This is a genomic window from Pseudomonas sp. G.S.17, assembly GCF_038096165.1.
Taxonomy (GTDB): domain Bacteria; phylum Pseudomonadota; class Gammaproteobacteria; order Pseudomonadales; family Pseudomonadaceae; genus Aquipseudomonas.
Genome location: NZ_CP151076.1, coordinates 1,947,030 through 2,004,700, shown reverse-complemented (window position 1 = coordinate 2,004,700; position 57,671 = coordinate 1,947,030). Strand labels below are relative to the sequence as shown.

The 57,671-nt window shown below is 58.7% G+C and carries 49 protein-coding genes, 1 other RNA gene and 1 pseudogene (2 of these 51 cut by a window edge); 36 read left to right on the top strand and 15 right to left on the bottom strand.

Annotation, left to right across the window (positions count from 1 at the left end; all coding sequences use genetic code 11):
• Together AABC73_RS09180 and AABC73_RS09175 are read left to right on the top strand one after the other, a co-directional pair.
• Positions 1-19, top strand: partial view of an exonuclease domain-containing protein gene (locus tag AABC73_RS09180; RefSeq protein ID WP_341523310.1) — the end only. The gene continues 524 nt to the left of window position 1, outside the view; the window shows 19 of its 543 coding nt (coding positions 525-543); the start codon falls outside the window, past its left edge; the stop codon is at positions 17-19.
• 90 nt (positions 20-109) lie between these two features.
• A complete protein-coding gene (locus tag AABC73_RS09175) occupies positions 110-391 on the top strand; it encodes a pyrimidine/purine nucleoside phosphorylase (RefSeq protein WP_065836306.1) in 282 nt (93 codons plus the stop codon).
• A gap of 80 nt (positions 392-471) precedes the next feature.
• Here AABC73_RS09175 and AABC73_RS09170 read toward each other — a convergent pair whose 3' ends face one another.
• A complete protein-coding gene (locus AABC73_RS09170; RefSeq protein WP_341523309.1) occupies positions 472-2,250 on the bottom strand; it encodes an ABC transporter transmembrane domain-containing protein in 1,779 nt (592 codons plus the stop codon).
• 287 nt (positions 2,251-2,537) lie between these two features.
• Here AABC73_RS09170 and AABC73_RS09165 point away from each other — a divergent pair, with 287 nt between their 5' ends.
• Complete coding sequence (locus AABC73_RS09165) at positions 2,538-2,714, top strand: PA1571 family protein (protein WP_065836308.1); 177 nt, start codon at positions 2,538-2,540, stop codon at positions 2,712-2,714.
• Between the two features lie 164 nt (positions 2,715-2,878).
• Here AABC73_RS09165 and pdxB read toward each other — a convergent pair whose 3' ends face one another.
• The 3 genes from pdxB to rlmM form a co-directional block, all read right to left on the bottom strand.
• Positions 2,879-4,021, bottom strand: coding sequence for a 4-phosphoerythronate dehydrogenase PdxB (gene pdxB / locus AABC73_RS09160; RefSeq protein ID WP_341523308.1), 1,143 nt, complete (start codon positions 4,019-4,021; stop codon positions 2,879-2,881).
• A gap of 81 nt (positions 4,022-4,102) precedes the next feature.
• A complete protein-coding gene (tusA, locus tag AABC73_RS09155) occupies positions 4,103-4,357 on the bottom strand; it encodes a sulfurtransferase TusA (protein WP_341523307.1) in 255 nt (84 codons plus the stop codon).
• Positions 4,358-4,894: 537 nt separating this feature from the next.
• Entirely contained in the window at positions 4,895-5,962 is a 1,068-nt protein-coding gene (gene rlmM, locus AABC73_RS09150; RefSeq protein WP_341523306.1) for a 23S rRNA (cytidine(2498)-2'-O)-methyltransferase RlmM, read from the bottom strand.
• A gap of 268 nt (positions 5,963-6,230) precedes the next feature.
• Here rlmM and acnA point away from each other — a divergent pair, with 268 nt between their 5' ends.
• Positions 6,231-8,975: an aconitate hydratase AcnA gene (gene acnA / locus AABC73_RS09145; RefSeq protein WP_341523305.1), complete on the top strand. Its 2,745-nt coding sequence runs from the start codon at positions 6,231-6,233 to the stop codon at positions 8,973-8,975.
• Positions 8,976-9,157: 182 nt separating this feature from the next.
• The gene (locus AABC73_RS09140) at positions 9,158-10,018 is read left to right on the top strand and encodes a shikimate dehydrogenase (protein ID WP_341523304.1); all 861 of its coding nucleotides are present in this window, start codon (positions 9,158-9,160) and stop codon (positions 10,016-10,018) included.
• A 3-nt stretch (positions 10,019-10,021) separates the two neighbouring features.
• Here the strand turns inward: AABC73_RS09140 and AABC73_RS09135 are convergent, their stop codons facing one another.
• A complete protein-coding gene (locus AABC73_RS09135) occupies positions 10,022-10,693 on the bottom strand; it encodes a TetR/AcrR family transcriptional regulator (protein WP_341523303.1) in 672 nt (223 codons plus the stop codon).
• Positions 10,694-10,793: 100 nt separating this feature from the next.
• Complete coding sequence (quiC, locus tag AABC73_RS09130; RefSeq protein ID WP_341523302.1) at positions 10,794-12,701, bottom strand: 3-dehydroshikimate dehydratase QuiC; 1,908 nt, start codon at positions 12,699-12,701, stop codon at positions 10,794-10,796.
• 576 nt (positions 12,702-13,277) lie between these two features.
• On the opposite strand from quiC, the gene AABC73_RS09125 reads away from it, so the two are divergent.
• From AABC73_RS09125 to AABC73_RS09100, 6 genes and pseudogenes are all read left to right on the top strand, one after another.
• The gene (locus AABC73_RS09125; RefSeq protein WP_341523301.1) at positions 13,278-14,615 is read left to right on the top strand and encodes an MFS transporter; all 1,338 of its coding nucleotides are present in this window, start codon (positions 13,278-13,280) and stop codon (positions 14,613-14,615) included.
• A 478-nt stretch (positions 14,616-15,093) separates the two neighbouring features.
• Positions 15,094-16,510, top strand: a pseudogene (gene ltrA, locus AABC73_RS09120) (group II intron reverse transcriptase/maturase).
• A 248-nt stretch (positions 16,511-16,758) separates the two neighbouring features.
• The gene (locus tag AABC73_RS09115) at positions 16,759-17,550 is read left to right on the top strand and encodes a CPBP family intramembrane glutamic endopeptidase (protein WP_341523300.1); all 792 of its coding nucleotides are present in this window, start codon (positions 16,759-16,761) and stop codon (positions 17,548-17,550) included.
• Between the two features lie 101 nt (positions 17,551-17,651).
• Positions 17,652-19,217 (top strand): PAS domain-containing methyl-accepting chemotaxis protein, encoded by a 1,566-nt coding sequence (locus AABC73_RS09110; RefSeq protein WP_341523299.1) that lies wholly within the window; start codon positions 17,652-17,654, stop codon positions 19,215-19,217.
• Positions 19,218-19,517: 300 nt separating this feature from the next.
• Positions 19,518-20,864 carry a hypothetical protein gene (locus AABC73_RS09105; RefSeq protein ID WP_341523298.1) on the top strand — a complete coding sequence of 449 codons (1,347 nt, stop codon included), beginning with the start codon at positions 19,518-19,520 and terminating at the stop codon, positions 20,862-20,864.
• A 437-nt stretch (positions 20,865-21,301) separates the two neighbouring features.
• Positions 21,302-21,820 (top strand): hypothetical protein, encoded by a 519-nt coding sequence (locus AABC73_RS09100; protein WP_341523297.1) that lies wholly within the window; start codon positions 21,302-21,304, stop codon positions 21,818-21,820.
• Between the two features lie 138 nt (positions 21,821-21,958).
• Here the strand turns inward: AABC73_RS09100 and AABC73_RS09095 are convergent, their stop codons facing one another.
• Positions 21,959-23,530, bottom strand: a complete 1,572-nt coding sequence (locus tag AABC73_RS09095; RefSeq protein ID WP_341523296.1) for an autotransporter outer membrane beta-barrel domain-containing protein — start codon at positions 23,528-23,530, stop codon at positions 21,959-21,961.
• 1,107 nt (positions 23,531-24,637) lie between these two features.
• Here AABC73_RS09095 and AABC73_RS09090 point away from each other — a divergent pair.
• The 4 genes from AABC73_RS09090 to AABC73_RS09075 all read left to right on the top strand — a co-directional run bounded on the left by AABC73_RS09090 (position 24,638) and on the right by AABC73_RS09075 (position 30,603).
• Complete coding sequence (locus AABC73_RS09090) at positions 24,638-24,922, top strand: hypothetical protein (protein ID WP_341523295.1); 285 nt, start codon at positions 24,638-24,640, stop codon at positions 24,920-24,922.
• Between the two features lie 216 nt (positions 24,923-25,138).
• The gene (locus AABC73_RS09085) at positions 25,139-27,001 is read left to right on the top strand and encodes an addiction module component (protein WP_341523294.1); all 1,863 of its coding nucleotides are present in this window, start codon (positions 25,139-25,141) and stop codon (positions 26,999-27,001) included.
• Between the two features lie 76 nt (positions 27,002-27,077).
• Positions 27,078-30,047 carry a hypothetical protein gene (locus AABC73_RS09080; RefSeq protein ID WP_341523293.1) on the top strand — a complete coding sequence of 990 codons (2,970 nt, stop codon included), beginning with the start codon at positions 27,078-27,080 and terminating at the stop codon, positions 30,045-30,047.
• A 97-nt stretch (positions 30,048-30,144) separates the two neighbouring features.
• A complete protein-coding gene (locus AABC73_RS09075; protein WP_341523292.1) occupies positions 30,145-30,603 on the top strand; it encodes a hypothetical protein in 459 nt (152 codons plus the stop codon).
• 1 nt (position 30,604) lies between these two features.
• Here the strand turns inward: AABC73_RS09075 and AABC73_RS09070 are convergent, their stop codons facing one another.
• Entirely contained in the window at positions 30,605-31,297 is a 693-nt protein-coding gene (locus tag AABC73_RS09070; protein ID WP_341523291.1) for an alpha/beta family hydrolase, read from the bottom strand.
• Positions 31,298-31,387: 90 nt separating this feature from the next.
• Here AABC73_RS09070 and ccoN (AABC73_RS09065) point away from each other — a divergent pair, with 90 nt between their 5' ends.
• From ccoN (AABC73_RS09065) to hemN, 14 genes are all read left to right on the top strand, one after another.
• On the top strand, positions 31,388-32,812 hold the full coding sequence (gene ccoN, locus AABC73_RS09065) for a cytochrome-c oxidase, cbb3-type subunit I (protein WP_341523290.1): 1,425 nt from the start codon (positions 31,388-31,390) through the stop codon (positions 32,810-32,812).
• A gap of 10 nt (positions 32,813-32,822) precedes the next feature.
• Positions 32,823-33,431, top strand: coding sequence for a cytochrome-c oxidase, cbb3-type subunit II (gene ccoO / locus AABC73_RS09060; protein ID WP_341523289.1), 609 nt, complete (start codon positions 32,823-32,825; stop codon positions 33,429-33,431).
• Between the two features lie 3 nt (positions 33,432-33,434).
• Positions 33,435-33,653, top strand: coding sequence for a CcoQ/FixQ family Cbb3-type cytochrome c oxidase assembly chaperone (locus AABC73_RS09055; RefSeq protein ID WP_047577851.1), 219 nt, complete (start codon positions 33,435-33,437; stop codon positions 33,651-33,653).
• A complete protein-coding gene (gene ccoP, locus AABC73_RS09050; RefSeq protein ID WP_331149095.1) occupies positions 33,650-34,600 on the top strand; it encodes a cytochrome-c oxidase, cbb3-type subunit III in 951 nt (316 codons plus the stop codon). The genes AABC73_RS09055 and ccoP (AABC73_RS09050) overlap by 4 nt, the downstream gene beginning before the upstream one ends.
• A 504-nt stretch (positions 34,601-35,104) precedes the next feature.
• Positions 35,105-36,547 (top strand): cytochrome-c oxidase, cbb3-type subunit I, encoded by a 1,443-nt coding sequence (ccoN, locus tag AABC73_RS09045; RefSeq protein ID WP_065836326.1) that lies wholly within the window; start codon positions 35,105-35,107, stop codon positions 36,545-36,547.
• Positions 36,547-37,155, top strand: coding sequence for a cytochrome-c oxidase, cbb3-type subunit II (gene ccoO, locus AABC73_RS09040; protein WP_341523288.1), 609 nt, complete (start codon positions 36,547-36,549; stop codon positions 37,153-37,155). Before ccoN (AABC73_RS09045) ends, ccoO (AABC73_RS09040) begins: the two co-directional genes overlap by 1 nt.
• 5 nt (positions 37,156-37,160) lie before the next feature.
• Positions 37,161-37,349, top strand: a complete 189-nt coding sequence (locus AABC73_RS09035; protein ID WP_341523287.1) for a cbb3-type cytochrome c oxidase subunit 3 — start codon at positions 37,161-37,163, stop codon at positions 37,347-37,349.
• Entirely contained in the window at positions 37,346-38,323 is a 978-nt protein-coding gene (ccoP, locus tag AABC73_RS09030; RefSeq protein WP_341523286.1) for a cytochrome-c oxidase, cbb3-type subunit III, read from the top strand. Before AABC73_RS09035 ends, ccoP (AABC73_RS09030) begins: the two co-directional genes overlap by 4 nt.
• A gap of 348 nt (positions 38,324-38,671) precedes the next feature.
• Complete coding sequence (gene ccoG, locus AABC73_RS09025; RefSeq protein ID WP_341523285.1) at positions 38,672-40,087, top strand: cytochrome c oxidase accessory protein CcoG; 1,416 nt, start codon at positions 38,672-38,674, stop codon at positions 40,085-40,087.
• Between the two features lie 27 nt (positions 40,088-40,114).
• Positions 40,115-40,654 carry a FixH family protein gene (locus tag AABC73_RS09020; protein WP_341523284.1) on the top strand — a complete coding sequence of 180 codons (540 nt, stop codon included), beginning with the start codon at positions 40,115-40,117 and terminating at the stop codon, positions 40,652-40,654.
• Positions 40,655-40,921: 267 nt separating this feature from the next.
• The gene (locus AABC73_RS09015) at positions 40,922-43,369 is read left to right on the top strand and encodes a heavy metal translocating P-type ATPase (protein WP_341523283.1); all 2,448 of its coding nucleotides are present in this window, start codon (positions 40,922-40,924) and stop codon (positions 43,367-43,369) included.
• 25 nt (positions 43,370-43,394) lie between these two features.
• Positions 43,395-43,610, top strand: a complete 216-nt coding sequence (gene ccoS / locus AABC73_RS09010) for a cbb3-type cytochrome oxidase assembly protein CcoS (RefSeq protein WP_065836332.1) — start codon at positions 43,395-43,397, stop codon at positions 43,608-43,610.
• 120 nt (positions 43,611-43,730) lie between these two features.
• Positions 43,731-44,414, top strand: a complete 684-nt coding sequence (locus AABC73_RS09005) for a sulfite exporter TauE/SafE family protein (RefSeq protein WP_341523282.1) — start codon at positions 43,731-43,733, stop codon at positions 44,412-44,414.
• Positions 44,415-44,487: 73 nt separating this feature from the next.
• On the top strand, positions 44,488-45,870 hold the full coding sequence (gene hemN / locus AABC73_RS09000; protein WP_341523281.1) for an oxygen-independent coproporphyrinogen III oxidase: 1,383 nt from the start codon (positions 44,488-44,490) through the stop codon (positions 45,868-45,870).
• Positions 45,871-45,921: 51 nt separating this feature from the next.
• Here the strand turns inward: hemN and AABC73_RS08995 are convergent, their stop codons facing one another.
• The gene (locus tag AABC73_RS08995; protein WP_341523280.1) at positions 45,922-46,401 is read right to left on the bottom strand and encodes a chemotaxis protein; all 480 of its coding nucleotides are present in this window, start codon (positions 46,399-46,401) and stop codon (positions 45,922-45,924) included.
• Positions 46,402-46,556: 155 nt separating this feature from the next.
• Between AABC73_RS08995 and fnr the strand changes: the two genes are divergently transcribed.
• Together fnr and AABC73_RS08985 are read left to right on the top strand one after the other, a co-directional pair.
• Complete coding sequence (gene fnr / locus AABC73_RS08990; protein ID WP_341523279.1) at positions 46,557-47,291, top strand: fumarate/nitrate reduction transcriptional regulator Fnr; 735 nt, start codon at positions 46,557-46,559, stop codon at positions 47,289-47,291.
• 67 nt (positions 47,292-47,358) lie between these two features.
• Positions 47,359-47,904, top strand: a complete 546-nt coding sequence (locus AABC73_RS08985; protein WP_341523278.1) for an adenine phosphoribosyltransferase — start codon at positions 47,359-47,361, stop codon at positions 47,902-47,904.
• 51 nt (positions 47,905-47,955) lie between these two features.
• Here AABC73_RS08985 and recR read toward each other — a convergent pair whose 3' ends face one another.
• The 4 genes from recR to dnaX all read right to left on the bottom strand — a co-directional run bounded on the left by recR (position 47,956) and on the right by dnaX (position 52,355).
• Positions 47,956-48,558 carry a recombination mediator RecR gene (gene recR, locus AABC73_RS08980; protein WP_341523277.1) on the bottom strand — a complete coding sequence of 201 codons (603 nt, stop codon included), beginning with the start codon at positions 48,556-48,558 and terminating at the stop codon, positions 47,956-47,958.
• A gap of 63 nt (positions 48,559-48,621) precedes the next feature.
• Positions 48,622-49,656 (bottom strand): NADP-dependent oxidoreductase, encoded by a 1,035-nt coding sequence (locus tag AABC73_RS08975; RefSeq protein WP_341523276.1) that lies wholly within the window; start codon positions 49,654-49,656, stop codon positions 48,622-48,624.
• Positions 49,657-49,813: 157 nt separating this feature from the next.
• Positions 49,814-50,140, bottom strand: coding sequence for a YbaB/EbfC family nucleoid-associated protein (locus AABC73_RS08970; RefSeq protein ID WP_020292807.1), 327 nt, complete (start codon positions 50,138-50,140; stop codon positions 49,814-49,816).
• Between the two features lie 64 nt (positions 50,141-50,204).
• On the bottom strand, positions 50,205-52,355 hold the full coding sequence (gene dnaX / locus AABC73_RS08965; protein WP_341523275.1) for a DNA polymerase III subunit gamma/tau: 2,151 nt from the start codon (positions 52,353-52,355) through the stop codon (positions 50,205-50,207).
• A 164-nt stretch (positions 52,356-52,519) separates the two neighbouring features.
• Here dnaX and AABC73_RS08960 point away from each other — a divergent pair, with 164 nt between their 5' ends.
• From AABC73_RS08960 to AABC73_RS08950, 3 genes are all read left to right on the top strand, one after another.
• Positions 52,520-53,290: a transporter substrate-binding domain-containing protein gene (locus AABC73_RS08960; RefSeq protein ID WP_341523274.1), complete on the top strand. Its 771-nt coding sequence runs from the start codon at positions 52,520-52,522 to the stop codon at positions 53,288-53,290.
• Positions 53,291-53,357: 67 nt separating this feature from the next.
• Positions 53,358-55,034, top strand: coding sequence for an acid phosphatase (acpA, locus tag AABC73_RS08955; protein ID WP_341523273.1), 1,677 nt, complete (start codon positions 53,358-53,360; stop codon positions 55,032-55,034).
• A gap of 104 nt (positions 55,035-55,138) precedes the next feature.
• On the top strand, positions 55,139-55,633 hold the full coding sequence (locus tag AABC73_RS08950) for an N-acetylmuramoyl-L-alanine amidase (protein WP_341523272.1): 495 nt from the start codon (positions 55,139-55,141) through the stop codon (positions 55,631-55,633).
• Positions 55,634-55,855: 222 nt separating this feature from the next.
• Here AABC73_RS08950 and AABC73_RS08945 read toward each other — a convergent pair whose 3' ends face one another.
• Positions 55,856-56,395, bottom strand: a complete 540-nt coding sequence (locus tag AABC73_RS08945; RefSeq protein WP_341523271.1) for a DinB family protein — start codon at positions 56,393-56,395, stop codon at positions 55,856-55,858.
• Between the two features lie 136 nt (positions 56,396-56,531).
• Positions 56,532-56,628: signal recognition particle sRNA small type (gene ffs / locus AABC73_RS08940), an RNA gene on the bottom strand.
• Positions 56,629-57,095: 467 nt separating this feature from the next.
• On the opposite strand from ffs, the gene AABC73_RS08935 reads away from it, so the two are divergent.
• Together AABC73_RS08935 and AABC73_RS08930 are read left to right on the top strand one after the other, a co-directional pair.
• The gene (locus AABC73_RS08935) at positions 57,096-57,359 is read left to right on the top strand and encodes a hypothetical protein (protein ID WP_341523270.1); all 264 of its coding nucleotides are present in this window, start codon (positions 57,096-57,098) and stop codon (positions 57,357-57,359) included.
• Between the two features lie 54 nt (positions 57,360-57,413).
• Positions 57,414-57,671, top strand: the 5' portion of a protein-coding gene (locus AABC73_RS08930) for a GNAT family N-acetyltransferase (RefSeq protein ID WP_341523269.1). Its footprint extends 228 nt past the window's final position; 258 of the gene's 486 nt are visible here — the first part of the coding sequence; its start codon is at positions 57,414-57,416; its stop codon lies off the right edge, out of view.

Genomic DNA, 57,671 nt, shown 5'->3' with positions numbered 1-57,671 from the left:
ACTGATTCTGCCCAATTGAATGCAATGCAACGCTTAAAGCGGGTGACGGCGTTTTATGCGTTGGGCATACTGGCCGGCCCTTTTTAACAGCCCTTTTCGAGGAATCGCCATGTTCAAAGTCAACGAGTACTTCGACGGCACCGTCAAATCCATCGCCTTCAGCCAGGCTGAAGGTCAGGCCACCATCGGCGTTATGGCGGCAGGCGAATACGAATTCGGCACAGCACAACGGGAAATCATGCACGTCATCTCCGGCAAGCTGAGCGTCAAACTCCCGGACAGCACCGACTGGGAAGATTTCGCCACCGGCAGCCAGTTCAACGTGCCGGCCAACAGCAAGTTCCAGCTCAAGGTAGCGGTTGATACTGCTTACCTGTGTGAGTATCGCTAAGCCCGCGTCTGCGCATAATCGGTAGGACCGGCTTCAGCCGGGAGCACGTCCTCCCGGCTGAAGCCGGTCCTACAGATCATTTACACCACCTCTTCCATCCGCGCATTGAACTGCAACGCTGCCAACCTCGCGTACAACGGGTTGCTGACGATCAATTGCTGATGGGTGCCCACCGCCACTAACCGGCCCTGATCAATGACCGCAATCCGGTCAGCGTTCTGCACCGTGGCCAGCCGATGCGCGATCACCAGCGTGGTGCGGCCTTTCATCAGGCTCGGCAGCGCTTCCTGGATCAAATGCTCACTCTGGGCATCCAGTGCGCTGGTCGCCTCATCCAGCAGCAGAATCGGCGCATCCACCAACAAGGCACGGGCAATCGCCAGGCGTTGACGCTGCCCACCAGACAAGCCCAACCCACCGTCACCCAGATGAGTCTGATAGCCATCGGGCATCTGCATGATGAATTCATGGGCATGGGCGATACGCGCGGCGGCCTCGATCTGCTCGCTGCTGGCGCCGGGATTGCCGTAGCGGATGTTGTCCTCGACGCTGCCGAAGAACAGCGCCGGCGTCTGGGAGACCAGGGCAAAGCAGCGGCGCAGGTCCAATGGATCAAGCTGCGCGATGGGCACACCTTCCAGCAGAATCCGACCTTGCTGGGGATCGTAGAAGCGCAACAGCAGATCGAACAGCGTCGACTTGCCCGCCCCCGAAGGCCCGACCAGTGCCAGGGTTTCACCGGCTTCAATGCTCAAGGTCATGCCATCCACGGCGTTGCGTTCGGGACGCGACGGATACGCGAAGCTGATATTTTCCAGTTCCAGCCGTCCACTCACCCGCTCAGGCAGACGCAGCAAATCGTTGGTTGGCGGGGTGATTTCGCTTTTGGCCTGAAGCAGCTCGGAAATGCGCTCGGCAGCGCCTGCGGCCCGCTGCAGCTCGCCGATCACTTCGCTCAACGTACCGAAGGCGCTGCCGACGATCAGGCTATAGAACACAAAAGCCGCCAGCTCGCCGCTGGAAATCGTGCCTTCGATCACGTCCATCCCGCCCACCCAGAGCATCACCGCCACGGCGCCCAGGACCAGGACAATCACCAGCGTGATTAGCCATGAGCGCTGCAAGATGCGCTTGCGAGCGGTCTCGAAAGCGTCTTCAGCGGTGCGCGCAAAGCGTTGCTTGTCCTGTTGTTGATGGTTGTAGGCCTGAACCGTCTTGATCTGTCCCAACGCCTCGGACACGTAGCTGCCGACATCGGCGACACGATCCTGGCTTTCCCGGGACAAGGCGCGCACTCGACGGCCAAAGATCAGGATCGGCGCCACCACCAAGGGCAAGGCCACTACCACGATGCTGGTGAGCTTCGGATTGGTGATGAACAGCAGAATGATGCCGCCGATCACCATCAAGGCATTGCGCAGAAACATCGACAGCGACGAACCGATCACCGATTGCAGCAGCGTCGTATCTGCAGTCAGCCGCGACTGAATCTCCGAGCTGCGATTGTTCTCGTAAAAGCCCGGATGCAGGTTGATCAAGTGATCGAAAACCCGCTTGCGCAGATCCGCCACCACTCGTTCGCCAATCCACGACACCAGATAGAAGCGCGCAAAGGTGCCGACCGCCAGGCCCAGGATCAACAGCATGAACAAGCTGATCGACTGATTGAGCAGATGCGGCGAACGGGTCATGAAGCCTTGATCGACCATCAACTTGATGCCCTGGCCCATGGACAAGGTGATGCCGGCGGTGACAATCAACGCCAACAGGGCACCCAGGGCCTGCCAGCGATACGGCGCGACAAACTGCGAAGCCAGACGAATCGCCTGACGCTGACGGCTGGAAAGCAACGAAGCCATGAAAAATGGACCTGCATAAAGGCTGAAGGCACAGAGCCTACACCCGTGAAGGGCCGTGTGGCTCGGCTTACCGTACGGCGGGGCCAATGAACTTCCAGTGATAAAGCCCGGTCAGTGAGTTATGACCGCTTGGTCGGGGCCCTAGAGAGCATTGATCTAAGCCCGGGCTGGCGGTTTTCTGCCGATTCTGGTGGAGTAAGCACGCGTCGGAAGAGCTGAGGGATGTCACAGCGCAGTCATCTGGCGCGAGTAGTTTTAGGCGCAACACCTGATGAAGGAGACAGGCCATGAGCTTGCACGAAAGCAGCAATCAAGTCCCGGTGGTTCGAGCCAATCCCGACCTGCACGTCGGCGGCGCAGTGCTCGACAAGGACGGACGCGAAATCCTGATTACTGAAGAAATGGTTCAGGCCGCGTGTCAGGAATGCGACAAAAACTGGGTCAAACCTGAAAAACAAGATTGAGCAGTACCAAATTTTAGAACCCGACTTCACGTCGGGTTTTTTCTGTCTGACGTTTGAGCTTCTTTGTCAGGAGTGAGCCTGGTGGGAGCCCACGAGCAACGCGAGACAACGATAGCATTTGACTGACACACCGCCATCGCGGCCGTCGTAACCTCGGAACGCTCCTACAGGATCTTGCTTGCACCCAGCGCCTGCACCAACTGCTCCAGCGCTTCGGACTGGCCATTGATGCGCACCAGCAGGCTGTCGATTTCACGACGCGGCGGATAGTTTTTGCGCAGGGCATCGAAGGCGAGCGGCTGGCTGACCGGCCCCACCAGGCTGCGGCGGAAATCGGCGTCGTCCCGGCGTGGGTCGTAAACGCCCCGGCACAGCGTATTCAACGCCCAGGTCGGGTCGGTCTGTTCATCTAACGTGACTTGCGCCAGCCACGGCTTGGGCAGCAGGTCATCGAGGCTGATCGGCGCCGGTTGTTGGAGAAACCCGCACAACGCTTGATAAATCTGCGCGGTGCCGCGTTGTCGACCATCCAGGCTGTAACCGGCAATGTGCGGCGTGGCGATGACGCACAGGTCGGCAAGCGCCGCGTTCACGCGGGGTTCGCCTTCCCAGACATCCAGTACGGCTTGCAGATCTTCGCGCTCCAGCAACACGTCGTACAACGCATCGTTGTCGACCACCGGTCCACGTGCGGCGTTGATCAGCCAGCAACCCTGTTGCAACTGCAGCAACCGTGGATGATCGAACAAGTGCCAGGTCGGGTGCTCGCCGGTCTTGTCCAGCGGGGTGTGCAGGCTGATGACATCGCAGCGCTGGACGATTTCATCGAGGCTGACAAAATCGCCACCTTCGCTGGCTTGCCGAAGCGGGTCGCAGACCAGCACGTTCCAGCCCAGCCCTTTCAAGACGTTAACCAGACGCCCGCCCACCTGACCCGCGCCCACGACGCCATGGGTGCGCTGGTTGAGGTCAACGCCTTCTATTTCCGCCAGGGTCAACAGGCTGCCGAGTACGTAATCCACCACGCCGCGAGCATTGCAGCCCGGTGCGCTGGACCACTGAATGCCCGCCTCCCGGAAGTAATCCAGATCCAGGTGGTCGGTGCCAATCGTGCAGGTGCCGACGAAACGCACCGGGCTGCCCTCCAGCAGTTCGCGAGTGACCGGCGTCACCGAGCGCACCAACAGGATGTCGGCGTCGGCGACCGCTGCGCGGTCAATGGAACGGCCCGGGAAACGCTGAATTTCACCGAAATGGGCGAAAAAAGCATCAAGCAGCGGAATATTTTCGTCAGCAACAATTCGCATGGTGTACTCCCCGGAAGACCGCGGCAGTGTAGGCGCTGATCGTTCTGATGGGCCAGCAAACAAATCAGCGGGCCGGAAAACTCAGTCGGCTTTTTTGCGAATCCAGTACAAAAAAGTGCCGTCTTCAGCCTGTTGATCGACCAGTTCGTGATCGAGAAAAACACAGAACTTGGGGATATCGCGGCGGGTCGACGGATCGGTGGCAATCACCTTGAGCAAGCCGCCTGCGGGCAAGTCGCGCACTTTCTGGTGCAGCATCATCACCGGTTCAGGGCAGTTGAGGCCGCTGGCATCGAGAATGGCGTCAACGGGAAGGGTTGCAGATGATTCAGGCATAAAGGGCTCCAGAAGCTGGTGGGCATTGTCGCTTAAAAGCCCCCCTGCATTCCACTGTACCAAGCCTGTGCCGACGCAAGCCGGGTTTGCCCAGGAAGATCTTCAGCGCTGCACCGCCGTCTTCGGGGACAAGTCCCCTCCTACCGGGTTGTGTTGATTCGGTAGGACCGGACTTGTCCGGGAAGGTGTCAGGTCTGACGAGGAAGATCTTCAGTGTTTGCACCAGCCTCTTCGGGGACAAGTCCCCTCCTACCGGGTCGTGTTGACTCGGTAGGACCGGACTTGTCCGGGAAGGCGTCAGGTTTGCCGAGGAAGATCTTCAGTGTTTGCACCAGCCTCTTCGGGGACAAGTCCCCTCCTACCGGGTCGTGTTGACTCGGTAGGACCGGACTTGTCCGGGAAGACGTCGGGTCTGCCGAGGAAGATCTCCAGCGTTTGCACCGACTTCTTCGGGGACAAGTCCCCTCCTACCGGGTTGTGTTGACTCAGCAGGACCGGACTTGTCCGGGAAGGCGTCGGGTTTGCCCAGGAAGATCTTCAGCCCTTGCGCTTGCCATCCAGCCGACGCAAATGGCAAGTCACTTCTTCGCGATCGTGGTACAGCTGCTTGCAGCCGACCTCGACGCGGATGCCGCGTGCCTCAAACCCGTCTTCAATGCGCTGTAACAGGCGCCGCACTTCAGCGTAGCGCTGCTTCATCGGCAGCTTGAGGTTGACCACTGCTTCGCGGCACAGCCCTTCGCCGATCCAGGTTTCCAGCAACGCGGCATTGCGCGCAGGCTTTTCGACGATATCGCACACCATCCAGTCCACCGGATGACGCGGCTTGAAGGTAAAACCATCGGCCATCAAATGCTGCACCAGCCCGGTGTCCATGAGGCTTTCCGCCATCGGACCGTTATCGATGGCGGTGACCAGCATGCCCCGGCGCACCAGTTGATAGGTCCAGCCGCCCGGCGCGGCGCCGAGATCGACGCCGGTCATGTCGCCGGACAGGCGCTCGTCCCACTGATCGCGGGGGATGAAGTGGTGCCAGGCTTCTTCCAGCTTCAAGGTCGAGCGGCTAGGCGCTTCCCGGGGGAATTTCAGGCGCGGAATACCCATGGGCCACATCGCCGAATTATTCGACTCGGCCACGCCGAGAAACACTTCGCGGCCGCTCTTGAAGGTCAGCAGCAGGCGCGGTTTGCGCGGGTCATCCACCAGTTTGCCGGCCTCGGTCAAGGCCTTGCGCAGTGGCGCTTCAAATTTGCGGCAGAAATTGGAAAGCTCCTTGCCATCATTGGTGTCGACCACTTCCAGCCACAGGCTGCCGCAGGTCGCAAAATCCGCCATGTGCGACAGGATCACGCTGATGCGGTCGGTTTCCGGCAAATCAAGGAACACCCCCCGCGCCCACTGCCGAGGGAAGATCAACTTTGCGAAACGCTGACCATTCATCAGGCGTTCTGCGCCATCGTCTTCAGTGCAGATGAACTCGGCGCAGGCCGCGTTGGGCTTGGCCTTGGCGTAACCGGACACATTCAGGCGCGTCGCATGCTCGGCGATTTCCGAGCAGACTTCGCCCTCGAAACCGGGCCGGCAGTGCATAAAAAGGGTGTTCATGGGTATCTCCTGGGCAGCGATCAGACACTTGACCGCTGCGTCGCCCCGGCAACGAGCCTGGACCAGCTATACATGAGGGTTAACCTCATGGACGCGAAAGCGGCGCATGATAGCTGAATCAGGAACCACTGGCGCGGCCCACAGGTCCAGTACTACACCCGTCAAGATTGCAGACGGCGTCACAACCGGCTCAACCGAGCAGACGCAAGCCTGCAGCAGATGCCAATCGTCAAGTCCGTGACCGTGCGGACGCGTAAGGAGTAATTTCATGCCCTCCCTCGATAGCCTGAAAAGCCTCAAGACCCTCGAAGTTGCCAACAAGACCTACCATTACTTCAGCCTGCCCGAGGCTGCCAAAACCCTCGGCGACCTGAACAAGCTGCCCATGTCCCTTAAAGTGCTGCTGGAAAACCTGCTGCGCTGGGAGGACGGCAAGACCGTTACCGGCGCGGACCTCACGGGTCTTGCGGCCTGGCTGGGCGAACGACGTTCCGACCGGGAAATCCAGTACCGCCCGGCGCGGGTATTAATGCAGGACTTCACCGGCGTCCCGGCAGTTGTCGATCTGGCCGCCATGCGCGCGGCGGTTGCCAAGGCGGGCGGCGATCCGCAGCGCATCAATCCGCTGTCCCCGGTGGATCTGGTCATCGACCACTCGGTAATGGTCGACAAGTTCGGCGACGCCAGCGCCTTTGGGCAGAACGTCGACATCGAGATGCAGCGCAACGGCGAACGTTACGCCTTCCTGCGTTGGGGCCAGAGCGCCTTTGACAACTTCAGCGTGGTGCCGCCCGGCACCGGCATCTGTCACCAGGTCAACCTGGAATACCTGGGCCGCACGGTCTGGACCAAAGACGAAGACGGCCGCACGTACGCCTTCCCGGACACGCTGGTCGGCACCGATTCCCACACCACCATGATCAACGGCCTCGGCGTGTTGGGCTGGGGCGTGGGCGGGATCGAAGCCGAGGCCGCAATGCTCGGCCAGCCGGTGTCGATGCTGATTCCGGAAGTGATCGGTTTCAAACTCAACGGCAAGCTCAAGGAAGGCATCACCGCCACCGATCTGGTGCTGACGGTGACGCAAATGCTGCGCAAGAAAGGCGTTGTGGGCAAATTTGTCGAGTTCTATGGCGACGGCCTGGCTGATTTGCCATTGGCCGACCGCGCCACCATCGCCAACATGGCCCCGGAATACGGCGCGACCTGTGGTTTCTTCCCGGTGGACGACATCACCCTGGACTACCTGCGTCTGTCCGGACGTCCGGACGAAACCGTGCAACTGGTGGAAGCCTATTGCAAAGCTCAGGGCCTGTGGCGCGTGTCCGGTCAGGAACCGCTGTTCACTGACAGCCTGGAGCTGGACATGAGCAGTGTCGAAGCCAGCCTCGCCGGGCCAAAACGTCCGCAGGATCGGGTGGCTTTGCCGGGTGTCGCCCAGGCGTTCACCGACTTTCTCGGCCTGCAATTCAAGCCGACCCACAAGGAAGAAGGCCGCCTGGAAAGCGAAGGCGGCGGCGGTGTCGCGGTGGGCAATGCCGATCAGGTCAGCGGTGAAGCCGACTATGAATACGAAGGCCATAAATACCGGCTGAAAAACGGCGCGGTAGTCATCGCCGCGATCACCTCCTGCACCAACACCTCGAATCCGAGCGTGATGATGGCGGCCGGGCTGGTGGCGAAAAAGGCCGTGGAAAAAGGTCTGAAGACCAAACCATGGGTGAAAACCTCTCTGGCGCCAGGCTCCAAAGTGGTGACGGATTACTACAAGGCGGCCGGGCTAACCCAGTATCTGGACGCATTGGGCTTTGATCTGGTGGGCTATGGCTGCACCACCTGTATCGGCAACTCCGGCCCGCTGCCGGAACCCATCGAAAAAGCCATTCAGCAATCGGACCTCACCGTGGCGTCGGTGCTGTCCGGCAACCGCAACTTTGAAGGCCGGGTGCATCCGCTGGTCAAGACCAACTGGCTGGCCTCCCCGCCTTTGGTCGTTGCTTATGCCCTGGCTGGCAGCGTGCGTATCGACATCAGCAGCGAGCCACTGGGCGAAGGTTCCGACGGCCAACCGGTGTACTTACGGGATATCTGGCCGACCCAGAAGGAAATCGCCGCAGCGGTCGAGCAGGTCAACACCGGGATGTTTCACAAGGAGTACGCCGAAGTGTTCGCGGGCGATGAACAGTGGCAGGCAATCGAGGTGCCGCAGGCCGCGACTTATGTGTGGCAGGAGGATTCCACCTATATTCAGCACCCGCCATTCTTTGATGACATCGGCGGCCCTTTGCCAGTGATCGAAGACGTCAAGGGCGCGCGAGTGCTGGCCATGCTCGGCGATTCGGTCACTACCGACCACATCTCCCCCGCTGGCAATATCAAGGCCGACAGCCCGGCCGGGCGTTACCTGCGCCAGCAAGGCGTCGAGCCGCGAGACTTCAATTCCTATGGCTCGCGACGCGGTAATCATCAGGTGATGATGCGCGGCACCTTTGCCAACATCCGCATCCGCAACGAGATGCTCGGCGGCGAGGAAGGCGGTTACACCCTGCACGTTCCCACTGACGAGAAGTTGTCCATCTACGACGCGGCCATGCGCTATCAGGCTGAAGGCACGCCGCTGGTGGTGATCGCCGGTCAGGAATACGGCACAGGATCGAGTCGCGACTGGGCGGCCAAAGGCACCAACCTGCTGGGCGTCAAAGCAGTGATTGCCGAGAGTTTCGAACGCATCCATCGCTCCAATCTGGTGGGCATGGGCGTATTGCCGCTGCAATTCAAAAATGGCCAGAGCCGCAAGACCCTCAACCTCAACGGCAAGGAAACCCTGAACATCAGCGGCCTGACCCACGCCAACCTGCACCCCGGCATGGACCTGACCCTGCAGATCACCCGTGAAGATGGCAGCCAGGAAAACCTCGATGTGTTGTGTCGCATCGATACCCTGAACGAAGTCGAGTACTTCAAGGCTGGGGGGATTTTGCATTACGTGCTGCGGCAGTTGATTGCTGCGTAGCCTGATTCGCGAGCAAGCTCGCTCCCACAGAATCAGTCCACAAGACAAGGGCGATAACCGCACGGATTATCGCCCGGCTTTGATGTAGGCTCTTTCGCAAAATTAACCATCTGGTACATTTTGTGAAAACAGCGTTCACTTTGCTTGAACGCACTCATAACAAGAATCGAGAGCCTATCGCCATGACCTCATTCAAAACCCCTTCGATCCTTGCCGGGCTGATCGGCGCGGGCATTCAGGCTTCGCGCACGCCGGCCTTGCACGAGCACGAAGGCGATGCCCAGGGCATGCGCTATCTGTACCGGCTGATCGACATCGATGCGCTCAAGCTCGACAGCAGCGCCCTGCCGGATTTGCTGCAAGCGGCCCAGCGCATGAGCTTTACCGGGTTGAACATCACGTTCCCCTGCAAACAGGCGGTGATTCCGCTGCTGGACGAACTGTCCAGCGAGGCCTTGGGCATTGGTGCGGTAAATACCGTGGTGTTCAAGGACGGCAAGCGCATCGGCCACAACACTGACTGCCTGGGCTTTGCCGAAGGCTTTCGCCGAGGCCTGCCGGATGTGCCGCGCCAGCGTGTGGTGCAACTGGGTGCCGGCGGCGCTGGAGCCGCCGTGGCTCATGCGCTGCTGGCCGAGGGCGTCGAGCAGTTGAGCATTTTCGAAGTCGATCCGGCGCGGGCGCAAAGCCTGGTGGACAACCTCAACGCCCACTTCGGCACGCCACGGGCGCAGGTCGGGCGGGATTTACCCGGCGCGATGGCCAGCGCTGATGGCGTGGTCAACACCACTCCGGTGGGCATGACTAAATTGCCCGGCACTCCGCTGCCACCGGAACTGCTGCATGCCGGGCTGTGGGTGGCGGAAATCATCTATTTCCCGCTGGAAACCGAACTGCTCCGTCACGCACGTGCGCTGGGCTGCCAGACGCTGGATGGCGGCACCATGGCGGTTTTCCAGGCAGTGAAAGCCTTCGAACTGTTCAGCGGCCAACCCGCCGATGCTGAACGTATGCAGGCGCACTTTCAGCGCATGAACGACTGAGATTCAAGGCCGCAGGTAGCGCGTCACTGAATCGCAGATCATGTCCTTGTGGCGCTGCTTGACCTGTTCGTCCACCAGATCGATCTGGAAGATTTCCGAGAAGGTGTGGCGGTTCGAGATCCGATAGAAGCAGAACGAACTGATCATCAGGTGCAGATCGATAGCGTCCACGCCCTGGCGAAAGATGCCTTCGCTCTCACCGCGCCGCAGTAGCTTGTCGAGCGTCTCGACGATGTTCTGGCTCAAGGCGCGGATCGTCGGCGATTGTTTGACGTTTTCGCCGTTATGGATATTTTCGATGCAGACGATACGCACGAAATCGACGTTGCGGTCGTGGTGGTCGAAGGTGAATTCCACCAGACGCTGGATGGCCTGCATGGGTTCCAGCGCATCCAGATTCAGCCCGGTTTCGGTGCGACGAATATCGCCGTAGAGCTTCTCCAGCACTTCAGCGTAAAGCTGCTCTTTGCTGTTGAAGTAGTAATAGATCATCCGTTTCGAGGTATGCGTGCGCTCAGCGATGGCATCGACACGCGCGCCGGACAGCCCTTGCGCGACAAACTCGACAATGGCGGCTTGCAGGATATTGTCACGGGTCTTTTCCGGGTTGTTCTTGCGGCCCTTGACGGGTACCGGCAAAGGCGCTTCGGCGAGACTGTCGTCGGTAGTTTTCATTATTGATTCACGGTTCGGATAAACGATTGGCCGCGTGCATTATGCAGGCGACTGCGCCAAAGATCCCGTCCCTGACGCAGCCGTTCAATCAGCGACTCAATCAAAGTCGGGCTTGCCGTGCCGCGCCGCTGCGTGCCTTGGCCATCGCCGCCAGACGCACCGCCACGTTTGCGGCGCCGTAACCGACATAACCGTTCTTGCGCTGGAGGATTTCGAAGAAGAATCGATCGTCGAATGACTCGGTGTACACGTGAAACAATTCGCCACCTTGGGCGTCGCGGTCGTACAGCACGTTGTAATACGCCAGTTCGCTGAGAAATTCGTCGTCGAAGTCGAAACGCGCGGCCAGATCGTCGTAGTAATTGAGCGGGATATCCAGCAATTGCACGCCCGCCTCTTTCGCGCGGCTGACCTGGGCGAAGATGTCTTCGCAGTCAAAAGCGATGTGGTGCACGCCCGAGCCGCGATAGCTCGACAACGCGTGGGAAATGGCCGTGTTGCGGTTTTCCGAGATGTTCAGCGGCAAGCGCACCGTGCTGCAACGGCTGCGCAACGCCCGGCTTTTCACCAGCCCATAAGGGTCCGGCAGTACCACTTCGTCGTCGGCCTCGAAATCCAGCACGGTTTTATAGAACAGCACCCAGCTGTCGAGACTGTCGGCTGGCAAAGCCATGGCCATGTGATCGATGTGCTGCAAACCGCCACCCTGTTCAGCATCAGGGTTGATGATGAAATCGCTGTCGTAGATCGACTGGCCCGGTTGAGCCGGCTCGACGAGATAAATCAGGCTGCCATCCGGTGCGCGCACGGCGGGAATTTCCCGCTCGTTGGGCCCGACCAGCCCGCGATACGGCTGACCTTTGTAGACCCTGGCCCGCTCCAGCGACGAAGCGCCGTCGTCGACGCGCAATGCGGTGGCGCACAACGAAGGGCCGTGGGCTTCGAAGAAACTGTGGGCGAACGAATAGGGTTCAGCGTTGAGCACGATTTTGATATCGCCCTGCCCCAACAGGCTGACGGCTTTGGAGCGGTGCTGGCCCAGTTTGGCGAACCCGAGGTTTTCCAGCCAGCCGGAGAGTTTCGCGCCCTGGGCGTCATCCACGGCGAACTCCAGAAACTCGACGCCGTTGTAGGCACTGGCGGGCGGCGGGCTGAACAGCAGATCCTGAGGAGCTGGCTTTTGTTGCTTTTCGAGCAACAAGCGGGTCTTTTCTTCCAGGTACAGCAACGAGCGCAGGCCATCGGCCGCATTGGCCCGAGGCGGCGCGGCGCGGAAGCCGTCGTTGAAAATTTCCAGGGACAGCGGCCCCGTGTAACCACTTTGCAGGATCGGCGCGAGAAAGCCCGGCAGGTCGAATTCGCCCTGGCCGGGGAAACAGCGAAAATGCCGGCTCCATTCCAGCACGTCCATGGCCAGCACCGGTGCGTCGGCCATCTGCACAAAAAAGATCTTGTCGCCGGGGATTTGCGCGATGCCACTCGGATCGCCCTTGAGCGACAAGGTGTGGAAGCTGTCGAGCAATACGCCGAGTGCCGGATGATCGACTTGACGCACCAGATTCCACACCTGTTGCCAGGTATTCACATGGCGGCCCCAGGCCAGCGCTTCGTACCCCACCCGCAACTGTCGGGCACCGGCCCGCTCGGCCAGCAGGCTCAGGTCATCACGCAGAATGTTTTCGTCGCCAAGGGAATCCGCCGCCGCATTGCTGCACACCAACACCAGATCAGTGCCCAACTCCTGCATCAGATCGAACTTGCGCTCGGCGCGGTCGAGATTGCGTTGCAGACGTTCCCGGCGGCAGCCTTCGAAGTCGCGAAACGGCTGGAACAAGGTGATGGCAATGCCCAGATCGGCGCACAGCTGCCGAACATGGCGTGGGCTGCCGTCGTAATACAAAAGATCGTTCTCGAAAATCTCCACCCCGTCGAAACCGGCGGCAGCAATGGCTTCAAGTTTTTCCGGCAGGGTCCCGCTCAAGGAAACGGTGGCAATCGAACGTTGCATGCTTGTACTCCTTTGAGATCGCGACCTCTGCGGATCGCGCGTTGATGCGTCTGAACGAATTATTCGCCTCGCAAACCGCTACCGCAAATTAAATGTACCAACTGGTTAGTTTTACGTTCGATAATCGCCCAAAACCCTTTTCAGCCAATTGACGGTGCGGGTCGTGATTGCCCAAGATCAGCTCCACATTGTCGGACAAGGTTAATCCTGACGTCGTAACCGCTCATGTAGGCAACGTTGCAAGCTGCCTCAGATGCCTGGTTCAAACAGCCCCATAACAATTTCAATAAGACGGTCAATCGCCATGAACGCTCAACGCAACAGCACTATTTGCCCTTGCGGCCACCCGCCCCGATCATCGGCCTCGTCGACCCAATCAGTTGAATGCTCTTTTATTACCCGCCCGACGGGTATCGGATCGCGCTTCGCCTGATTAAAATCCAGCGCCCTCGAAGAATGGCCCTTGCAGGACTGACGCCTGCGGGATCGCCCACGGCCCGTCAACGGCCCTGATTCGAGTCGCCTTTTCAGTTCGATCGTGGCCCATGCCGCGGTCCTTGAACGGATGGCCAGACCATGCTTTCGACACATTCCTCTGCAACGACGGCCAAGACCGCGCACCCTCAGGCCGGTATCGGCGAGAAAATCCGTGGCGCCATGGCCGTGGGCAAGACTCGCTGGGGCATGCTCGCCCTGGTGTTCTTCGCCACGACCCTGAACTACATCGACCGCGCTGCGCTGGGGGTCATGCAGCCCGTCCTCGCCAAGGAGATGGGCTGGACGGCGATGGACTACGCCAATATCAACTTCTGGTTCCAGGTCGGCTACGCCGCAGGGTTCCTGTTGCAAGGTCGATTAATCGACAAGGTCGGCGTCAAACGCGCGTTCTTCCTCGCGGTTTTACTCTGGAGCGTGGCCACTGGCGCCCACGGCCTGGCGACATCCGCCGCAGGATTCATGGTCTGTCGTTTCATTCTCGGCCTGACCGAAGCCGCCAACTATCCGGCCTGCGTAAAGACCACCCGGCTGTGGTTCCCAGCTGGCGAACGCGCCATTGCGACCGGCATCTTCAACGCCGGCACCAACGTCGGCGCCATGGTGACCCCGGCCCTGCTGCCTATCATCCTGACGGTTTGGGGCTGGCAGGCTGCGTTTCTGTGCATGGGACTTCTCGGTTTGAGCTGGGTGGTGATCTGGCGCCTGAAATATTTCAACCCGGACGAGCATCCAACCGTCAGCCAGGCTGAACTGGACTACATTCACAAGGCTGTGGAACCCGAGCCGGTCAAGGTTCCGTTCACACACATCCTGAAAATGCGCGGCACCTGGGCCTTCGCCCTGGCGTATTCGCTGACCGCGCCGGTGTTCTGGTTTTACCTCTATTGGCTGCCGCCCTTCCTCAAGCAGCAATACAACCTGGGGATCAGCGTCACGCAAATGGGTATCCCGTTGATCCTCATCTGGCTGACGGCGGATTTCGGCAGCATCGGCGGCGGGATTCTTTCGTCCTGGCTGATCGGCCGTGGCATGCGCCCGATTACCGCGCGATTGCTGTCCATGCTGGTATTTGCGATCACCATCATTAGCGTGATCTTCGCCGCCAACGCCAGCGGTCTCTGGGTCGCGGTACTGGCCATCGCTTTGGCAGTCGGTGCGCACCAAGCCTGGACCGCGAATATCTGGAGCCTGGTGATGGACTACACGCCCAAGCATCTGATCAGCACGGTGTTCGGTTTCGGCGGCATGTGCGCAGCAATTGGCGGCATGTTCATGACCCAGATCGTCGGCGCCGTCCTGACGGCGACCAACAACAATTACAACGTGCTCTTCACCATGATCCCGGCCATGTACTTCATCGCCCTGACCTGGATGTACTTCATGGCGCCGCGCCAGGTACCCACCATCAAGGAATAAAACGCTGCATCTAAATCAAGGCCGCTTATTGCAAGCGGCCTTTTTTATGGTGCGCCAGGCATGGCGCGTAGCGCCGTGACTGGCGCTGTTTAGCTCACTGTGGTGGTGAGCCAAACGACTTGGAGGTGAAAGTCCTCTACACACCCGGCAAGGGGAAGTGTTAGCCAGAGGCAAGGGTGTCGCGGGTGACTGCGAATCTGAAGGAAGCCCGAGGCAAAATGCTGGCCTGACGAACAGGAAGCGGATGAGGCGGCACAGTGGGGTAAGACGGCCATAATCGTCAAAGCCCAATACTTGCACGGAACGCTGTGACGTATATCCGACAGGCATAAGCAGGAAGGTCGCGCGAATTACCCTGGGAGATCTGCATGCTTGCCACTGTGCTACCGAGCGCCGAGAGGCGACGGGATGAGTGTGCAGAAGTCAGCTGAAGCCGTAGTAATCGCCGTAACCGGGCCGATGAAGGGCCGAACAGGTTATGCCGCCAGTAGACGTCAGAGTCTCGTCGAATGTCCGAAAAGCAGAAATCTCTCGACAAGAGGGCTGTAACCCCAAGTTCTGGACAGAATCCAGGGCTTGCGGCTGGCAGTGCGCAGGCATCGGCGGCGTCTGTGACGTGGACGAACGCGGAGCCGGACACGCTGATGGAGCGGGTGCTTGCACCCGCCAACCTGCGGCGTGCGTATCAACGCGTGGTCAGCAACAAGGGCGCACCGGGTGCCGACGGCATGACGGTGGAGCAACTGGCGGACTACACGAATCAGTATTGGCCGATCCTCAAGGCTCGGTTGCTGGCCGGCGAGTATCACCCGCAAGGTGTGCGCGCCGTCGAAATCCCTAAACCCAAAGGTGGAACACGGCAGCTAGGCATCCCCTGTGTCGTGGACCGTCTGATCCAACAGGCTTTGCTACAGCAGCTCACGCCGATTTTCGATCCTCTGTTCTCGGATTACAGCTACGGTTTTCGTCCGGGTAGAAGCGCTCATCAAGCCATCGAAACAGCCCGTGCCCATGTGGCGGCGGGTCACCGCTGGTGCGTGGAGCTCGATCTGGAGAAGTTCTTTGATCGGGTCAATCACGATGTATTGATGGCCTACGTCGAGCGTCAAGTCGAAGACAAGCAAGTGCTCAGGCTGATCCGCCGCTACCTCGAGGCTGGAGTCATGTCGGGCGGGATCGTCAGCCGACGGCAGGAGGGGACGCCGCAAGGCGGCCCGCTCTCGCCGTTGCTGTCGAACATCCTGCTCAACGAACTTGACCGTGAGCTGGAGCGACGGGGTCATCGCTTCGTGCGGTATGCCGATGATGCGAACATTTATGTGCGTAGCCGTCGTGCTGGCGAACGGGTGTTGGCCGGGGTTGAGCGCTTCCTGAATCAGCGGCTGAAACTAGCGCTGAATCGGAAGAAGAGCCGTGTGGCGCGGCCCTGGGTCTGTGATTACTTGGGTTATGGGATGAGCTGGCATAAACAGCCGAGGCTGAAAGTGGCGTCGATGAGCCTAAATCGCTTGCGCGACCGGCTCAAAGAGCTGCTGCAAGGCGCACAGGGTTGCAAGATGGCTACGATCATCGAGCGAATCAACCCGGTGTTGCGCGGTTGGGCAGGCTATTTCAAGTTCAGCCAGAGCAGGAAACCACTTGAGGAACTGGACGGCTGGGTCCGACGCAGACTTCGATGCGTCCTATGGCGTCAATGGAAGTGGCCCTCAACGAGGGCGCGCAGCCTGATACGCCTGGGACTCAAAGAAGAGCGGGCTTGCAAATCAGCGTTCAATGGCCGTGGCCCATGGTGGAACTCGGGAGCGTCACATATGAATCAGGCGCTGCCGAAGAAGCTGTGGGATCGGCTTGGGCTGGTCTCGATACTGGATACGATCAACGGTTTATCCGCATAACCTGAACCGCCGTATACGGAACCGTACGTACGGTGGTGTGAGAGGACGGCGGCTGTGAGGCCGCCTCCTACTCGATGCAGAAAAACATCACAGGGAAATATCCGACAACCATTTCTCTCAGAAAAAACTGACAAACAACTGGAAATTTTCCTTGCCGATCAGTGAAGCTTGGCGCCGGCATCTGCCCCTCGATTCGGGTGTGGGCATCTGCGCCCAAGCCTCGACTGAATGGACTCAAGGAACTCCACATGTTTGCCACGCGCTGGACCAGCCTGACGTTACTGACCCTGGGGTATGGCCTGGCCATTGCTTATGGTCATTTCAGCCTGCCGGCCATCGTCACCTTTGCACTGTTGGTCATGGCCGGGATCTGCGTCACGCAGTTCAAACAGCGCGCGGTGATGGGCTTTGGTCATGGTCTGTTCATCGCACTGGCGATAGCACTGGCCAGCCACTGGCTGCCGGGTTTCTTCAGCGAACGGGTAATTGCGGCGCAACGACTGACGCCGCAATCCGCACCGTTTTCCATGTACCTGAATCTGGATAAACCGCTGATCGGATTCTGGATTCTGCTGGCCTGCCCGTGGCTGCTGCGCAACGTCACCATCGGGCAAGTCGTCAAGACGACATCATTAACGCTGCCGGGCACCGCGTTCGTCTGCCTGAGCACCGCAATGGCATTGGGGCTTATCGGTTGGGACCCGACCTGGCCGGCGAAAAGCTCACTGTGGCTGGCGAACAATCTGTTATTGGTGACCCTGACCGAAGAGCTGCTGTTTCGCGCTTATATTCAGGGCGGCCTGCAACGGCTGTTCAAACCGCTGCGTTATGGGAGCACACTGGCGCTCGGCTGCGCAGCGCTGCTTTTCGGCCTGGCGCATTTTGGCAGCGGCTGGCAATGGGTCCTGCTTGCTGGCCTGGCGGGGGTTGGCTACGGCATGGCCTTTCGCTTTGGTGGATTGCCGGCAGCGGTCATTACCCACTTCGGCGTCAATCTCGTGCATTTCAGCTTTTTCACTTACCCCATGTTTGATCGGTAGACCGCTTAGTTCCACTAGTGGCTATCTGGTCATTTCGACCACAGGCTCAATGTATTGGTATTAGTGCCGATAGCATCCCAAAGCCTAGCGGATCGAAGCTCATGCGTAATAACCAGCCCATCACCCAACGCGAACGGACGTTTCCGGCCGATCAACGGTTGATCTCAACTACTGACGCCCGTGGTGTCATCACCTATTGCAACGACGCGTTCGTTGAGATCAGTGGCTTCTCCCGGGAAGAACTGCTCAAGGCGCCACACAACACCGTTCGCCATCCCGACGTGCCTGCCGCCGTTTTCGAACATATGTGGACGACACTGAAAAGCGGTCAGCCGTGGATGGGCATCGTCAAGAATCGCAGTAAAAACGGCGACCATTACTGGGTCAACGCTTACGTCACACCGATGTTTGAGAATCAGCAGGTAGTCGGCTTCGAATCGGTTCGGGTCAAACCCACCGCCGAGCAGGTTCAACGTGCCGAAGCGCTGTATGGCCGCCTGAACAACGGCAAGTCGGCGATCCCACGTCGTGACAAGTGGCTGCCGCTGCTACAGGACTGGCTGCCCTTCATCATGGTCAGCCAACTGAGTTTCCTGATCGGTGTCTGGTTGAATTCCCACTGGGGTTTCGCCTTGGCAGCCGGGCTGTCGGTGCCGCTGGGCCTGTTGGGCCTGACCTGGCAACAGCGGGGCATCAAGCGCCTGTTGCGTCTGGCTGAACAAACCACATCCGACCCGCTGATCGCGCAGATGTACACCGACAGCCGTGGCCCGCAGGCACGTCTGGAGATGTCGATCCTCAGCCAGGAAGCGCGGATGAAAACCTGCCTGACGCGCTTGCAGGACACCGCCAACCAACTCAACTCCCAGGCTCGTCAGTCCAATACCCTGGCCCACGCCAGCTCCTCAGGCCTGGAGCGCCAGCGGATCGAAACCGAGCAAGTGGCCACCGCCATCAACCAGATGGCCGCCACCACTCAGGAAGTCGCCAGCCACGTACAACGCACCGCTGACGCTACGCAGCAAGCCAACGAGCTGACGCGTCGCGGCCGGGACATCGCCGGGGAAACCCGCGAAGCCATTCAGCGCCTGTCCACTTCCGTGGGCGAAACCGGCCTGACCGTGACGCAACTGGCTAAAGACAGCGATGAAATCGGTGGCGTGGTCGACGTCATCAAAGGCATCGCCGACCAGACCAACCTGCTGGCTCTCAATGCGGCCATCGAAGCCGCACGCGCCGGGGAAATGGGTCGTGGCTTTGCAGTCGTCGCCGACGAAGTCCGCCAACTGGCGCAACGCACCACCGAGTCCACCGGCCAGATCCACGGCCTCATCGCCAAGCTGCAACAGACCGCCAACGCCGCCGTGCAAACCATGAACTCCGGCCATCGCCAGGCCGAAGAAGGCGTCGCCAAGGTCCTCGAAGCCGACCAAGCGCTGATCGGCATCAGCGAAGCCGTGGCCAACATCACCGACATGACCACCCAGATCGCAGCCGCGACCGAAGAGCAAAGCTCGGTGGCCGAAGAGATCAGCCGCAACATCGCCACCATCTCCCACCTGGCCGACCAAACCTCCGAAGAAGCGCAACGCTCGGCAACCCTGAGCGGCGAACTGACCAACACTGCCCATTCGCAGTATTCGTTGGTGGAGCGGTTTAATCGGTAGTTTCCGCACGCAATAAAAGAACCCCAATGAACCTGGTTTATTGGGGTTTTTTGTTGGTTTTTTTTGAGTTGCAGTTTGATTAATTAAGTGTGGACTACACAATTGAGGAAGTGGGTTGTAGGGCTGTTCTGAAAGTAGATAGTTGGTGGACTTTAGGGTGAAATGGGTGTTGACCGCTGCGTTGGAGTGGGATTAGTTGGGTTTCAGGTCGAGTGATTGGTGACTGCCTTAAGGGTGGAACGCTTGGCCTTTAAATCTAATTAATTGTGCAGATTGTTACTGCGCACGATGGAGAACGACATGAACAAAAACAACGAACTTCTCGCACCTAATGTACCCGCCGCAGAGACCGACGGACTTATCAAATTAAGCGATCTCACTAGCGACCTGATTGTCACGCTACCCGTGTGGCCTTTCGCGATGCTCGACGATGGATTTCAACTGACTCTGGATGAAGCGCCTGTGGGTACGAAGATCGTACTCCCTGATCCAGTACCTGATGAGGGGACTGTACTAACGGCGGCAATTCCCCTCACAAATCTGGACCAAGATAAGAGCTATACGGTTGGCTACTTAGTGATTGCATCACCTGGAGGTGGTGGCCGGCCTTCTGAGCAAACTTCGATTCGTATTGATCGCACGCCAGCCGGCGGACCGCTGCTCGCCCCCATACTTCTGCCGAGTATTTCACTGGCGAATGTCACCGGCAAAATCCCCGGCTATATCGGCATGGAAGTGGGTGACACCATTCAGACCCTCTGCAATACAGCCGAAGGCCCTGCCTACATTATCATCGCCGAAAATCTGACCACGCTCCCCATCGAGATCACCCTTACCCGTGAATTCCTCGAAAGCCTTCACAGCGATAAGGTCAACATTACCTATCACGTCACCGATCGAGCGGGTAATCAGTCGATGCTCGCGCAATCTGTAGAACTGACTTTAGGGGGCGACGACGCAACACGCCTAAACCGACATTCGAATCGAAACTATAAAACCACCGCACATACTTATGCCCTTGACGCCCCCAGCATTCCAGTCGCACAAGCTGATGGCTTGATCGCCGTCGACGACTTGAACACCGACATCGTTATCTATTTCCCCGTATGGCTCGGCGCACACCTCGGCATCGACACCAATCAGCTGATGATCAACGGTGTGCTGGTGGGCGAGCCGGTGACGGTTCCCGATGAGGCCACCGAGTTTTCGCTCACTATCCCGCTGGCGACCCAACTCAAGGAGGATGGCAGCTATACCATCGGCTACCGGGCGACGAATGCAGAGAACGGGGTTTCTGAAAACTCAGAAGTCACCACCATCCGCATCGACCGCACCGCCCCCGGCGCTGCAATGCTCGCGGCCTTGGTATTCCCCCAGGTCAATTTCGGCGACAGGTTGATTGGCCGGATGCCGGGTTACGCTGGCATGCAGGCAGGCGATCTTATTCAGACTATTTGCAATGGTGCCAATGGTCCTTCTTATCTGATTCAGACCGAGGACCTGACCAAGTCCATGGCAATCTCCTTCCCTCGGGAATTCCTGCAAAGTCTCGAAATCGACGCGGTCAACATCACCTACCAGATCACCGACCGAGCCGGTAATCGCTCCATTCTCGCGGAGTCGGTGGATTTAACGCTGCAATTCTGATCAAACTTTGCACTCAAATGCATTAAAACTTATTAATCCTGCACGCATTTGCGTGCGGGATTAATATTAATCCATTGAGTGAAATTTCCTAGGACTATAAAACCTGAAAATTTCGGCCCCAGTATTAGTTCTTCTCCGGCAACAATTGTAGTACTTAACCTACAGATATGCCTCTTCAGCTCCTACAACCACTTTCAAGACAACAGATTTACCCCCTGTAATTCCTGCACTATACCTAAAACTCACAACTGGAAGAACTGCCCTTTTATGTCGCTCAAGGAAACAATAAAAAAGTCAGCAGCGCCAGTTTTCGGAGAAATATTCTGACTTGACGACTGCGCGCTGAAGCAATGTAATGCGCCAAAAAAAACCGCCATGAGCGGCACTGATGAGTTCCAACATCAAACTAACCAATAACAATCCAGGAAAACAATCAAATGGAAGAAACGCCTCCAACCAACAACACCGACAAAAACAAGCAGCAGGAAACACCCAGCACCAATGTCGATATACCGCGAACCAAACCGGCCTTAGGGGATATCTCGGACAGTCTGAAAGCGCCTTTTCTGCCGCATGTAAAACCCGACGCAATCAGTTATGAGGAAGTGCACACGGGTGTCTGCGTCCATATCCCAGGATCAGCCAAGATGGTGTTCGGCGACGAGCTGGTGTTCTACTGGGGCGTCAACAGCTCCTCGACTCCCATATTGCTCAAGCACGTAAATTCAAACAGCGTGGTGCGCGTGCTGTGCATCAGTTATCACTTTATTGAGTGCGTGCAATACGGGTTGGTGGATCTGTACTTCGAGGTTTATCGGGACCAGCATTTGATCGGCACCTCGCCGGCGTTGGTGGTCACGGTCAACCGCAACTCACCGGTGACTCCCAGGCAACGGCAACGCAAGCGCAATATGATCCGCAGGTACGCAAAAAAACCTGATAAAAACCGCTTCTGAAAAAAAGAACCCCGGTGTGAAACGCACCGGGGTTCTGGAGGAAAAAATACTGTCCCGCAGGACTTATGAAAACCAAGCGATGCCGCCGTCTCAAAGAAATGGCGGCATCCTTTTCAGCTCCTATTGCAGCGCGACGGTCTAGAACGCCAACTTCAACCCGACATTCGCCCCCCATGGCTGCTCGACGTTTTTGCCTTTCATGTAATCAAAGTCGGCATGCAGCTGCAGCCGCTCCGACAGCGATACGGAAACACCCGCGCCCAACTCGACACGCGAGCCAGACAGATCATTGCCGAAGCGCTTGTCGTTGACCTTGACGTCATTGCTGCGCGAGAACTCCTGCGCCATGGCCACCCGCAGATAAGGTGTCAGCACGCCGCCATCCTTGAGGGCGATGCTGCGTCCGGCCGAGGTCCCGACTTTGCCCAACGTCGATTGCGTACGCTCGTTGTTGGCCTGCATGCCGTTGTCCAGCGTGTAGCTGTCGCCTTGCACCCACACGCTGGACAGCTGCGCATAAGGTTCGAGGAAATAGCCATCGGCAAAGTTGATGTGCCTGCCGAACTCCAGCGAGCCACCGACAGCGCTGCTTTCGTAGTCGCCCTTGGCCTTGGTGCCATCGCTCATGGCCACTTTCGACTCGTTGCGAAAGCGGTTGAGCTTGAGCACGCCGTCCAGGTAGTAGCCATCGTCCAGCAGCCAGGTGCCGTAACCGCCGACATAGTAGCTGTCGACATTGCCCGTGGTGCCGCGACTCAGGTCCAGGTCGTTCTTGCTGTAACCGGCCATGACGCCCAGCGACAACTCGCCGACGCCCACTTGCAGCGGCGCATCAACACCCAGGGTCAAACCGCTCTGCTTCTGCTGGTAATTCACACCGTCGCCGGTCGAGGCATTGAAACGGCTGCCATAGCTGCGCATCCATGCGCCGCCCAGTGGCTTGCCGCGTACCTCGCCCATACGACTGCGCAAGGTAGTCAGCTCGCTGTTCCAGATGTTCGGCGCCGCGTTGAACAGCGCCAGCACACTTTGGGTTGACGGGCTGATGGTCTTGCCGGAACCGACAATAAACCAGTCATCGCCGCGCTGCTCCAGTTCGTAGGAATACACCCCAAGATCCGCCTTGCCACCCAGCAGACCAAACTGCGCATCGCCGCCGTCGGTATCCACCACCATTAATGGCTCAACTTCAGGCGTTACCAACTCCAGCCCGGTGTTTTGCACTTTCAGCGTGTGATTACCGTTGGCCTGACCGTTCACCTTGAGCAAATCCCCGGAATGGTTATCCAGGTTAATGCGCATATCGAACGTGCCACTGCCGGACAACCCGCCCAGGGTCAAGGTCCTGAAAGCCCCCTCGCCAAAACTCACCCGCCCGCCATTCATGGACAAAGCCTTGACGCTGCTGTCATCCACCATCTGCCAACTTGCTGCGGAATTGATCGCCAACGTGTTGCTGTTGATGATATTGCCGGTGAGTTGTGCGTAGTTTTCCAGCGTGACATTGAGGATGCTGGTGTCATCGGCGGTTAGGTTGCCGTTTAGGCGACTGTCGTCGACTTTGAGGTTGGCGGTGCTGCCGCCCTCAACCTCCAGCAAATTGCCATTACCGCCGTAGAGAGTTGAGTTGTTTTGGATGGTGATGTTGGCGATGGCTGGGGTTTTATGGATTTTAGCGACCTTTATCGCAGCGCCACGCTCGCCTTTCACTATTGAACCATCTATGACAACCTCGCTTACTTCTGTCGAAATTTCGCCCCCCGGCCTTAAATTAGTACTGATAAAAATTCCATCAACGACACCCAATGCTTGGCTTCCATTAAGAAGCTTTAGAATAGCGCTACCCACGGTAACCCCGGCGCCTCCACCGCGAGGATCACTTTGCAAGCTAACTCCTTCCACCTTTGAATTATCAAATATAAGCAGACTATCCCAGCCAACCGTAGCCCCATAACCTACACCCAATATAGAGCTATCTTTTATGTATGCCCCTGACGCAACCCCTTCTTGAGTTGACGCGACAGTTAGCCCTCCGTCTAATTTGTTATCCACGTTAAGCATATCTGCATTAAGCCTTCCCCCCTGAACTGTCAACGCCCCAAACACCGCCCCCGAGCTTACGTTCATAGATGATTTGTCAACTAGAACGCTATTCACTACCCCATTATTTATATTCAGAATACCGCCATTCTTAACCGTATATGTGTCAGGAGCAGTGTTCTCATCCACGTTGAACGTTACCCCATCAATCAAGCCTCGCCCGTCCTCTCTAGGAAGATTATTACTAAGAGTCGCCGCATTGATATCCGGACTGCACATCATCCCAAACGAAATACCCATCACGCCCAAAATAGAACCATTGACCAGGCAGCATTTTTTTTCCCGATAAGACATCCCGCTTCTCCGAATTACAAGAGGGGCAGATAATCGGCACTTCCCGAAATAGCTGCAGGGAGACTTCCCCACAACTCTTGTAGGACGCTTCCCAAAATATTGAAATATCACAGCGTAGGAACTGTTTCGAATGTAAGTCTGGTGTAGATTGATCCACGATAGATATCCAAACACAGATTGACAAAAAGGCCCAACATCTATTAGTTCTAATATAGGCAGCCAAGGCTATCTATCTACCACCCAAACATCGAGATCAAACGCTCACGCCCACTTTGATAGCCTGAGCTAAACACTGAGGAGCACACATAAATGATCAACACGAAGAAAACAATGAGCCTTCACCCGCTAGGCAAGCGCGAGGTCTAACGCCACCTACTGTCGTGCTATGCGAAGCTGTAGATAAACTCTTACAAGATCGGCGATGTGGTCATCCTGATTTTCAAAGGTTTTGATGCCATTAGCGAAGGTGATCCGGTTGCGGGAGCAACTTTCAGCCAGAGCGTGACGCTTGATGAAGACGCGGCGCTCAAGGGTTGCCGCTTCAAGGTTGAGCATGCCGCGTTGCTGGCGATTGAACTGGGCCGGGCCGAAGCGCGTTATGAAGTGAGCAGTGCCAATGGGCGAGTGATGTCGCAAAAGGCCGATGCCTACGTAGATATGCGCACACCAGCAGCAGGTTGCCAGGCATTTTCCTACTCGAAAGGATAGGTATTTACCACCCATTGTTGACAGCGAGTCGAATTTTCTATTACGTCAAAAGCGGCTAAAGATTCAGGTCTTTTTCCAAACTAAAACTTGAATCGTTAGTGGCAAGACCACTAACCCACCCTCAACTTTTAAAATAAAAGTTGCGGACACTTATGACCTTAAATTCGTGCAGCCTCATATTAAACAGGCCTCACGCATATTAAATGGAGTAGCACCATGTGTAATTCAAACAGTCACGTAAAGCGCCGCCACCGAAGCGGGACACGCGCACTTGTCGAGCCCGTAATAGCGGCACTTCTTGAAGACGGGCTATTGCCGACTGCGCTATTAGGCAACGCGGTAAGCGTAACTTTCCCGGTGTGGGAAGACGGCCTTGATAACGACACCTACCAATTGATATGGGATGACAAACCTATTGGAGTGAAAGGCTCGCTACCAGCCAATCCTGTACCCGGTGCGCCATTGACCCTCGACATTCCGGTTGAGGTCCTGGCCGACTCGGTCGACGGCGAACACTCTTTGGCCTACGAATCACAGCGCTTCGTGGGCGGGACGCCTAACAGATCACCTGCCCTCAATGTGATCCTGGATCGTGTTGAGCCTGGCGCTGGTTCATTGATAGCACCGCTAATCTTTCCACGCCAGGTCATCGACGGCCTGACATCCGAAGAACTGACCGCTATGGGTGATGTGCTGCCGGGCGAGGTGGTTGCATATTTCGGCATCCAGGCTGGCGATGTGATTCAAACCTTCTGGGGTAATACCGAAGGGCCGCTGCATACGGTAGCGCCCACCGAGGTGCCGGGTGGCGGCACGGCACCGCTAAGGATCACCATTCCGTTCAGCCGTACGTTTCTGGAGTCGTTGGGCGACGTCAATGAAGACGTTTACTACACGTTGGTCGACCGTGCGGGTAATGGCCCGGTGCAATCCGAATCAGTGGCTTTCCAGCTGTCCCTGAAGGAGCCCGCGCTGGACTTGCCAGCACCGATTATTGATCAGGCCGATGACGGCGTCATCAGTGATACCGACGCGCGCATGAGCGTCGAGGTCGACATTCCAAATTATGGCGATGTACAGGTCGGTGACCTGATCACCCTGTATTGGGGCACCAACAGCCTCGCGCCGATTCCGGTGGAGGACGGCGACGAGACCGAGAATCCGGTTTTCACCGTATCCGTCACCTACGCCACCATTGCTCTGACGCCGGACGGCGACGTGGATGTTCGTTACGAGGTGGAACGCGACAGCGCCCTACTCGGCAGCTCGGCTCTGAAAACCGTAAATGTCTTGCTGCATTTGCCTGGCCCGGTAGACCCTGCCGCACCGATCATTCGCGGTCGCAGCGACAATCCGGACAGCACCGACAATGTTATCGACGAAAACGATTACCTGCTGCCTGCTACGGCGATCATCCCTTGGAAGACCGGTTACGTGTTGGGCGATGAGATCAAGCTGTTCTGGGGCCAGCAAACCACACCGGTTTCCTACCTGATCAAACCTTCCGACATCAGTGCAGGGCTGGATTTGCTGTTGACGGTTCCTAATGCGCTAATCATCGCGGAGGGTTCGGGGCAAGAGATTCGGGTTTATTACACCGTTAGCCAAGCGGGTAACCCCAATTCGTCGACCTCCGCGCAACAAAGCGTGAGCGTCAGACGCTTGGGGGAACTTCCGGGTGGCGAAGATGGCCTCAAAGCGCCGCAATTTCTGCGCCTAACGGATCAGAACGCTATCGGGGCCATCCTCAACCCGGATGGCGCCTCGGTGATCGTCGCGCCGTACGTCAACATCAAGGCTGGCGACGTGCTGACCTTTATTTTCCACGGCTGGAGTGGGTTCGTAACGGGACCACAAATTCCGGAAGCAACTTACACGTTCATCACTGAACCGCTGACTGAAGAACAGACCACCCAGGACTATGAGTTCACCGTACCCGATACCAACTTACGTTTGGTCTGTGTAGGCCGAGCCGAAGCCACCTTTAGAGTTGAAAGCGTTACCGGGCCGGCAACTTCGGTACCTGCAAAAGTGCTGATCGATATGGTCACGCCGGGTGAAGGCTGCTATCCAGACTAATTATTTCGCATAACGGGCCGCTTCGGGCAGCCCGTTATGCGGGCAACTTAAAATCCAAAAAAAGAGTGTTTAACTTATGAATACCAAACAATCAAGAGCACTGGCCGCACCCAAACTTCATAACACCAATGACCCAGCTGGAATTGGCTACATGGACACGCTGGACCCAAACATTCCGGTGCTGCTGCGCATTGGCCCATACACAGGCATGTTAGCCAGCGACTACATCGAGTTATTCTGGGGGGGACTGGAAGAGCCTATCGCTAACTATACCGTGCGCGAAGAAGATACAGCGGAAGGAACCGGCTCATTTGTTCTTTTGCCTGTAGCACAGCGTTATATTTCGGTTGATCTGACAATTCATACGATTGTGGATGCCTGGTATACCGTCAAGCGCTTCGTGGGTGGAACAGTAAGCGAATCCGACCGCTTGCCGATTACTATCAAACTCAATATCCCGGGCGGGATCGACATCGATCCTTCAACCCCCTACCAAAACGAAGCCCTCCTAAAACCCAGCATTTTCCCCGCTGGCATCATCACCTCTCCGGATGGGGTGAGTGTGATTCTCATGCCTTACCTGAACATGGAAGTTGGCGACAAGGTGACGGTGTCGTGGAACGGTGAGTTTGTCCTGCACACCATTGAATCCGAGGATCAAGTCGGTCATCCGGTGGTGGTGCCGGTGCCGAGGACGATTATTGAAATGGCCGGTGATTCGGACATGCTGGAGGTCCGCTACGAAGTGCGAGATATCGTCAACAATTGGTCGCGCTGGTCGCTGCCGACCTTTGTTGAAGTGGAAGCCGGCAATTCCAGCTTGCCAGCAGTGATTACCCCGCAGGCGCCAAATTCGGTGCTGGATCTGGACCGGGCGGCTGGCAATCCGGTTCAGGCATTGGTCTTGGCGTATCCGCAAATGGCGGGCAGCGACGAGATTACCTTAGTCGTGGAACGCAACACCGCCGAAGGCATGGCGCTGGAGCCTTTCGTGATCACCAAGACGGTGCAGAACCCATCGAGTTTCGTGGAGTTCTTCGTGCCGTTCGAGCAGTTCGTGCCGATTACTCAAGGCCGGGCGCGCCTGAAATATACGGTGGAGAAAGCCAGCGGCGCGATGTTGCGCTCCAAGAGTCTGTCACTGACGGTTATCGGCGAAGTTCAGGAGTTGCAGGCACCGAAGGTCCCGGCGGCACAAGACGGTGTGCTTGACCCGGCTTCGCAAAATGTCGTTTCACTGGTGCCGCCTTATTACTTCATGGCGGATGGCAATGACGTCACGCTGGTCTGGTCCGGCAAGACGGCCAGCGGTGCGAATGTGTTGCACGAGGAACTGAGGACGTTGAGCAGCGACGATGTCGGCAAGACCCTGGAATATCGTATCCCTCAGGACAAGGTCAGTGTGCTGGCCGGAGGCACGGTGCAGGTCTATTACACGGTCAACACCTTCACCCGCGCGTTCTTCAAGTCGCCGGTTCTGGACTTGAACGTGAGTCAGGACACCAGCGTGCCATTGCCCGCGCCGAGCGTGGACCACGTCAGTGCCGATGGCGTGCTCGACCCGGCGAATATCGGCCCGGAAGCCATCGTGCGTATCCAGCCTTACACCGGGATGGCGATCCGCGACAAAGTCAGCCTGCATTGGGAAGGCCGCGCGCCTGATGGCGTATACAGCACTTATACGGTGCTCAATAGCGGCACGGTAGACCGCGAAGTAGTGTTCCGTGTGCTGAAAAGCATTGTCGTCGCCAGCCTCGATGCCCGGGTCAACGTCTGGTATGAAGTCGAGCGCAACGGCCAGATCTATCGTTCCGCCAGGCTGGCGTTTGTTGTGCAGGAAACCGTGGTGACGCCACTTCCGGTACCCCAGGTCAAGGAAGCAAAGGGTGACACTCTTTACCTTGCCGACACTGCAAACGGCGCGACCGTGGTGGTACAAGCCACTGCGAATCTGAAGCGCAATGATTGGGTGCGGGTCGACGTTAAAGGCGCTAACGCCAGCGACAGCAAGGAAAAAGTCGTTCAGGAGGGTGATGTCGGCAAAGAGCTGTCGCTGGTGTTTGCCAGTGCAGTGATCTCCGCCAACGTCGGCCAGACCATTGAGGTGGTTTACAGCGTGCAGCGCGCGTCAGGGGTTGTGCAGACTTCGCCTTCGCTGATGCTGAAAGTGGTGGGCAGCCTTAGTAACCTTTCCGCACCGCTCATGGAGGGCGTCGGGCCAGCCGGTATTCTCGTGCCTTCTAAAATCCCCGAATCCGGCGCAACCGTCCGGGTTGCCTACCAAGATATGCAGCCCACGGACAGCGTAATCGCCAGCTGGAAAGGCGTGAGCGCACACGACACGCCGCCACAGGTGGTGGGCAGCGCTGCGCAACTGGAATTCAATCTTCCCAAAGCCCTTATCACTGCCACCGCTGGCCAACCCGCGACGGTTTCTTACGCCGCGACCCGCGCGTCCAGCACGGTGGTTTCCACTCCGTTGCAGCTGACCGTCAGCCCGTCACTGGAGTTCGATGCTTCGCCCGTCACCCTGGCCGGGAAGATCTATTTGCTCCCCGGCGCGCCCGATCTGCTTCCCGCTTTTCCGGACGGCACAACGCTGCAGCGGGTCGCCAGTGGCGGTCAGGCGCCGTATGTGTACAGTTCAAGTAACCCGTTGGTGGCCGTGGTTGACCAAACCGGGCTGACTTCGGTGCGCGGAAGGGGTGAAGCAATCATTTCGGTGACGGATGCGCTGGGCATAACTGCGAGCTACACGGTTACTGTAACTGGCGTGGTTCACTGCATCGGTCTGGGCAATGGAACCTCCAACCCTATCTTCATCGCCGCCGCCAATGCCGGCGCACGAATTCCCTCTATCGAGGAACTGCGGGAGATATTCAATGCTTACGGCAGTCGCTGGCCGATGGGCAATAACACGTACTGGTCTTCGAGCATCACTTCCCAGAGTTTGCTGGGAACCTGGTATTGGGTGAAAAACCTGGTATTGGGCCAGGAAGTCCAGACCAAGCACTCGCAGTACAGTAATGGCGTTGGCCTGCGCTAGCATGACCCGAGCTCAATCCTGAATTACCGGGGGCGTCATTCTTGAATGGATGGCGCCCCTTTAGATAACGTCAATCCAGTGCGTCAAGAGCATGAACATGAGCAACCCAGCCAAGCCAGCCAAGCGTTCCATTCCGCCCGCCCACTGCACGGGAAGTTTCGCGGCTGCTGTCAATCAGCGGCCCATGGTCATCAAGTCTTTGCGCGCCCGGCTGACACTTCGGCCTGAATTGGCCGAAGCGCCGAGGCACTGGATCTGGAAGATCATTGCCGAAGGCAAGGTGGGTCAGAAGCGCACCAGTATCGGTTTGTTCTTCGACCGGGACTTGCCCGCCGGCACTTATGATCTTGTCGCCAATGAGCAGATCAAGATTGTCTATAACGAGAGTCCTGGCAGGCGCAACGTGGTCTATCACTCGGCCAACTTGCAGACCGGCCAGTTCACCCTTCTCGAAGCCGACGTGGCACGGCAGCAGATCAAAGGCCTTTTCAGTTTCGGCATGTCCGCCATTAACTTTGAAGTCAGCGACGGTGTGTTCGATCTGCAATGCCGGTGAGTCATTCAGCCAGCAGGAACTGCCCGATACGCTGCGCGGTATTCGCCAGGCACTCTTCATACGTAACGCCGGACGCCTTCAGCGGCTTGAGATCGTGATTGGCGGTGGGTAACCAGAGCAATTCAATCGACTTCGATAACGCATAGCCTTCGACCGTCTCGCGGTTACCCAATGCGTCTCGCTCGCCTTGCACGATCAGGCTCGGGGTTTTCAGTTCGGCCAGATGCGCGACCCTTGGCTTTTGCGGTTTGCCCACTGCGTAAAACGGATAGCCCAGACAAATCAGCGCATCAGCGCCCACTTCATCCGCAACCAGACTGGCCATGCGCCCGCCCATGGATTTGCCGCCAATGGCCAGGCTGCCAGAGACATGAGGTCGCAGGCTGGCATACACCTGCCGCCAGCTTTCGAGCAGCTGCGCCTGCTGATTTGGCGGCCGCTTGCGACCGTCGATGCGGCGTTGGGCCATATAAGGAAACTCGAAGCGCCACAGGTTGACGCCTTGTGCGGCAAGGCGCGCCGCCATGTCGTTCATGAAACCACTGTCCATGGGCGCACCGGCGCCATGGGCCAGAACAAGCGTCGCCGTTTTGCGGCCTGAACGCCCTTCTGCCCGGTTCCACAACCAGCCATTGTCCTTTGCCAGTTGCGCGCATTGATCCTCGTCAATACAGGCATTTTGCCCATTGCTCATGCTTGCCTCGCTTTTGATGAGTCTGCCAATAACCCGGAGCTATAACCGTGCGTAATGGCCCCGACCTAGCTGGATGGGAAATACACCTAAATGAACACTACTAACAGCACCGCCTACAACTATCAGGTGGTCCGCCAGTTCGTCATTATGACGGTGATCTGGGGGATTGTCGGGATGGGACTTGGCGTCTTCCTCGCCGCCCAACTGGTTTGGCCTGAACTTAACTTCGACCTTCCGTGGACAAGCTTTGGTCGCTTGCGTCCACTTCATACCAACGCCGTGATCTTTGCATTCGGCGGCTGTGCATTGTTTGCCAGTTCCTATTACTCGGTCCAGCGCACCTGTCAGACCCAGCTGTTTCTTCCCAAACTGGCGGCCTTCACCTTTTGGGGCTGGCAACTGGTCATCTTGCTGGCGGCCATCAGCCTGCCATTGGGTTACACCAGTTCCAAGGAATACGCCGAACTGGAATGGCCGATCGACATTCTGATCACCATTGTCTGGGTGGCTTACGCCATCGTGTTTTTCGGTACCGTGGCCAAACGCACGACCAAGCACATCTATGTCGGTAACTGGTTCTTCGGCGCGTTCATTCTCACGGTTGCGATCCTGCACATCGTCAATAACCTCGAATTGCCGGTCAGCCTGACCAAATCCTATTCGCTGTATTCCGGCGCGACCGATGCGATGGTGCAGTGGTGGTACGGGCACAACGCTGTGGGCTTCTTCCTCACCGCCGGTTTCCTGGGGATGATGTATTACTTCGTACCCAAGCAGGCCGAGCGCCCGGTTTATTCGTACCGGTTGTCCATCGTGCACTTCTGGGCGCTGATCACCCTGTACATCTGGGCCGGTCCGCACCACTTGCACTACACCGCGTTGCCGGACTGGGCGCAGTCCCTGGGCATGGTAATGTCGCTGATTCTGCTGGCGCCAAGCTGGGGCGGCATGATCAACGGCATGATGACCCTGTCGGGCGCCTGGCATAAGTTGCGCAGCGACCCGATCCTGCGTTTTCTGGTGGTGTCCCTGGCGTTCTACGGCATGTCGACCTTTGAAGGTCCGATGATGGCGATCAAGACCGTCAACTCGCTTTCCCACTACACCGACTGGACCATCGGTCACGTGCACGCCGGTGCCTTGGGCTGGGTAGCGATGATCTCCATCGGCGCCCTGTATCACATGATCCCGAAAGTCTTCGGTCGGCCGCAGATGCACAGCATCGGCCTGATCAACGCGCATTTCTGGCTCGCGACCATCGGTACGGTGTTGTACATCGCTTCGATGTGGGTCAACGGCATTGCGCAGGGCCTGATGTGGCGTGCGATCAACGAGGACGGCACCCTGACTTACTCCTTCGTCGAAACCCTGGTGGCCAGCCATCCCGGTTTCATCGTGCGGATGGTCGGCGGCGCGATCTTCTTCAGCGGCATGTTCCTGATGGCTTACAACACTTGGCGCACCGTGCGGGCTTCCAACCCTGTCGACGCTGCTGCCGCTGCGCAGATGGCCTGAGGAGTCGACCATGAGACATGAAGTAATCGAAAAAAACGTCGGCCTGCTGATGATTCTGATGGTGCTCGCCGTCAGCATCGGCGGCCTGACCCAGATCGTCCCGCTGTTCTTCCAGGACGTGACCAATAAGCCGGTCGAAGGCATGAAGCCCTATACCGCGCTGCAACTCGAAGGTCGCGACATCTATATCCGCGAAGGCTGTGTCGGTTGCCATTCACAGATGATTCGTCCGTTCCGCGCCGAGACCGAACGCTACGGCCACTATTCGGTTGCCGGGGAAAGCGTCTGGGATCACCCGTTCCTGTGGGGTTCCAAGCGTACCGGTCCGGACCTGGCCCGGGTTGGCGCCCGCTACTCGGATGACTGGCACCGCGCGCATTTGTACAACCCGCGCAACGTCGTGCCTGAGTCGAAGATGCCAGCTTACCCATGGCTGGTAACCCAGCAACTGGACAGCAGCCACACCGAAACCAAGATCAAGGCCATGCGTACCCTCGGCGTGCCGTATACCGACGCCGATATCAGCGGCGCTGTAGCGACCCTCAAAGGCAAGACCGAGATGGACGCGCTGGTTTCTTATCTGCAAGTGCTCGGCACTTCGATCAAGAGCAAGAGGTGAGCCATGGATATTCAAGACTTGCGCGGCCTCGGCACGCTGGTGGTGGCAATCGCGTTTATCGGCCTGTCGCTCTGGGTTTTCAGCAGCCGGCGCAACTCGGAATTCGCTGAAGCGCGCATGGCACCGTTCGCCGATGAACCTTTGCCGACACCCGTCAACGAGCAACTTTCACAAGAGCGACTCTCCAAACAGCAGTCTGTCGCGCGGAGTAAACAGTCATGACCACCTTCTGGAGCACCTACATCTGCGTGCTGACCATTGGCAGCCTGATCGGCCTGACCTGGCTGTTGATCGGTACCCGCAAGGGCGAAACCAAAGGCAGCACCGACCAGACCATGGGCCACAGCTTCGACGGCATCGAGGAGTATGACAATCCGCTGCCCCAGTGGTGGTTCATGCTGTTCGCCGGCACGCTGGTGTTTGCGGTGGGTTATCTGATCCTGTATCCGGGCCTGGGTAACTGGAAAGGCGTACTGCCCGGCTACGAAAATGGCTGGACCGGCGTCAACGAATGGCAGAAGGAAATGGACAAGGCTGACGCCAGGTTCGGACCGATCTTCGCCAAGTTTGCCGCAATGCCAGTGGAGGAAGTGGCCAAGGATCCGCAGGCCCTGAAAATGGGCGGCCGCCTGTTCGCTTCCAACTGCTCGGTCTGCCACGGCTCGGACGCCAAGGGCGCTTACGGCTTCCCGAATCTGGCTGATGATAGCTGGCGTTGGGGCGGCGCGGCCGACACCATCAAGGCCACCATCATGGGTGGGCGCGTGGCAGCGATGCCCGCCTGGGGCGCAGTCATTGGCGAGGAAGGCGTGAAGAACGTTGCTGCTTACGTGCGCCACTCCCTGGCCGGTTTGCCTCTGGCTGCGGATGACACCGCGAACATCGAGGCCGGACAGCAAGTGTTCAGCTCGACCTGTGTAGCGTGTCATGGTGCTACAGGTAAAGGCACCGAAGCGATGGGCGCCCCAAACCTGACGCAGCCGGGCGGTTTCATCTACGGTACCAGCCTGGCTCAACTGCAACAGACCATCCGTCTTGGTCGCCAAGGTCATATGCCTGCTCAGGCCGATTTGCTGGGCAATGACAAAGTGCAGTTGCTTGCCGCCTATGTTTACAGTTTGTCCAAGGGTCCTGATCAACTCGCAGCCAAGGTAAAACAGGCGGAGTAACGATTCAGCAAAGCGCTGGATTCCACGAACGCCGCACCCTGCAACGGGGTGCGGCAGTTCCCTGGCCACACGCGACCAAGTGTCGCACCCCTCGTTAGTACAGCTTCCCACTCCTGGCTTTCGGGTCTAAGCTTGCCCGCATAGTGGACTGGCAATAGCTGGCCACAGGCCAAGTGAAAGGAATGTGTCCGACATTCATACAGGCAAAACCTGACAGGCTGATTCATGGTCTGTTCGAGCCTTGCCCCGTATGCAGCCAAAATGTCCGCCACTCACGCGCGCTACTTCACAAGACCTGTCTCCCCCGCCTTTTTCAGTCTGCTTGGACACGATAATTCGTGTGCCTTGCGTTCGAGATATGCCTGAAAAGGCCGTAGTTTCAGCTTCGGATAGCATGTGCAACGCCCTTTTTTGCGTTGCATTGACCAATGCCCTCCCCATACCTGCGCCCGGCAACTCGGATACCAGTACCTCTAATAAATATCCAAACCGTGGAACCTTAGAATGAGCACAGCAATCAGTCAGACTGCTTATAACTATAAGGTCGTTCGCCAGTTCGCCATCATGACGGTGGTCTGGGGAATCCTTGGCATGGGATTAGGTGTCTTCATCGCCTCACAACTGGTGTGGCCTGATTTGAACCTCGGCCTTGAATGGACGACGTTCGGACGCCTGCGCCCGCTGCACACCAACCTGGTGATTTTCGCCTTCGGTGGCTGTGCATTGTTCGGCACTTCCTATTATGTCGTGCAGCGAACCTGCCAGACGCGGCTTATCTCCGACAGCATGGCGGCCTTCACCTTCTGGGGCTGGCAAGCAGTGATCGTCGGCGCAATCATTACCTTGCCACTGGGCTATACGACCACCAAGGAGTACGCCGAGCTCGAATGGCCGATTGCTATTCTGCTGGCCATTGTCTGGGTGACTTACGGCGCGGTGTTCTTCGGCACCATCGTCAAACGCAAGACCAAACACATCTATGTCGGCAACTGGTTCTACGGCGCATTCATCGTCGTGACCGCGATGCTGCACATCGTCAACCACATGTCGCTGCCGGTCAGCCTGTTCAAGTCCTATTCGGCTTATTCAGGTGCCACCGACGCCATGATCCAGTGGTGGTACGGCCACAACGCGGTAGGATTTTTCCTGACCACAGGCTTTCTGGGGATGATGTACTACTTCGTTCCCAAGCAGGCCGAACGTCCGATCTATTCCTATCGTCTGTCCATCGTGCACTTCTGGGCGCTGATTACTCTGTACATCTGGGCCGGTCCGCACCACTTGCACTACACCGCGTTGCCGGACTGGGCGCAGTCACTGGGCATGGCGATGTCGATCATTCTCCTGGCCCCAAGCTGGGGCGGCATGATCAACGGCATGATGACCCTGTCGGGCGCCTGGCATAAGTTGCGCACCGACCCGATCCTGCGTTTTCTCGTGGTGTCCCTGGCGTTCTACGGCATGTCGACCTTTGAAGGCCCGATGATGGCCATCAAGACGGTCAACTCGTTGTCGCACTACACCGACTGGACCATCGGTCACGTTCACGCCGGTGCATTGGGCTGGGTGGCGATGATTTCCATCGGCGCGCTCTACCACATGATTCCGAAAGTCTTCGGTCGGCCGCAGATGCACAGCATCGGCCTGATCAACACGCATTTCTGGCTCGCGACCATCGGCACGGTGTTGTACATCGCGTCGATGTGGGTCAACGGCATTACCCAGGGCCTGATGTGGCGTGCGATCAACGACGACGGCACCCTGACCTACTCGTTTGTCGAAGCCTTGCAAGCCAGCCATCCGGGTTTCATCGTCCGGGCAGTGGGCGGTGCATTCTTCGCCAGCGGCATGCTGTTCATGGCCTACAACGTATGGCGCACCGTCCGTGCTTCCGACCCGGCTGAAGCAGAAGCCGCCGCCCAGATCGCTGTCGTTGGAGCTCACTGATGAAGCATGAAGTCCTCGAGAAGAATATTGGCCTGCTGGCCTTCTTCATGGTTATCGCCGTCAGCATTGGCGGCCTGACCCAGATCGTCCCGCTGTTTTTCCAGGACGTGACCAACAAGCCGGTCGAGGGCATGAAGCCGCGCACCGCACTGGAAGTCGAAGGTCGCGACGTGTATATCGCCAACGGCTGTGTCGGCTGCCACTCGCAGATGATCCGTCCGTTCCGCGCCGAGACCGAACGCTACGGCCACTATTCGGTTGCCGGGGAAAGCGTCTGGGATCACCCGTTCCTGTGGGGTTCCAAACGTACCGGTCCGGATCTGGCGCGAGTCGGCGGACGTTACTCTGATGACTGGCACCGCGCGCACTTGTACAACCCGCGCAACGTCGTGCCTGAATCGAAAATGCCCGCCTACCCCTTCCTGGTCGAGAAAAAGCTCGACGGCAAGGAAACCGCGAAAAAACTCGAAGTCCTGCGCACGCTGGGCACGCCTTACACCGACGAAGATATCGCCGGTGCCCAGGCGGCCGTCAAAGGCAAGACCGAAATGGACGCACTGGTGGCCTACCTGCAAGGCCTTGGCACCATCATCAAAAGCAAAAGGTGATCTTGATGGATATCGGGATGATTCGAGGCCTTGGCACCGTGGTGGTGATGGTGGCCTTTATCGGTCTGGCGCTCTGGGTGTTCAGCCCGCGGCGCAAGTCAGAGTTTGAAGACGCAACCTTGCTGCCCTTCGCGGATGATCCCGAAGCCATCAAGAACGTCGAGCAAGCGCAAGCTTCCAGGAGCAACAAATGAGTACGTTTTGGAGTCTGTACGTCACAGTCCTCACCCTGGGTACGATCTTCGGCCTGACCTGGCTGTTGCTGTCCACCCGCAAGGGCCAGCGCAACGAGGCCACGGAAGAAACCGTTGGTCATTCCTTCGATGGCATCGAGGAGTACGACAACCCGCTGCCCAAGTGGTGGTTCATGCTGTTCGTGGCCACCATCATCTTTGCCTTGGGTTATCTGGTTCTGTATCCGGGGCTGGGCAACTGGAAAGGCATACTGCCGGGTTATGACTACCTGGATAACGACAAGAAGACCGAGTTCTCCAATGGTCAGGCTGGCTGGACCGGCGTCCATGAATGGGAAAAGGAACTGGCGCGCTCCGATGCGCGGTTTGGGCCGATCTTCGCCAAGTTCGCGGCCATGCCGATTGAAGAAGTCGCCAAAGATCCGAAAGCACTGAAAATGGGCGGCCGCCTGTTCGCCTCAAACTGCTCGGTGTGTCATGGCTCGGATGCCAAGGGCGCCTACGGTTTCCCGAACCTGACCGACGCCGACTGGCGCTGGGGTGGCGAGCCTGAAACCATCAAGACCACCATCATGGGTGGCCGCCATGCGGTCATGCCGGCATGGGGCGAAGTGGTTGGCGACCAGGGTGTGCGTGATGTTTCAGCCTATGTGCTGACGCAACTGGATGGCCGCAAATTGCCGGAGGACGCGAAAGCCGATCCAGCGGCCGGGCAGAAAATCTTTGCCGCCAACTGCGTCGCCTGCCACGGTCCGGCAGGCAAAGGCACGCCGGCAATGGGCGCGCCTGACCTGACGCATCCAGGGGCATTCATCTACGGTTCGAGCTTCGCGCAACTGCAGCAGACCATCCGTTACGGCCGTCAGGGCCAGATGCCAGCTCAGGAGGCGATGCAAGGCAACGACAAGGTTCACCTGCTGGCGGCTTACGTGTACAGCCTTTCTCATGGGGAAAAAGCCTCAGAGGCCAAGTAGGCCCGATGGAAATCACCGTGGGAGCGAGCTTGCTCGCGAAGAGGCCAGCACACCAGATGCATTTTCAGCGTCTGGAACATTGGTCTTCGCGAGCAAGCTCGCTCCCACAAGGCTTCTCTTTCGTGCCGGACAGCAGCCAAAAAAGCTGCACATCATCTACTAGTCAATTGATCCAGATCAGCATCTTCTACAATTTCCTACACCAAGATGCGCGGCGACCCAATGCGACCAGAGGTCGCACCCCTCAGCCATGTCTGCAGGCGTATGATTAACGCCATAACAGCACTCTTCTGACCCCAGTTGGCATGTACTGACTGAGGCATTTTTCCACTGCCGTGGGATGCACCGATGAGCAATCAGATTCCTGTACACAATGTCACGCCACCACCGAAAAACGATAACAACACGGTGGATCTTTATGCTGCGCGCGAAAAAATCTATACCCGCGCCTTCACCGGTCTGTTCCGCAATCTGCGCATGGTCGGCGGCGGTCTGCTGTTCCTGATTTATTTCGGAACCGTATGGCTGAACTGGGGCGGGCATCAAGCGGTGTGGTGGAACCTGCCGGAGCGCAAGTTCTACATTTTCGGGGCAACCTTCTGGCCTCAGGACTTCATCCTGCTGTCGGGCATTCTGATCATCAGCGCTTTCGGTCTGTTCTTCATTACGGTCTATGCCGGACGCGTCTGGTGCGGCTATACCTGCCCGCAAAGCGTCTGGACCTGGATCTTCATGTGGTGCGAGAAAGTCACCGAAGGTGATCGTAACCAGCGCATCAAGCTCGACAAGGCGCCGATGAGTGCCAACAAACTCGTGCGCAAGCTGGCCAAGCACACGTTGTGGTTGCTGATCGGTCTGGTCACCGGCCTGACCTTCGTCGGCTACTTCGCGCCGATCCGCGACCTGACCACCGAATTGCTCACCGGCCAGGCTGATGGCTGGGCGTATTTCTGGGTCGGCTTCTTCACCCTCGCCACGTACGGCAACGCCGGATGGTTGCGCGAACAAGTGTGCATTTACATGTGCCCTTACGCGCGTTTTCAAAGCGTGATGTTCGACAAGGACACACTGATCGTCTCCTACGACCCACGTCGCGGCGAGAAACGTGGCCCGCGTAAAAAAGAAGCGGACTACAAGGCTCAAGGCCTCGGTGACTGTATTGACTGCACGATGTGCGTGCAGGTCTGCCCGACCGGGATCGACATCCGCGACGGTCTGCAAGTCGAGTGCATTGGTTGCGCGGCCTGTATCGATGCCTGCGACACCATCATGGACAAGATGAACTACCCGCGCGGCTTGATCAGCTACACCACCGAGCACAACCTGTCCGGCCAGGTCACCAACAAGCTGCGGCCCCGCCTGATTGGCTACGCCCTGGTGTTGCTGGTGATGATCGGCCTGCTGGCATCGGCCTTCGTCATACGTTCGCTGGTGGGCTTCGATGTCAGCAAGGACCGCGTGTTGTACCGGGAAAACGCGGAAGGACGGATCGAAAACGTCTACAGCCTTAAAGTCATGAACAAGGATCAGGTCGACCACACCTACATTCTCGATGCCACCGGCCTGCCGGACCTGAAGCTGCAGGGACGTCGTGAATTCAAGGTTGCGGCGGGTGACATATTCACCATGCCGGTGGAACTGTCGAGCGCCCCCGAGAAGCTGCCGTCGAGCACCAACGAGGTCACGTTCATCCTTCAGGACGCCGATAACGGCGGCACGCACGCTGAAACCAAGAGCCGGTTCATTGGCCCGCAAGTACGTTAACACCGGGTATTAATAGAGAGTTCAGCCATGTCTGTCGCAACCGCTTCAAGCCCCTGGTACAAGCACATCTGGCCATGGATCATCATTGCGATCCTGGCCTGCTCGGTGACCTTGACCTTGTCCATGGTGACCATTGCCGTGAACCATCCGGACAACCTGGTCAACGACAACTACTACGAGGCTGGCAAAGGCATCAATCGCTCCCTCAACCGCGAGCTGCTGGCCCAGACCCTCAAGCTGCGCGCCACCGTGCATCTGGATGAACTGACCGGCGAAGCCGAGCTGCGTCTGAGCGGCGACAGCCAGCCGCAAACCGTCGAGCTGAACCTGATTTCGCCGACCCAGCCGGAAAAGGATCGCAAGATCATCCTGACCCGCAGCCCATCGGATGCCGGACGCTACATCGGCCAGTTGAGCGACAAGGTTGAAGGCCGTCGCTTCGTTGAGCTGCTCGGCGTGCAGGACGGCCAGACCTGGCGCCTGTTCGAAGAGGAGCAAGTCAGCCACGACAAGGACCTGGCCCTGGGCGACGAGCCGATCCAAGGCGCTGAAGATTTGAAGAATTGAAGAATTGAAGAATTACTGTGCAGACTGTGTGAAAACGTCACGAGCGAAGGCAAGACAAGGCAAAAACAGGCGGAAAAGCGGAGTCTAGGTGTTCTAAATGAGCATTTTCCGCCTGTTTTTAACGCAGTATTGCCGAGCGCAGTAGTTTTCACACAGTCTGTGTGGGAGCGAACTTGTTCGCGAAACAATATCCCTGAATCCGCAGGTCCGACGTCTCGCCAACAAGTTGGCTCCTACAACATGTGATGCTCTGCCAAATAAGACCCGATGACCAAACCAACCCCGTGCTACCACTGCGCCCTGCCCGTTCCGCCCGGTAGCCGTTTTACCGCTGTCGTGCTCGGGCAAAGCCGGGAGATGTGCTGCCCTGGCTGTCAGGCCGTGGCCGAAGCCATTGTCGCTGGCGGGCTCGAACACTATTACAGCCACCGCAGCGAAGCCTCGGCCAATCCCGAAACGCTGCCGGTGCAACTGGTCGACGAGCTGGCCCTGTATGACCGCCCCGACGTGCAGGCACCTTTCGTTCGTCATGACGGCGAGCTGTCGGAAACCACGCTGCTGATGGAAGGCATCAGCTGCGCCGCTTGCGGCTGGCTGATCGAGAAACACCTGCGCAGCCTGCCGGCAGTCGCCGAAGCGCGTCTGAACCTGTCCAATCACCGCCTGCATGTGCGCTGGGCCGATAGCCAGTTGCCGTTGAGCCAGATGCTCAGCGAACTGCGCCATATCGGCTACGTCGCCCATCCATACCAGGCTGATCGCGCGGCAGAGCAACTGGCGGGCGAGAATCGTCTGGCCTTGCGCCAACTGGGCGTCGCCGGCCTGCTGTGGTTCCAGGCGATGATGGCAACCATGGCCACCTGGCCGGAATTCAACATCGATCTCAGCCCGGAGATGCACACCATCCTGCGCTGGGTCGCGCTGTTCCTGACCACGCCGATTGTGTTCTACAGCTGCGCACCGTTCTTTCGCGGTGCCATGCGCGACCTGCGCACCCGCCACCTGACCATGGACGTATCGGTATCGCTGGCCATTGGCAGCGCGTACATCGCCGGCATCTGGACCGCGATCACCGGCAATGGCGAATTGTATTTCGACGCGGTCGGCATGTTTGCGCTGTTCCTGTTGGCCGGTCGCTATCTGGAACGGCGTGCCCGGGAACGCACCGCTGCGGCAACGGCGCAACTGGTCAACCTGCTGCCCGCCTCGTGCCTGCGCCTGAGTGCTGACGGCCAAAGCGAACGCATCCTGCTCAGCGAACTGCGCATGGGCGATCATGTGCTGGTGCATCCCGGTTCGGTGCTGCCGGCGGATGGCCGCATTGTCGAAGGCCAGTCCAGCGTCGATGAGTCATTGCTGACCGGCGAATACCTGCCGCAGCCTCGGCAATCCGGGGATGCGGTCACTGCCGGCACGCTGAACGTCGAAGGCGCGCTGACCGTTGAGGTTCTGGCGCTGGGCCATGACACGCGGCTGTCCGCCATCGTCCGCCTGCTGGAAAGAGCCCAGGCCGACAAACCGCGACTCGCGGAAATCGCCGACCGCGCGGCGCAATGGTTCCTGCTGATCTCGTTGATCCTGGCGGCGGCCATCGGCCTGTTATGGTGGCAGATCGATGCGTCCCGGGCGTTCTGGATTGTCCTCGCCATGTTGGTCGCCACTTGCCCGTGCGCCTTGTCACTGGCGACCCCGACAGCACTGACCGCTGCCACTGGCACGCTGCACAAACTCGGTCTGCTGCTGACCCGTGGCCATGTGCTGGAAGGCCTGAATCAGATTGATACGGTGATTTTCGACAAGACCGGAACCCTGACCGAAGGCCGCCTCGTATTACGCAGCATCAAAACCCTGGGCAAGCTGGATGCGGACACCTGCCTGAGCCTGGCCGCCGCCCTGGAAAATCGCTCCGAACACCCCATTGCCCGAGCGTTCGGGCGCGCGCCGGTCGCCGCTGAAGACGTTCATAGCCAGCCGGGATTGGGTCTTGAAGGCGTGGTCGACGGACAGCGACTGCGCATTGGTCAGCCCGAATTTGTCTGCACCCTCAGCGCCAGCGCTATTGCGCCGATGCCCGGTGATGCAGGCCAGCATTTGTTGCTGGGCGACAGCCAAGGGCCACTGGCCTGGTTCATTCTTGATGACCGCCTGCGCGACGACGCGTTCGAATTGCTGCAAGCCTGCAAGGCCCGTGGCTGGAAGACGCTGTTGTTGTCGGGGGACAGCTCGCCGATGGTCGCCAGTGTCGCGGCGCAACTGGGCATCGACGAAGCCCGGGGCGGCTTGCGTCCGGACGACAAACTGGCGGTGCTGCAACAACTGCACAGCGAGGGCCGTAAAGTGTTGATGCTGGGCGATGGCGTCAACGATGTGCCTGTGCTGGCCGCCGCCGATATCAGCGTTGCCATGGGCTCAGCCACCGATCTGGCGAAAACCAGCGCCGATGCGGTGTTGCTGTCCAATCGCTTGCAGGCGCTGGTCCAGGCCTTCAGTCTGGCGCGGCGTACGCGCCGGGTAATCATCGAGAATCTGTTGTGGGCCGGGCTGTACAATGGCCTCATGTTGCCGTTCGCGGCACTGGGCTGGATAACCCCGGTCTGGGCAGCCATCGGCATGTCGGTCAGTTCGTTGACCGTGGTGCTCAATGCCTTGCGCCTCACGCGAATGCCAGGCGTGCAAACGCCAGCGGTTGCCATCACCCGTCCGTTGCCGACATGAAACGGCGACCGGCTTCGGAGGCTTTATGCCAGCGCTTTACATCATGATCCCGGCGGCACTGCTCATCGTCGCCATCGCGATCTACATTTTCTTCTGGGCCGTGGACAGCGGCCAGTACGACGACCTCGACAGCCCGGCCCATAGCATCCTGTTCGACGATCAGGACCCGAATCATCAGGCGGCGGTGGACGAGGCTGCGCATAAAGGCCAGCAGCAAAGGAAAGATGAAACTGATGTGTAATCCTGTGGGAGCGAGCTTGCTCGCGAAAAGGCCGGACCCCCTTCAACATTTTCCTCATTCCAGGGACCGCTTTCGCGAGCAAGCTCGCTCCCACCATGATCGCCAACAGGCCAGCTTCTCATGACTGACCTCGCCCCGCTCCTCGTCTCGGCTGTCATTCTCGGCCTGCTGGGCGGCGGGCATTGTCTGGGCATGTGTGGCGGCTTGATGGGCGCGCTGACCCTGGCGATTCCCAAAGAACAACGCAGTCGACGCTTCCAGCTGCTGCTGGCCTACAACCTCGGGCGCATCCTCAGTTACGCCACCGCCGGGCTACTGATCGGCATGGCCGGCTGGGCGGTGGCCAACAGTCCGGCAGCCATGGTGCTGCGTGTCATCGCCGCGCTGCTGCTGATTGCCATGGGTTTGTACCTCGCCGGTTGGTGGAGTGGCCTGACACGCATCGAAAGCCTCGGTCGCGGCCTGTGGCGCCACATTCAGCCGGTTGCGAGCAAACTGTTGCCCGTGTCGAGCCTGCCCAGGGCAATGTTGCTGGGCGCACTCTGGGGCTGGTTGCCATGCGGGTTGGTCTACAGCACGCTGCTCTGGTCGGCCAGCCAGGGCAATGCGCTGGACAGTGCGCTGTTGATGCTGGCATTCGGCTTGGGCACCTGGCCGGTGCTGCTGGCGACAGGCCTGGCTGCCGAGCGAATGACGGCCCTGCTGCGCAAGCGCGGGGTGCGGATGGCCGGTGGTCTGCTGGTGATTCTGTTCGGTATCTGGACTCTCCCCGGCCCGCACCAACATTGGCTGATGGGCCATTGACCCACGTCAACACCCGAATTGATTGTGCTCCCTAGACTGACCGGCACTGCCAGTCTATCCGGGGAACGCCCGCATGCTCGACGCAATTCAATGGGATTCTGATCTGATCCGCCGCTACGACCTGGCGGGGCCGCGCTACACGTCCTACCCCACAGCCGTGCAATTTCAAACACAGGTTGGAGCGTTCGATCTGCTCCACGCCCTGCGCGACAGCCGCAAGGCCATGCGCCCCTTGTCGCTCTATGTCCACATCCCGTTCTGCGCGAACATTTGTTATTACTGCGCCTGCAACAAAGTCATCACCAAGGATCGCGGCCGCGCTCAGGCCTACCTGCAGCGCCTTGAGCACGAAATCCAGATGATCGCCTGCCATCTGGACCCGGGTCAGGTGGTGGAGCAATTGCACTTCGGTGGCGGCACGCCGACTTTCCTCAGCCATGACGAGCTGCGCCAGTTGATGGCCCAGCTGCGCAAGCATTTCAATCTGCTGGACGATGACTCGGGCGACTACGGTATCGAGATCGACCCACGGGAAGCCGACTGGTCGACCATGGGCCTGTTGCGCGAACTCGGTTTCAACCGCGTCAGCCTTGGTTTGCAAGACCTCGATCCGCAGGTGCAACGCGCAGTCAATCGTCTGCAGAGCCTGGAAGAGACCCAAGCCATCATCGAAGCGGCACGCACCCTGCAATTTCGTTCGGTGAATATCGACCTGATCTACGGCCTGCCCAAGCAAACCCCCGATGCCTTCGCCCACACCGTCGACGAAGTCATCACCCTGCAACCGGACCGGCTTTCGGTGTTCAACTACGCGCACCTGCCAGAACGCTTCATGCCGCAGCGCCGCATCGAAGCCGCCGACCTGCCTTCACCGGAAAACAAGCTGCTGATGCTTGAGCAAACCATCGAGCAGCTGACCAAGGCCGGTTACCGTTACATCGGCATGGACCACTTTGCCCTGCCCGATGACGAGCTGGCCGTGGCACAGGAAGAATTGACCCTGCAACGCAACTTCCAGGGTTACACCACTCATGGCCATTGCGACTTGATTGGCCTGGGGGTTTCCGCCATCAGCCAGATCGGTGATCTGTACAGCCAGAACAGCAGCGACCTCAACGATTACCAGAACCTGTTGGCCAGCGATCAACTGGCGACCAAGCGCGGGCTGATCTGCACGGAAGATGATCGCGTGCGCCGGGCGGTGATCCAGCAGTTGATCTGCCATTTCAGCCTGGACTTCGCCGATATTGAAACCGAATTCGAGATTGATTTTCGCGCTTACTTCAGCGAGCTGTGGCCCGAGTTGGCGACCATGGCCGCAGACGGCCTGATCGAGCTGGACGCCGACGGCATTCGTGTCATGCCGGCCGGGCGCTTGTTGGTGCGGTCGGTGTGCATGGTGTTTGACGCACATCTTTCGCAGCAGAATCGCCAGCGCTTTTCACGGGTGATATGACACGGGTGATCTGAGCGGATGGCTGCACCACTTCCAGCAGCAGGCGTGGCGCTACATCTTGGCCATGACCAGCATGCTGGCTTTCATTTTGTCAGCAGAACCGAGCTTGAGCTTGCTCATGACCGCCGACAAATCCGACGTGGTGTTGCTGATCTGACGCTGATAAATCGCCGATACCGTTTGCAGGGCCGAGACTTTGGCCTGGCGCATGTCCGGAGTCAGGTACTTGTCCTTCATGGCGGCCTGCAACTCCTTCTCCAGACGGTCCATACCTTTCTGGGACTCGCGTACGGCGGTCAGGATTTTCTGCACCGAATCCGGCAGGCCGCTTTCGGCAATGTCGGGATTGGTGGAACGCGCAAGCGCGGCCCGGGCCTGCCCCGCAGCGGACAAGGTGACTTGCACGCTGTCGCCGGTTTTGCTCGCACCGGTTGCCGTTTCGGCGGCGGCCGGTTCGCTGGAGCTGGTTTTCGCAGGCTTGTTGGCGCTGATAAACGCGTTACTGATGGCGGTAAGTGTTGGTGACCACATGAGTGTAAACCCCTGATCAGAAAGCCGATGATCCCGGAACTATCGGCCCGACTCGCCAAAACTTGATGCCGGGCATGTTTAATGGCGCTGGCCGGATTCCCTGCGGGTGAGTTACCCTTATAACTTATGTGTGTTTTCCCACAAGGATTAAACCAATGTCCGAGCCAGTCAAGTTGCGTGCTCATACCCAGGCTCACTGCAAGGATTGCAGCCTGGCGCCCCTTTGCTTGCCACTTTCCTTGAATCTCGAAGACATGGACGCACTTGACCAAATCGTCAAGCGTGGCCGCCCATTGAAAAAAGGTGAGTTCCTGTTCCGTCAGGGCGACACCTTTGTCTCGGTATACGCAGTACGTTCCGGCGCGCTGAAGACATTCAGTATCAGCGACGGCGGTGAAGAACAATTGACCGGTTTCCATCTGCCCAGCGAACTGGTGGGCCTGTCGGGCATGGATTCAGAGGCTTACCCGGTATCGGCGCAAGCGCTGGAAACCACGTCAGTCTGTGAAATTCCGTTCGAACGCCTGGACGAGCTGTCGGTGCAGTTGCCGCAGTTGCGTCGCCAGTTGATGCGGGTCATGAGCCGGGAAATTCGCGACGACCAGCAAATGATGCTGCTGTTGTCGAAAAAAACCGCCGATGAACGCATCGCGACGTTCCTCGTCAACCTGTCCGCCCGCTTCCGCGCACGGGGTTTTTCGGCCAACCAGTTCCGCCTGAGCATGTCGCGTAACGAAATCGGCAATCACCTGGGCCTGGCAGTGGAAACCGTATCTCGGGTGTTCACGCGCTTCCAGCAGAACGAGCTGATTGCAGCCGAAGGCAAGGAAATCCAGATTCTCGATCCTATCCAGCTGTGTGCACTGGCTGGCGGCGCTATCGAAAGCTGACAGTGCGATCCAGAGCGGGCGGCTATAGACTAGGCGCGCTATTCATTCCTGCCCTGGATCACCTTTTATGACTGTCGATCAATTCAGCTTCAAATCCCTGATCCGCCCTGTTGTGGATTTCCCCAAGCCAGGCGTGATCTTTCGGGACATTACCCCGCTCTTCCAGTCGCCCAAGGCCACGCGCCTGATCATGGACAGCTTCGTGCAGCGCTACATCTACGCCGACTTCACGCACATCGGCGCGATGGATGCCCGGGGTTTTCTGATCGGCTCGATCATCGCCTACGAGCTGAACAAACCGCTGATCCTGTTCCGCAAGCAAGGCAAGCTGCCTGCCGATGTCTTGTCCGAGGCGTACCAGACCGAATATGGCCAGGCATACCTGGAAGTTCACGCGGACAGCCTGTGCGAAGGCGATTCAGTGGTGATGTTCGATGACCTGATCGCGACTGGCGGCACCTTGATAGCAGCGGCCAACCTGATCCGCCGCATGGGCGCCGAAATCCATGAAGCCGCCGCGATTATCGACCTGCCGGAACTGGGCGGCTCGCAACGCCTGCAAGCCATGCAGATCCCGACGTTCTGCCTGACCGAGTTCGGGCTGACCGAATAGTGGGAGCGAGCTTGCTCGCGAACATAGAATCTCCAACGGATCTGGGGCGAACTACAACGCTATCGGCTTACGCCCTGCAAACGAATGCGCCAAGGTCCCGCCGTCCACCAGCTCCAGCTCGCCACCCAGTGGCACGCCGTGGGCGATGCGTGAGGTGATCAGGCCTTTGTTGGCCAGCAGTTGCGCGATGTAGTGCGCCGTCGCTTCGCCTTCCACCGTGGGGTTGGTAGCCAGGATGATCTCGGTGAAGGTGCCTTGCTCGGTGATGCGCGCCAGCAGTTGCGGAATGCCGATGGCTTCCGGCCCAAGCCCGTCGAGAGGCGAAAGGTGGCCCTTGAGCACGAAATAGCGTCCGCGATAGCCGGTCTGCTCGACCGCATACACGTCCATCGGGCCTTCGACCACGCACAGCAGCGTATCGTCGCGACGTACATCGGCGCATTGCGGGCAAAGGTCGTCTTCGGTGAGGGTGCGGCACAACCGGCAATGGCCGACGCCTTCCATGGCCTGGCTCAATGCCAGCGCCAGACGCGAGCCGCCGCTGCGGTCGCGCTCAAGCAGTTGCAGCGCCATACGTTGCGCGGTCTTCTGGCCGACACCCGGCAAAGTGCGCAAGGCATCGATCAACTGGCGAATCAGTGGGCTGAAGCTCATGGAGAAAGGTCCGACAAAAACACAAGACGCGGTTTATACCCGCGCCCTGTAGGCAGCGTCAATTCACGCGTTGGAAACCTTGATCACCAACTTGCCGAAGTTGCGCCCTTCGAGCAAACCGATGAAGGCCTCCGGAGCCTGCTCCAGACCGTCCACCACATCCTCGCGAAACTTCACCTTGCCGTCAGTCACCAGCGGCAGCATTGCGGTAATGAACTCGTCACGACGATGGCCATACGCCTCATAGACGATAAAGCCCTGCATGAGCGCGCGCTTGGTCAGTAGCGTGCGCATCAGCAGTGGAAGCTTGTTCTCGCCTTCTGCAACACCTTGAGCGTTGTACTGGGCAATCACGCCGCACAGCGGAATACGCGCTCGTGGATTGAGCAACGGCAATACCGCATCAAAGACTTTGCCGCCGACCAACTCGAAATAGATATCGATGCCGTCGCCACAGGCTTGCTTGAGTTCTTCGGCAAAATTCTCGCTCTTGTGATCGATACACGCATCGAAACCCAGCTCATCGACGACATAGCGGCACTTGTCGGCACCGCCCGCGACACCCACGACCCGCAAGCCCTGCAACTTGGCCACCTGACCCACCACGGAACCCACCGCGCCGGAAGCCGCCGCCACCACCAGGGTTTCCCCGGCTTTTGGCTTGCCGATGTCCATCAGCCCCATGTACGCGGTCATGCCGGGCATACCCAGCACGCCCACGGCCATCGACTCGCTGGGTAGGCCTTTGGGCACCGCTTGCAGCAGCGCGCCGTCGCTGATGCTGTGGGTCTGCCAGCCGGTCTGCCCGACCACCAGGTCGCCCGGCTTGTAGTTCGGATTGCGCGACTGCTCGACCACGCTCACCGCGCCGCCTTCCATGACGGCGTCGATCTCCACCGGATCGGCATAGGACGGGGCGTCGCTCATGCGGCCGCGCATGTACGGATCCAGCGACAGATACAAAGTGCGCAGTTGCACCTGACCGTCTTCCAGATCGGGCAATGCCTCGCGCTCGAGACGAAAGTTTTCCGGGGTTGGCGCACCGTTCGGACGCGAGGCCAGAACAATGCGCTGATTGAGAATTAATTCTTGGGTCATCGCACGGACTCCTTGGTGATGATTTCCACGGGTATGCAGAGCAGACCGTCATGTATGGTTGGCGTTCGGTCGGATTGGCCTGCGTCAACCTGTTATACGTCGTGCAGAAACAAAAATGCCAGGCACTTGGCCTGGCATTTTCGACACGCGGGTTCGATCAGAACGGCAGTTTCATGCCCGGTGGCAATTGCATGCCTGCGGTCATGCCTGCGGTTTTTTCCTGGCTGGCCTGTTCGATCTTGCGCACCGCGTCGTTGACGGCGGCGGCGATCAGGTCTTCCAGCACTTCCTTGTCTTCCTGCATCAGGCTGTCGTCCAGATTGATGCGCTTGACGTCATGACGACCGGTCATCACCACGCTCACCAGGCCTGCGCCTGATTGGCCGGTCACTTCGGCGTTGGCCAGTTCTTCCTGCATCTTGGCCATTTTTTCCTGCATCTGCTGTGCCTGCTTCATCAGGCCGGCCATGCCACCTTTCATCATGGGATATCTCCTCGCAAATCGATGTAGTTATCTGACGCGACACATTTGAGCGCCGCGCCGTCTGTTAAAGAGTCTGAGCCACCGGGGCATCTACAGGTTTAATCGTATCCTCCCGGATCACCGCGCCAAACTGTTGCAGCATCTGCTGGATGAACGGATCACCGTGGATCGACGCCTCGGCCTGTCGTTGACGCTCGCCACGCAGACGCGAAGCGGCCTGGGCCGGGGTTTCCTGCTCAGGCTTGATCAACTCGACACGCAAGTTGATGGTCCGGCCGCTGTACTGATTCAACGCGTCGTTCAGACGACGATGCTGAGTCGCGTTGTACAGCGCGCTGTGCGCCGGGTCCAGATGCAGCAGCCAAGCGTCGCCGTCCATCGCGATCAACGTACAGTTGGCGGCGATGCTGCCGGTCATGCCCGAAATCGGCAGTTTGAGGAACATCTGCAGCCATTCCAGCGCCAGACCGGTGGCCGGCATCAATGCCGGAGCGGGTTCTGCTTCGACCTCTTCGGCAACGCTTTCGTGCGCCAGCTCGTCAAGATAACTGTAGGACGCCGGATCGATGTCCACGTCCGGCTCGACATAATCGTCGTCCATCGGCGGTTCGTCGTCGCGGTCCATGGGCGCTGGCACGTAAGCGTGTTCGGGGATCGATTCCCGCACGGCCGGAGCTTCCACAATGACCGGGGCCTGTTCGGCGGCGGCTTCGGCCTGCGCTGTTTCAACTTCAGGCGCATCCGGCACCGGCGTCGCGGGTGCCGGGGTCGGCATCGGCGTCAGCTCGGGCTGCTCGGCCACGGTATCGAGCATCGGTTCTGGAACGGATTCCTGAACGGGGATGGGCTCGGCTTCCGGGTCGGCTTGAATCTCTGCCGCCAGCTCTACCGCTGGAGGCGCTGCCTTGGGTTCGTTCCACGGCAGATCGACCTCGGGCGCGGCCGGAGCTTCCACCACTGCCGGAGCGGGCTTTTCAATCACCGTTGGCTGAACAACCGGCGCACTGCTTGCCGCAGAAGCGGTTACTACCGGCGCGACAACTGCCGCACCGGCCACTGTTGGTCGGGAATCAACTGTGGCCTGATTGATCCCCACCGACTTTAACGGCTGACTCGGCGCTTCCGTGCTGTCCGCAGGCCGGAACGCCAGCATGCGCAGCAGGACCATTTCGAAGCCGCCGCGCGGATCAGGTGCCAAAGGCAGGTCGCGACGGCCGATCAGGCCCATCTGGTAATAAAACTGTACATCTTCGGCGGGCAACGCCTGGGCCAGCGCCAACACCCGATCACGATCGCCATGCCCGTTGTCGATCGCTTCCGGCAACGCCTGGGCGATGGCGACGCGGTGCAGCACATTGAGAATTTCCGAGAGCACGCCGTTCCAGTCCGGGCCTTGCTCGGAGAGATGGCGTACTGCTTCCAGCAAACTGCGCGCATCGCCGTCGATCAACGCGGTGAGGACGTCGAACACCTGACCGTGGTCCAGCGTACCGAGCATGGCGCGCACGTCGGCGGCCATGACTTTGCCTTCGCCGAAGGCAATCGCCTGATCGGTCAGGCTCATGGCATCGCGCATCGAACCATCGGCGGCGCGCCCCAGCAGCCACAGCGCATCGTCTTCAAACGGCACGTTTTCCACGCTGAGCACGTGAGTCAGATGCTCGACCACGCGTTCAGGGGTCATGTTCTTCAGCGAGAACTGCAGGCAGCGCGACAGGATGGTCGCCGGCAGCTTCTGCGGATCGGTGGTCGCCAGAATGAATTTGACGTACGGCGGCGGCTCTTCGAGGGTCTTGAGCAGCGCATTGAACGAATGGCTGGAAAGCATGTGCACTTCGTCGATCAGATAGACCTTGAAGCGTCCGCGACTCGGCGCGTACTGCACGTTGTCCAGCAATTCGCGGGTGTCTTCGACCTTGGTGCGGCTCGCGGCATCGATTTCGATCAGGTCGACAAAGCGGCCCTCATCGATTTCCCGGCACACCGAACACACCCCACACGGCGTGGAAGTAATGCCGGTTTCGCAGTTAAGGCATTTGGCTATGATCCGCGCTATGGTGGTTTTACCCACCCCGCGCGTGCCAGTGAACAGATAGGCATGGTGCAGCCGCTGACTGTCCAGCGCATTGATCAGGGCCTTCAACACATGAGTCTGGCCGACCATTTCGCGAAACGAGCGCGGACGCCATTTACGTGCAAGAACCTGATAACTCATCGAAAACCGTCGCAACTGGGAAGCGGAAGACCGCTAATGCTAGCGGAGCAAGGGCAAAATTGCATCTGGTGTCATTTCTAATCTGTCCTTCCCACTCAAATGAATGGCATAACTGCCGCTACAGTACCTATCATCAGCTTCATACTGCTCACCCTGAGGGCATCATGCGCGAACTGGTTTTGAGCATTTCGCTGGTGGTTTCCAGTTCCAGCCTCGCCGCTGAGACGCCCCTGCGCTTTTCTATCGCCGATAGCTGGTCAATGCCGTTGGTGAATATCGTCAACCGTCAGCCCAATGACGGGATTCTGTTCGACATCATGCAAAGCCTGGCGCGTCAGGTCGGGCGTACTGCCGAATATCACGTGCTGCCCCGACTGCGGGTTCAGGCGGCGCTGGAGCGCGGCGAAGTCAACGTTCGGTGCTACGCCGCGCAGGCCTGGACAGCCGGGCTTTCGGGGGATTACACCTGGAGCCTGCCGATCCTGATCCAGCGTGACGTGTTGGTGGCCGTGAACGATGACCGCAGGATCACCAGTCCGGCGCAACTGGCGCCAGGCGAAGTGATTGGCACAGTCCTGGGCTATAGCTATCCGGTGCTGCAGCCTTTCTTCAATCGGCGTCAACTGATCCGCGAAGACGCCCGCAATCAGGATCAGGTCCTGAAGAAACTTGCGGTCGGGCGCTATCAATATGCAGTGGCCAATAAAATGGCCTTGGACTGGTACAACCGCATCCATCCCGGCAACCCACCGCTGCGCACCGTGACTCAACTGACCGAACAACCGGCAGGCTGCATTGTGCGCAACGATCCGGATATTCCGGTGCAACGCCTGTTGCGCGTGCTGGTACGTATGTCGGTATCCGGCGAACTGCAACGGATCATCGACAAATACACCGCGCCGCTGCCCAGAGCGGGTGCATCGCTGTCGCAATAACGTCATAAAGCCCCGCTAGGCTCCTGCGAAACATCCTGCAACAATTTCGCAGCGAGTACGCATCAGCATGAGCGACCACCCGGACGACGACAACAAACCTGACGCCAGCAGACGGCGCTTCCTCGGCGGCGTCGCCGTGTTGGGCGCAAGCGCGACGCTTGGCAGCTACGTAAAAGCCGACGCGCGTGCGACTACAGCGACAATGGCACCGCTCAGCGGCGCGGCGCTGGACAAGGCACTGAGCGACAACGTGAAAACCGTGGTGGTGATCTACGCCGAGAATCGCAGTTTCAACAACCTGTTCGGCAATTTTTCGGGCGTGGAAAAGCCGCTGTCCGCGCTCAAACCCGAGGACTACCAGCAACGCGACCGCGACGGCTCGCTGCTGCAAAGCCTGCCGCCCGCCTGGGGCGGCGTGTTGCAGGTCGGGCCGCAGACCGTTGATGGCGTCACCTACCCGGCAGGCGGTCAATTCCAGGAAAACCTGCCCAATGCGCCCTACCCGCTCAAGGGAATGGATGGCGAGGACTTGCCGTTCGGCCTGGTGACCAGGGACCTGTGGCATGTGTTCTATCAGAATCAGATGCAAATCAACGGCGGCAAAAATGACCGCTTCGTCGCCTGGGCCGATGCGGGCGGCTTGACCATGGGCCACTACGCGCAAAGCCAATATTCGTTGCGCCTGTGGGACGTCGCCAAAGAATTCGTGCTGTGCGACAACTTCTTTCAGGGCGCTTTCGGCGGCTCATTCCTCAACCACCATTACCTGATTGCCGCCACCGCGCCGTTCTATCCGAATGCTGCGACCTCGGCGGCGAAATCGCAGATCGCCGCGCTGGAAAGCGACAATCCCCGTGACACACGGCTCAAACCGCTGGAGAAATCCCCCGCCAGCGCCATGACCGGGCCACCGCAATTCGGCCCCAGCGCGTTGACGCCGGACGGCTATGGCGTCAACACGCTGGCCCCACCGTATTGGCCGACCTGGCTGCGCGATCCGGAAAAACCGGACTACTCCAAGCCGGACCTGCCTAACGTGTTGGTGCCACAGAGCCATGAACACATCGGCGACAAACTAAGCCGGAAAAACGTCGATTGGGCGTGGTACGCCGGTGCCTGGCAAGTCACCCTCGACCAATTCAAGGATTCCACTGGCATCCCGAAGATCCCCAACTTTCAGTACCACCACCAGCCGTTCAACTACTTCGTTCAACAAGGCCCGCAGAACCCGGCTGAGCGCAAGAAGCGTCTGCGGGATGGCGGTCTTGGAGATGAATCGCGCAGCAACAAATTCCTCGCCGACGCCGAAGCCGGAAAATTGCCAGCCGTCACCTTCTACAAGCCGCAGGGCAATCTGAACATGCACGCCGGCTACGCCGATATCGCCGCCGGAGATCGCCACATCGACCGCGTCATCAAGGTGCTGCGCAACAGCCCGCAATGGGAAAACATGGTGATCGTCATCACCGTGGATGAAAACGGCGGTTGGTGGGACCACGTCGCGCCGCCCCAAGGCGACCGCTGGGGGCCAGGTTCCCGCGTGCCGGCGTTGGTGGTTTCGCCGTTCGCCCGCAAAGGCACGGTGGATCACACGCTGTACGACACCGCCTCCATCCTGCGTCTGATCACGCGTATTCACGGCCTGGAAAAGCTCAACGGCCTCCAGGAACGGGACAGCGCAATGATCGCGCGCGGCCAGGCGCCAATGGGCGATCTGACCAATACGCTGCAATTTCCCACATAAGCAGCTGACAACTCTGTCGGCCGCCGAGGCAAGCGGCCGACTTGTGCCCTGAGTACCGAACGTATTCCTTACAAGGTTCCAATAACCTTGCAAGGAATGCAGGCATGAACCCAGCAACAGCGACAGCTCCAACCCCGACGTTCAAGGATCGCGACAGCACCGACCTGATCGTCGTCCACTGCTCGGCGACCAAAGCCTCAGCCGACATTGGCGTGCGCGACATTACGCAATGGCATATCCAGCGCGGCTTCGACACCGTGGGTTATCACTACGTCATCCGTCGCAACGGCGAACTGGAAACCGGTCGCCCGGAAAGCGCCATCGGTGCCCATGTGCGCGGGCACAACAGCAATTCCATCGGCGTTTGTCTGGCAGGCGGCGTGGATGCGAACAACAAGCCCGAGAACAACTTCACCCCGGCACAATTCGCCACCCTTGAGCCCCTATTGCGCGAGCTGGGAAAACGTTATCCGCAGGCGAAGATTCTTGGTCACCGCGACCTGTCACCCGACAAGAACGGCGACGGCAAAATTACCCCGAACGAATTCATCAAGGCGTGTCCATCCTTCGACGTGGCGCAGTGGCTTAAGGATCTGTAGATACTTTGTTGCAGAGTTTGATGCCTGGTTATGCCATTCCCTGTGGGAGAGGACTTGTCCCCGATCACGCCTTCCCGGACAAGTCCGGTCCTACCGGCCTGCGCAAGACCGGTAGGAGGGGACTTGTCCCCGAAGAGGTCAGCCCGGCCAACCGCGATCTGCCTGAACCACTGCTATCGAGGACAAGTCCTCTCCCAAAAGCCCTTCCCCCCTCCCGCTGTTTCAGGCGACGAAATTGGGCACCAGCGCCAGCAAATCCGTCGAACCGACATCGACGCCTGCTTGCGTGAGCAGCGTCGTTGCCTGCCCGCGATGGTGCGTCTGGTGATTGAAAAAGTGGACGAGCAGACCGTAGAAATTACGCTCGGCCTTGATCCCGGTTGTATTGCTGTACGCCATCACCGTGTCCAGGTCTGCCTCGGTCAATGCGGCGGTCCACTCGACAATCACCTGATCAAGCAGCTGTCGCCGGGCCAGCAGCGCGTCCAGCTCGGTGAACAGCAACTGACTCAGGGCCTGCGGATCTTCCAGGCAGGTGATCGACTCAAGGCTTTTGTGCCCGGCCGAATGGCGGGCAAAGCGCTTGAGCCAGATGGTATCGGCGACAACCAGATGATTCAGCGTGCCGATGATCGAACCGAAAAATGCCTTGCGGTCGGCGCACAGTTCTTCGCAGGGAAGGCCTGCCGCAGCCTGATACACCTTGTCGTTCATCCAGCGGTTGTAGTCGGCCATCAGCTGCAAATGTTGGATTCGGTTCACGGCAAAATTCCCATGGCGAAGTAGCTTTATGCGAGACGCTAATGAGTCTGGACGATGCTGTCCATGGTATTGCCAGAGAATTTTTGGGGGTATGGCGAAGGAATTCTGATAGTACGAAGGGGCGTTATGGAGGCAACCCCACCAGCCACACCCCGGCACACAATGTTCCCGCTGTGGCTGCTTCCTTCCGGATCTGACCAGGTTCACGGGTAATCGTTGCGGGGGGACCGATGGGGTCACCATAACGACGCTCGCCTGTCGGCAAGCCGCGCCATTGTACCGGTCTGACGCGAAGTTACAACCCGTTACCCGGATAAAAAACTCGATAGCGCTCAAGCACTTGTGTGACGGGGGCTGGACGGGTTGCGGGCAGCGCAATCGAAGCTTTATAGTCGCGCCGTCGCTGCTTATCAGCGATCGGGTGTGGAAGCCCGGCTGTTCAAAGAGTACAGAGGTCATACCCATCATCGGAATCTGTTAAGGCGTTCGATGGATGCGTTATGGCGGCTGTGCGCTGGGGCACCTTCGGGTGCGCCGGGTTGCTCTTTGACCGGTCTTCCACACCCGCGCACAGCTGCCACCCACTCATGTGGAAGTGAGTTTTCGGCAGCCTCACTAGCAAAGAGAGATCGTTAATCATGCTCAAGATCACCCGCAATCCCCCTGCCCCATTCACCGCAGCCAACTGCGGAGGTGCAGCATGACCCGCTTCGTCCCGCTCAAAAGCAACAACACCGACACGCCCATCCTGCATATCGACAGCCAGGCACCATTGGATTTTCTGTTTGCCAGCGCTGACCGACGTATCCGCATGGCGCGGCATCTGCTGGAGTGTCTGGAAGGTGCCGACGACTGCGACGTTCGCTACATGGCCAATGCCGCGCTAATGCTGCTAAGCGACGGCTGCGACACCCTGGCTGCAGTGGAAAAGCAGGTGTTTAACCTGAGCGGTCCTTGGCACTAATTGCCATAATGTGCACCGACTACATTTCCTGTCAGACGGTGCGTTTAATCAGTGATGAAAAACCAGGTTGTGAGTTACCAGACGCTGACCGACGCCCAGCGAAAACAGCTGGATCTGCTGGAGATCTTGCCCGAGCAGATTCCGTACTCGGGCGATATCTACTGCGCGTTGAATACGCTGCTGATTCGGTCGACTGCTGATATCGAAGGATTCGTCCTGCTGGAGGATGACCAACCGGTAGGATTCTTCATGCTCAAACGTGGGGAGTATCTACCGGCGTGGGCGACTCAGGGTTCGGCTACGCTGCACGCC

Coding starts and splice junctions, on each gene's coding strand:
- AABC73_RS09175 (WP_065836306.1), top strand. CDS start 110: ATGTTCAAAGTCAACGAGTACTTCGACGGCACCGTCAAATCCATCGCC.
- AABC73_RS09170 (WP_341523309.1), bottom strand. CDS start 2,250: ATGGCTTCGTTGCTTTCCAGCCGTCAGCGTCAGGCGATTCGTCTGGCT.
- AABC73_RS09165 (WP_065836308.1), top strand. CDS start 2,538: ATGAGCTTGCACGAAAGCAGCAATCAAGTCCCGGTGGTTCGAGCCAAT.
- pdxB (WP_341523308.1), bottom strand. CDS start 4,021: ATGCGAATTGTTGCTGACGAAAATATTCCGCTGCTTGATGCTTTTTTC.
- tusA (WP_341523307.1), bottom strand. CDS start 4,357: ATGCCTGAATCATCTGCAACCCTTCCCGTTGACGCCATTCTCGATGCC.
- rlmM (WP_341523306.1), bottom strand. CDS start 5,962: ATGAACACCCTTTTTATGCACTGCCGGCCCGGTTTCGAGGGCGAAGTC.
- acnA (WP_341523305.1), top strand. CDS start 6,231: ATGCCCTCCCTCGATAGCCTGAAAAGCCTCAAGACCCTCGAAGTTGCC.
- AABC73_RS09140 (WP_341523304.1), top strand. CDS start 9,158: ATGACCTCATTCAAAACCCCTTCGATCCTTGCCGGGCTGATCGGCGCG.
- AABC73_RS09135 (WP_341523303.1), bottom strand. CDS start 10,693: ATGAAAACTACCGACGACAGTCTCGCCGAAGCGCCTTTGCCGGTACCC.
- quiC (WP_341523302.1), bottom strand. CDS start 12,701: ATGCAACGTTCGATTGCCACCGTTTCCTTGAGCGGGACCCTGCCGGAA.
- AABC73_RS09125 (WP_341523301.1), top strand. CDS start 13,278: ATGCTTTCGACACATTCCTCTGCAACGACGGCCAAGACCGCGCACCCT.
- AABC73_RS09115 (WP_341523300.1), top strand. CDS start 16,759: ATGTTTGCCACGCGCTGGACCAGCCTGACGTTACTGACCCTGGGGTAT.
- AABC73_RS09110 (WP_341523299.1), top strand. CDS start 17,652: ATGCGTAATAACCAGCCCATCACCCAACGCGAACGGACGTTTCCGGCC.
- AABC73_RS09105 (WP_341523298.1), top strand. CDS start 19,518: ATGAACAAAAACAACGAACTTCTCGCACCTAATGTACCCGCCGCAGAG.
- AABC73_RS09100 (WP_341523297.1), top strand. CDS start 21,302: ATGGAAGAAACGCCTCCAACCAACAACACCGACAAAAACAAGCAGCAG.
- AABC73_RS09085 (WP_341523294.1), top strand. CDS start 25,139: ATGTGTAATTCAAACAGTCACGTAAAGCGCCGCCACCGAAGCGGGACA.
- AABC73_RS09080 (WP_341523293.1), top strand. CDS start 27,078: ATGAATACCAAACAATCAAGAGCACTGGCCGCACCCAAACTTCATAAC.
- AABC73_RS09075 (WP_341523292.1), top strand. CDS start 30,145: ATGAGCAACCCAGCCAAGCCAGCCAAGCGTTCCATTCCGCCCGCCCAC.
- AABC73_RS09070 (WP_341523291.1), bottom strand. CDS start 31,297: ATGAGCAATGGGCAAAATGCCTGTATTGACGAGGATCAATGCGCGCAA.
- ccoN (WP_341523290.1), top strand. CDS start 31,388: ATGAACACTACTAACAGCACCGCCTACAACTATCAGGTGGTCCGCCAG.
- ccoO (WP_341523289.1), top strand. CDS start 32,823: ATGAGACATGAAGTAATCGAAAAAAACGTCGGCCTGCTGATGATTCTG.
- AABC73_RS09055 (WP_047577851.1), top strand. CDS start 33,435: ATGGATATTCAAGACTTGCGCGGCCTCGGCACGCTGGTGGTGGCAATC.
- ccoP (WP_331149095.1), top strand. CDS start 33,650: ATGACCACCTTCTGGAGCACCTACATCTGCGTGCTGACCATTGGCAGC.
- ccoN (WP_065836326.1), top strand. CDS start 35,105: ATGAGCACAGCAATCAGTCAGACTGCTTATAACTATAAGGTCGTTCGC.
- ccoO (WP_341523288.1), top strand. CDS start 36,547: ATGAAGCATGAAGTCCTCGAGAAGAATATTGGCCTGCTGGCCTTCTTC.
- AABC73_RS09035 (WP_341523287.1), top strand. CDS start 37,161: ATGGATATCGGGATGATTCGAGGCCTTGGCACCGTGGTGGTGATGGTG.
- ccoP (WP_341523286.1), top strand. CDS start 37,346: ATGAGTACGTTTTGGAGTCTGTACGTCACAGTCCTCACCCTGGGTACG.
- ccoG (WP_341523285.1), top strand. CDS start 38,672: ATGAGCAATCAGATTCCTGTACACAATGTCACGCCACCACCGAAAAAC.
- AABC73_RS09020 (WP_341523284.1), top strand. CDS start 40,115: ATGTCTGTCGCAACCGCTTCAAGCCCCTGGTACAAGCACATCTGGCCA.
- AABC73_RS09015 (WP_341523283.1), top strand. CDS start 40,922: ATGACCAAACCAACCCCGTGCTACCACTGCGCCCTGCCCGTTCCGCCC.
- ccoS (WP_065836332.1), top strand. CDS start 43,395: ATGCCAGCGCTTTACATCATGATCCCGGCGGCACTGCTCATCGTCGCC.
- AABC73_RS09005 (WP_341523282.1), top strand. CDS start 43,731: ATGACTGACCTCGCCCCGCTCCTCGTCTCGGCTGTCATTCTCGGCCTG.
- hemN (WP_341523281.1), top strand. CDS start 44,488: ATGCTCGACGCAATTCAATGGGATTCTGATCTGATCCGCCGCTACGAC.
- AABC73_RS08995 (WP_341523280.1), bottom strand. CDS start 46,401: ATGTGGTCACCAACACTTACCGCCATCAGTAACGCGTTTATCAGCGCC.
- fnr (WP_341523279.1), top strand. CDS start 46,557: ATGTCCGAGCCAGTCAAGTTGCGTGCTCATACCCAGGCTCACTGCAAG.
- AABC73_RS08985 (WP_341523278.1), top strand. CDS start 47,359: ATGACTGTCGATCAATTCAGCTTCAAATCCCTGATCCGCCCTGTTGTG.
- recR (WP_341523277.1), bottom strand. CDS start 48,558: ATGAGCTTCAGCCCACTGATTCGCCAGTTGATCGATGCCTTGCGCACT.
- AABC73_RS08975 (WP_341523276.1), bottom strand. CDS start 49,656: ATGACCCAAGAATTAATTCTCAATCAGCGCATTGTTCTGGCCTCGCGT.
- AABC73_RS08970 (WP_020292807.1), bottom strand. CDS start 50,140: ATGATGAAAGGTGGCATGGCCGGCCTGATGAAGCAGGCACAGCAGATG.
- dnaX (WP_341523275.1), bottom strand. CDS start 52,355: ATGAGTTATCAGGTTCTTGCACGTAAATGGCGTCCGCGCTCGTTTCGC.
- AABC73_RS08960 (WP_341523274.1), top strand. CDS start 52,520: ATGCGCGAACTGGTTTTGAGCATTTCGCTGGTGGTTTCCAGTTCCAGC.
- acpA (WP_341523273.1), top strand. CDS start 53,358: ATGAGCGACCACCCGGACGACGACAACAAACCTGACGCCAGCAGACGG.
- AABC73_RS08950 (WP_341523272.1), top strand. CDS start 55,139: ATGAACCCAGCAACAGCGACAGCTCCAACCCCGACGTTCAAGGATCGC.
- AABC73_RS08935 (WP_341523270.1), top strand. CDS start 57,096: ATGACCCGCTTCGTCCCGCTCAAAAGCAACAACACCGACACGCCCATC.